63 protein-coding genes and 1 tRNA gene (2 of these 64 only partly in view) are annotated in these 51214 nt (G+C 69.9%); 42 read left to right on the top strand and 22 right to left on the bottom strand.

Annotation, left to right across the window (positions count from 1 at the left end):
• From rplX to DRV85_RS13080, 25 genes are all read left to right on the top strand, one after another.
• Positions 1–186, top strand: partial view of a 50S ribosomal protein L24 gene (rplX, locus tag DRV85_RS13200; RefSeq protein WP_113289941.1) — the 3' portion only. Its footprint begins 126 nt before the window's first position; only the last 186 of its 312 coding nucleotides appear in the window; the start codon falls outside the window, past its left edge; the stop codon is at positions 184–186.
• A complete protein-coding gene (gene rplE, locus DRV85_RS13195) occupies positions 179–742 on the top strand; it encodes a 50S ribosomal protein L5 (RefSeq protein ID WP_113289940.1) in 564 nt (187 codons plus the stop codon). The genes rplX and rplE overlap by 8 nt, the downstream gene beginning before the upstream one ends.
• Positions 743–762: 20 nt before the next feature.
• The gene (gene rpsN / locus DRV85_RS13190; RefSeq protein ID WP_113289939.1) at positions 763–1068 is read left to right on the top strand and encodes a 30S ribosomal protein S14; all 306 of its coding nucleotides are present in this window, start codon (positions 763–765) and stop codon (positions 1066–1068) included.
• A gap of 13 nt (positions 1069–1081) precedes the next feature.
• On the top strand, positions 1082–1474 hold the full coding sequence (gene rpsH / locus DRV85_RS13185; RefSeq protein ID WP_113289938.1) for a 30S ribosomal protein S8: 393 nt from the start codon (positions 1082–1084) through the stop codon (positions 1472–1474).
• A gap of 11 nt (positions 1475–1485) precedes the next feature.
• Positions 1486–2019 (top strand): 50S ribosomal protein L6, encoded by a 534-nt coding sequence (rplF, locus tag DRV85_RS13180; protein ID WP_113289937.1) that lies wholly within the window; start codon positions 1486–1488, stop codon positions 2017–2019.
• A 12-nt stretch (positions 2020–2031) separates the two neighbouring features.
• Positions 2032–2391, top strand: a complete 360-nt coding sequence (rplR, locus tag DRV85_RS13175; RefSeq protein ID WP_113289936.1) for a 50S ribosomal protein L18 — start codon at positions 2032–2034, stop codon at positions 2389–2391.
• Between the two features lie 11 nt (positions 2392–2402).
• The gene (gene rpsE / locus DRV85_RS13170) at positions 2403–2969 is read left to right on the top strand and encodes a 30S ribosomal protein S5 (RefSeq protein WP_113289935.1); all 567 of its coding nucleotides are present in this window, start codon (positions 2403–2405) and stop codon (positions 2967–2969) included.
• A gap of 12 nt (positions 2970–2981) precedes the next feature.
• The gene (rpmD, locus tag DRV85_RS13165) at positions 2982–3170 is read left to right on the top strand and encodes a 50S ribosomal protein L30 (protein WP_113289934.1); all 189 of its coding nucleotides are present in this window, start codon (positions 2982–2984) and stop codon (positions 3168–3170) included.
• A gap of 418 nt (positions 3171–3588) precedes the next feature.
• The gene (gene rplO, locus DRV85_RS13160) at positions 3589–4062 is read left to right on the top strand and encodes a 50S ribosomal protein L15 (RefSeq protein ID WP_113289933.1); all 474 of its coding nucleotides are present in this window, start codon (positions 3589–3591) and stop codon (positions 4060–4062) included.
• Between the two features lie 103 nt (positions 4063–4165).
• Entirely contained in the window at positions 4166–5524 is a 1359-nt protein-coding gene (gene secY / locus DRV85_RS13155) for a preprotein translocase subunit SecY (protein ID WP_113289932.1), read from the top strand.
• Positions 5521–6192, top strand: coding sequence for an adenylate kinase (locus DRV85_RS13150; protein WP_113289931.1), 672 nt, complete (start codon positions 5521–5523; stop codon positions 6190–6192). The genes secY and DRV85_RS13150 overlap by 4 nt, the downstream gene beginning before the upstream one ends.
• Positions 6193–6376: 184 nt before the next feature.
• On the top strand, positions 6377–6745 hold the full coding sequence (gene rpsM / locus DRV85_RS13145; protein WP_113289930.1) for a 30S ribosomal protein S13: 369 nt from the start codon (positions 6377–6379) through the stop codon (positions 6743–6745).
• Positions 6746–6759: 14 nt separating this feature from the next.
• A complete protein-coding gene (gene rpsK, locus DRV85_RS13140) occupies positions 6760–7152 on the top strand; it encodes a 30S ribosomal protein S11 (protein ID WP_113289929.1) in 393 nt (130 codons plus the stop codon).
• Positions 7153–7265: 113 nt separating this feature from the next.
• On the top strand, positions 7266–8282 hold the full coding sequence (locus tag DRV85_RS13135; protein WP_113289928.1) for a DNA-directed RNA polymerase subunit alpha: 1017 nt from the start codon (positions 7266–7268) through the stop codon (positions 8280–8282).
• 106 nt (positions 8283–8388) lie between these two features.
• Positions 8389–8808, top strand: a complete 420-nt coding sequence (gene rplQ, locus DRV85_RS13130; protein ID WP_113289927.1) for a 50S ribosomal protein L17 — start codon at positions 8389–8391, stop codon at positions 8806–8808.
• A gap of 125 nt (positions 8809–8933) precedes the next feature.
• Positions 8934–10307, top strand: coding sequence for a trypsin-like peptidase domain-containing protein (locus DRV85_RS13125; RefSeq protein WP_113289926.1), 1374 nt, complete (start codon positions 8934–8936; stop codon positions 10305–10307).
• A gap of 5 nt (positions 10308–10312) precedes the next feature.
• On the top strand, positions 10313–11635 hold the full coding sequence (locus DRV85_RS13120) for a replication-associated recombination protein A (RefSeq protein WP_113289925.1): 1323 nt from the start codon (positions 10313–10315) through the stop codon (positions 11633–11635).
• A gap of 127 nt (positions 11636–11762) precedes the next feature.
• Complete coding sequence (gene crcB / locus DRV85_RS13115) at positions 11763–12140, top strand: fluoride efflux transporter CrcB (RefSeq protein WP_113289924.1); 378 nt, start codon at positions 11763–11765, stop codon at positions 12138–12140.
• Positions 12137–13177 (top strand): RluA family pseudouridine synthase, encoded by a 1041-nt coding sequence (locus tag DRV85_RS13110; RefSeq protein WP_113289923.1) that lies wholly within the window; start codon positions 12137–12139, stop codon positions 13175–13177. Before crcB ends, DRV85_RS13110 begins: the two co-directional genes overlap by 4 nt.
• On the top strand, positions 13174–13851 hold the full coding sequence (locus DRV85_RS13105; RefSeq protein WP_113289922.1) for an HAD-IA family hydrolase: 678 nt from the start codon (positions 13174–13176) through the stop codon (positions 13849–13851). The genes DRV85_RS13110 and DRV85_RS13105 overlap by 4 nt, the downstream gene beginning before the upstream one ends.
• Positions 13848–14570 (top strand): ATP12 family chaperone protein, encoded by a 723-nt coding sequence (locus tag DRV85_RS13100; protein WP_113289921.1) that lies wholly within the window; start codon positions 13848–13850, stop codon positions 14568–14570. The genes DRV85_RS13105 and DRV85_RS13100 overlap by 4 nt, the downstream gene beginning before the upstream one ends.
• A 200-nt stretch (positions 14571–14770) precedes the next feature.
• Positions 14771–15787: an amino acid ABC transporter substrate-binding protein gene (locus tag DRV85_RS13095; protein ID WP_113289963.1), complete on the top strand. Its 1017-nt coding sequence runs from the start codon at positions 14771–14773 to the stop codon at positions 15785–15787.
• A gap of 130 nt (positions 15788–15917) precedes the next feature.
• On the top strand, positions 15918–17138 hold the full coding sequence (locus tag DRV85_RS13090; RefSeq protein ID WP_113289920.1) for an amino acid ABC transporter permease: 1221 nt from the start codon (positions 15918–15920) through the stop codon (positions 17136–17138).
• Positions 17139–17165: 27 nt separating this feature from the next.
• The gene (locus tag DRV85_RS13085; protein WP_113289919.1) at positions 17166–18473 is read left to right on the top strand and encodes an amino acid ABC transporter permease; all 1308 of its coding nucleotides are present in this window, start codon (positions 17166–17168) and stop codon (positions 18471–18473) included.
• Positions 18474–18484: 11 nt separating this feature from the next.
• Positions 18485–19291 carry an amino acid ABC transporter ATP-binding protein gene (locus DRV85_RS13080; RefSeq protein ID WP_113289918.1) on the top strand — a complete coding sequence of 269 codons (807 nt, stop codon included), beginning with the start codon at positions 18485–18487 and terminating at the stop codon, positions 19289–19291.
• A gap of 71 nt (positions 19292–19362) precedes the next feature.
• Here DRV85_RS13080 and DRV85_RS13075 read toward each other — a convergent pair whose 3' ends face one another.
• The 7 genes from DRV85_RS13075 to ttcA all read right to left on the bottom strand — a co-directional run bounded on the left by DRV85_RS13075 (position 19363) and on the right by ttcA (position 26931).
• Positions 19363–19848, bottom strand: a complete 486-nt coding sequence (locus tag DRV85_RS13075) for a SixA phosphatase family protein (RefSeq protein WP_113289917.1) — start codon at positions 19846–19848, stop codon at positions 19363–19365.
• 1 nt (position 19849) lies between these two features.
• Positions 19850–20725 carry an acetylglutamate kinase gene (gene argB, locus DRV85_RS13070; RefSeq protein WP_113289916.1) on the bottom strand — a complete coding sequence of 292 codons (876 nt, stop codon included), beginning with the start codon at positions 20723–20725 and terminating at the stop codon, positions 19850–19852.
• Positions 20726–20791: 66 nt separating this feature from the next.
• Complete coding sequence (yihA, locus tag DRV85_RS13065; protein WP_113289915.1) at positions 20792–21445, bottom strand: ribosome biogenesis GTP-binding protein YihA/YsxC; 654 nt, start codon at positions 21443–21445, stop codon at positions 20792–20794.
• Positions 21442–22185 (bottom strand): MOSC domain-containing protein, encoded by a 744-nt coding sequence (locus DRV85_RS13060; protein WP_113289914.1) that lies wholly within the window; start codon positions 22183–22185, stop codon positions 21442–21444. Before DRV85_RS13060 ends, yihA begins: the two co-directional genes overlap by 4 nt.
• Positions 22182–24002, bottom strand: a complete 1821-nt coding sequence (gene yidC, locus DRV85_RS13055; protein ID WP_113289913.1) for a membrane protein insertase YidC — start codon at positions 24000–24002, stop codon at positions 22182–22184. Before yidC ends, DRV85_RS13060 begins: the two co-directional genes overlap by 4 nt.
• Before the next feature lie 372 nt (positions 24003–24374).
• Positions 24375–25868: a putative bifunctional diguanylate cyclase/phosphodiesterase gene (locus DRV85_RS13050; protein WP_113289912.1), complete on the bottom strand. Its 1494-nt coding sequence runs from the start codon at positions 25866–25868 to the stop codon at positions 24375–24377.
• A 139-nt stretch (positions 25869–26007) separates the two neighbouring features.
• The gene (gene ttcA / locus DRV85_RS13045) at positions 26008–26931 is read right to left on the bottom strand and encodes a tRNA 2-thiocytidine(32) synthetase TtcA (RefSeq protein ID WP_113289911.1); all 924 of its coding nucleotides are present in this window, start codon (positions 26929–26931) and stop codon (positions 26008–26010) included.
• Positions 26932–27038: 107 nt separating this feature from the next.
• On the opposite strand from ttcA, the gene DRV85_RS13040 reads away from it, so the two are divergent.
• Both DRV85_RS13040 and DRV85_RS13035 read left to right on the top strand, forming a co-directional pair.
• Positions 27039–27491 carry a glycosyltransferase family 25 protein gene (locus tag DRV85_RS13040; RefSeq protein ID WP_147238846.1) on the top strand — a complete coding sequence of 151 codons (453 nt, stop codon included), beginning with the start codon at positions 27039–27041 and terminating at the stop codon, positions 27489–27491.
• Positions 27492–27493: 2 nt separating this feature from the next.
• Entirely contained in the window at positions 27494–27787 is a 294-nt protein-coding gene (locus DRV85_RS13035; RefSeq protein ID WP_113289909.1) for a hypothetical protein, read from the top strand.
• A 16-nt stretch (positions 27788–27803) separates the two neighbouring features.
• Here DRV85_RS13035 and yidD read toward each other — a convergent pair whose 3' ends face one another.
• The 3 genes from yidD to rpmH are packed head-to-tail and all read right to left on the bottom strand — an operon-like array spanning position 27804 to position 28577.
• Complete coding sequence (yidD, locus tag DRV85_RS13030) at positions 27804–28022, bottom strand: membrane protein insertion efficiency factor YidD (protein ID WP_113289908.1); 219 nt, start codon at positions 28020–28022, stop codon at positions 27804–27806.
• A complete protein-coding gene (rnpA, locus tag DRV85_RS13025) occupies positions 28019–28423 on the bottom strand; it encodes a ribonuclease P protein component (protein WP_113289907.1) in 405 nt (134 codons plus the stop codon). The genes yidD and rnpA overlap by 4 nt, the downstream gene beginning before the upstream one ends.
• Positions 28424–28442: 19 nt before the next feature.
• Positions 28443–28577 (bottom strand): 50S ribosomal protein L34, encoded by a 135-nt coding sequence (gene rpmH, locus DRV85_RS13020; RefSeq protein ID WP_092500457.1) that lies wholly within the window; start codon positions 28575–28577, stop codon positions 28443–28445.
• A 332-nt stretch (positions 28578–28909) separates the two neighbouring features.
• Between rpmH and DRV85_RS13015 the strand changes: the two genes are divergently transcribed.
• The 6 genes from DRV85_RS13015 to ychF all read left to right on the top strand — a co-directional run bounded on the left by DRV85_RS13015 (position 28910) and on the right by ychF (position 34128).
• Entirely contained in the window at positions 28910–29635 is a 726-nt protein-coding gene (locus DRV85_RS13015; protein ID WP_113289906.1) for a TVP38/TMEM64 family protein, read from the top strand.
• A gap of 1 nt (position 29636) precedes the next feature.
• Complete coding sequence (locus DRV85_RS13010; protein ID WP_113289905.1) at positions 29637–31055, top strand: dihydrolipoyl dehydrogenase family protein; 1419 nt, start codon at positions 29637–29639, stop codon at positions 31053–31055.
• Positions 31056–31076: 21 nt separating this feature from the next.
• A complete protein-coding gene (locus tag DRV85_RS13005) occupies positions 31077–32465 on the top strand; it encodes a sensor histidine kinase (RefSeq protein WP_113289904.1) in 1389 nt (462 codons plus the stop codon).
• A gap of 67 nt (positions 32466–32532) precedes the next feature.
• Positions 32533–32609: transfer RNA gene (locus DRV85_RS13000), tRNA-Arg, on the top strand.
• An 82-nt stretch (positions 32610–32691) separates the two neighbouring features.
• The gene (locus tag DRV85_RS12995) at positions 32692–32907 is read left to right on the top strand and encodes a hypothetical protein (RefSeq protein ID WP_113289903.1); all 216 of its coding nucleotides are present in this window, start codon (positions 32692–32694) and stop codon (positions 32905–32907) included.
• A 123-nt stretch (positions 32908–33030) separates the two neighbouring features.
• A complete protein-coding gene (gene ychF, locus DRV85_RS12990; RefSeq protein WP_113289902.1) occupies positions 33031–34128 on the top strand; it encodes a redox-regulated ATPase YchF in 1098 nt (365 codons plus the stop codon).
• Positions 34129–34214: 86 nt separating this feature from the next.
• Here ychF and DRV85_RS12985 read toward each other — a convergent pair whose 3' ends face one another.
• Positions 34215–35024 carry a response regulator gene (locus DRV85_RS12985; protein ID WP_113289901.1) on the bottom strand — a complete coding sequence of 270 codons (810 nt, stop codon included), beginning with the start codon at positions 35022–35024 and terminating at the stop codon, positions 34215–34217.
• A 210-nt stretch (positions 35025–35234) separates the two neighbouring features.
• On the opposite strand from DRV85_RS12985, the gene DRV85_RS12980 reads away from it, so the two are divergent.
• Positions 35235–35693: a GNAT family N-acetyltransferase gene (locus DRV85_RS12980; protein WP_113289900.1), complete on the top strand. Its 459-nt coding sequence runs from the start codon at positions 35235–35237 to the stop codon at positions 35691–35693.
• A gap of 55 nt (positions 35694–35748) precedes the next feature.
• Entirely contained in the window at positions 35749–36219 is a 471-nt protein-coding gene (locus tag DRV85_RS12975) for a hypothetical protein (protein WP_113289899.1), read from the top strand.
• Positions 36220–36270: 51 nt separating this feature from the next.
• On the opposite strand, the gene DRV85_RS12970 is transcribed toward DRV85_RS12975, so the two are convergent.
• The 9 genes from DRV85_RS12970 to DRV85_RS12930 form a co-directional block, all read right to left on the bottom strand.
• Positions 36271–36579, bottom strand: a complete 309-nt coding sequence (locus DRV85_RS12970) for a nitrile hydratase accessory protein (RefSeq protein ID WP_199525929.1) — start codon at positions 36577–36579, stop codon at positions 36271–36273.
• Positions 36566–37222 (bottom strand): nitrile hydratase subunit beta, encoded by a 657-nt coding sequence (nthB, locus tag DRV85_RS12965; RefSeq protein WP_113289897.1) that lies wholly within the window; start codon positions 37220–37222, stop codon positions 36566–36568. Before nthB ends, DRV85_RS12970 begins: the two co-directional genes overlap by 14 nt.
• Positions 37219–37833, bottom strand: a complete 615-nt coding sequence (nthA, locus tag DRV85_RS12960; RefSeq protein WP_113289896.1) for a nitrile hydratase subunit alpha — start codon at positions 37831–37833, stop codon at positions 37219–37221. The genes nthB and nthA overlap by 4 nt, the downstream gene beginning before the upstream one ends.
• A gap of 64 nt (positions 37834–37897) precedes the next feature.
• The gene (locus DRV85_RS12955; protein WP_158540155.1) at positions 37898–38527 is read right to left on the bottom strand and encodes an ABC-type transport auxiliary lipoprotein family protein; all 630 of its coding nucleotides are present in this window, start codon (positions 38525–38527) and stop codon (positions 37898–37900) included.
• A gap of 8 nt (positions 38528–38535) precedes the next feature.
• Entirely contained in the window at positions 38536–40275 is a 1740-nt protein-coding gene (locus tag DRV85_RS12950; RefSeq protein WP_113289894.1) for an MCE family protein, read from the bottom strand.
• 9 nt (positions 40276–40284) lie between these two features.
• Positions 40285–41070, bottom strand: coding sequence for an ABC transporter ATP-binding protein (locus DRV85_RS12945; RefSeq protein ID WP_420820921.1), 786 nt, complete (start codon positions 41068–41070; stop codon positions 40285–40287).
• A gap of 2 nt (positions 41071–41072) precedes the next feature.
• Positions 41073–42212 carry an MlaE family lipid ABC transporter permease subunit gene (locus DRV85_RS12940; protein ID WP_113289893.1) on the bottom strand — a complete coding sequence of 380 codons (1140 nt, stop codon included), beginning with the start codon at positions 42210–42212 and terminating at the stop codon, positions 41073–41075.
• 188 nt (positions 42213–42400) lie between these two features.
• Positions 42401–43090 carry an NAD-dependent deacylase gene (locus DRV85_RS12935; RefSeq protein WP_233495509.1) on the bottom strand — a complete coding sequence of 230 codons (690 nt, stop codon included), beginning with the start codon at positions 43088–43090 and terminating at the stop codon, positions 42401–42403.
• A 5-nt stretch (positions 43091–43095) separates the two neighbouring features.
• Complete coding sequence (locus DRV85_RS12930) at positions 43096–43281, bottom strand: CTP synthetase (protein WP_113289891.1); 186 nt, start codon at positions 43279–43281, stop codon at positions 43096–43098.
• A 189-nt stretch (positions 43282–43470) separates the two neighbouring features.
• On the opposite strand from DRV85_RS12930, the gene DRV85_RS12925 reads away from it, so the two are divergent.
• From DRV85_RS12925 to DRV85_RS12905, 5 genes are all read left to right on the top strand, one after another.
• Positions 43471–43785 (top strand): HPF/RaiA family ribosome-associated protein, encoded by a 315-nt coding sequence (locus DRV85_RS12925; RefSeq protein WP_113289890.1) that lies wholly within the window; start codon positions 43471–43473, stop codon positions 43783–43785.
• Between the two features lie 50 nt (positions 43786–43835).
• The gene (locus tag DRV85_RS12920; protein WP_113289889.1) at positions 43836–44234 is read left to right on the top strand and encodes a DUF2177 family protein; all 399 of its coding nucleotides are present in this window, start codon (positions 43836–43838) and stop codon (positions 44232–44234) included.
• A 44-nt stretch (positions 44235–44278) separates the two neighbouring features.
• Entirely contained in the window at positions 44279–44587 is a 309-nt protein-coding gene (locus DRV85_RS12915; protein WP_113289888.1) for a hypothetical protein, read from the top strand.
• 66 nt (positions 44588–44653) lie between these two features.
• The gene (locus DRV85_RS12910) at positions 44654–44872 is read left to right on the top strand and encodes a hypothetical protein (protein WP_113289887.1); all 219 of its coding nucleotides are present in this window, start codon (positions 44654–44656) and stop codon (positions 44870–44872) included.
• A 137-nt stretch (positions 44873–45009) separates the two neighbouring features.
• Complete coding sequence (locus tag DRV85_RS12905; protein WP_113289886.1) at positions 45010–45801, top strand: inositol monophosphatase family protein; 792 nt, start codon at positions 45010–45012, stop codon at positions 45799–45801.
• An 81-nt stretch (positions 45802–45882) separates the two neighbouring features.
• Here DRV85_RS12905 and DRV85_RS12900 read toward each other — a convergent pair whose 3' ends face one another.
• On the bottom strand, positions 45883–46635 hold the full coding sequence (locus DRV85_RS12900) for a rhomboid family intramembrane serine protease (RefSeq protein WP_113289885.1): 753 nt from the start codon (positions 46633–46635) through the stop codon (positions 45883–45885).
• A 237-nt stretch (positions 46636–46872) separates the two neighbouring features.
• Positions 46873–50304: a bifunctional proline dehydrogenase/L-glutamate gamma-semialdehyde dehydrogenase PutA gene (gene putA / locus DRV85_RS12895; RefSeq protein ID WP_113289884.1), complete on the bottom strand. Its 3432-nt coding sequence runs from the start codon at positions 50302–50304 to the stop codon at positions 46873–46875.
• Positions 50305–50401: 97 nt separating this feature from the next.
• Between putA and DRV85_RS12890 the strand changes: the two genes are divergently transcribed.
• The gene (locus DRV85_RS12890) at positions 50402–50887 is read left to right on the top strand and encodes an Lrp/AsnC family transcriptional regulator (protein WP_233495508.1); all 486 of its coding nucleotides are present in this window, start codon (positions 50402–50404) and stop codon (positions 50885–50887) included.
• Positions 50888–50934: 47 nt separating this feature from the next.
• Positions 50935–51214: the 5' portion of a tetratricopeptide repeat protein gene (locus DRV85_RS12885; protein ID WP_113289883.1), read on the top strand. Its footprint extends 248 nt past the window's final position; the window shows 280 of its 528 coding nt (coding positions 1–280); its start codon is at positions 50935–50937; the stop codon falls past the right edge of the window.

The raw sequence follows: 51214 nt of genomic DNA, 5'->3' as shown, positions 1-51214 counted from the left end.
GCCGTCCGCCACACCAAGCAGTCGCCCCGTTCGCAGGGTGGCCGGATTCCCAAGGCGCTGCCGATCGACCTTTCGAACCTCGCCATCGTCGACAAGAACGGCAAGCCCACGCGCGTCGGCTTCCGCGTCGAGGACGGCAGGAAGGTGCGCTACGCCAAGACCACGGGGGATGTGATCGATGCTTGACGCCCAGAATTACACGCCCCGTCTGCGTGCGCTCTTCGACGCGGAGATCAAGCCGAAGCTCAAGGAAGAGTTCGGCTACGCCAACGACATGATGATCCCGCGGCTCGACAAGATCGTGATCAACATCGGCTGCGGCGCCGAGGCGGTGCGGGACTCCAAGAAGGCCAGGTCGGCGCAGGAGGATCTCAGCCTCATCGCGGGCCAGCGCGCGGTCATCACCAAGGCGAAGAAGTCCATCGCGGGCTTCCGCGTCCGCGAGGACATGCCGCTCGGCGCCAAGGTCACGCTGCGCGGCGCCCGCATGTACGAGTTCCTCGACCGGCTGATCACCATCGCGCTGCCGCGCGTCCGCGACTTCCGCGGCGTGAAGGGCACCGCCTTCGACGGGCGGGGCAACTACGCGATGGGCCTCAAGGAGCACATCGTCTTCCCCGAGATCGAGTACGACAAGGTCGACGAGATCTGGGGCATGGACATCATTATCGCCACCACCGCGAAGACCGACGCGGAAGCCAAGGCGCTGTTGAAGCATTTCAACATGCCCTTCAACAGTTAAGCGCCGGAGGAGACTGCATCATGGCCAAGAAAGCGATGGTCGAGCGCGAGAGGAAGCGCCAGCGGCTCGTGGAGAAATACGCCGCCAAGCGCGCCGCGCTGAAAGAGATCGCCAACGACGAATCCAAGCCGATGGAAGAGCGCTTCAAGGCGCGGCTGGCGCTCGCCAAGCTGCCGCGCAACAGCTCGCCCACCCGGCTGCACAACCGCTGCCAGCTCACCGGCCGGCCGCACGCCTATTACCGCAAGCTCAAGGTCAGCCGGATCGCCCTGCGCGAGCTCGGCTCCACCGGCCAGGCGCCGGGCCTCGTGAAGTCGAGCTGGTGAGGGAGGGTTTCAGATGAACGATCCCATCGGCGATATGCTCACCCGCATCCGCAACGCGCAGATGCGCGGCAAGACCAACGTCGTCACCCCTGCCTCGAAGCTGCGGGCCTGGGTGCTGGACGTGCTGCTGGAAGAGGGCTTCATCCGCGGCTACGAGCGCACGACCGACGCGCGCGGGCATCCGCAGCTCGAGATCGCGCTCAAGTACTCGGACGGCCGCCCGGTCATCCAGGAGCTCAAGCGCGTCTCGACGCCGGGCCGCCGCGTCTACATGGGCGTGCGCGACCTGCCGTCCGTGCGCCAGGGGCTCGGCGTGTCCATCGTCTCGACGCCCAAGGGCGTGATGTCGGACGCCGCGGCGCGCTCGGCGAACGTGGGCGGCGAAGTGCTCTGCACGGTGTTCTGAGGAGGTTTGCGATGTCTCGTATCGGAAAACAGCCGGTCGCGATCCCCTCGGGCGTGACGGCCACGGTCTCGGGTCAGACCGTCGAGGTGAAGGGGCCGAAGGGCACCCGGAGCTGGACGGCGACCGACGACGTGACCATCACCCAGGAAGAGGATGCGATCCGCGTCGCGCCGCGCGGCAGCTCGAAGCGCGCGCGCCAGCAGTGGGGCATGAGCCGCACCAATATCGCGAACCTCGTGCAGGGCGTGACCGACGGCTTCAAGAAGGAGCTCGAGGTGCAGGGCGTGGGCTACCGCGCGCAGGCACAGGGCAACAGCCTGAAGCTCAACCTGGGCCTCAGCCACGACGTCGATTTCCCGATCCCGGAGGGTGTGACGATCACGACCCCGAAGCCCACGGAGATCATCGTCGAGGGCAACAACGAGCAGCTCGTCGGCGAGGTCGCGGCCAAGATCCGCGACTGGCGCAGGCCCGAACCCTACAAGGGCAAGGGCATCCGCTACAAGGGCGAGTATATCTTCCAGAAGGAAGGCAAGAAGAAGTAAGGGCGCGGGATCATGGCATTGGACAAGCAACAACAGTTCCGCAAGCGCCGTCTGCGCGTCCGGAACAAGCTCAAGTCGGCGAACCTGGGGCGGCTGCGCCTCTCGGTGCACCGCTCGAACAAGAACATTCACGCCCAGCTCATCGACGATGTGCAGGGCCGCACGGTGGCTGCCGCCTCGTCGCTCGAGCCGAGCCTCGGGCTCGCCGGGCGCAATAATCTCGAGGCCGCGGCGAAGGTCGGAGCGACCCTCGCCGAGCGGGCCAAGGCCGCAGGTATCGAGGACTGCTACTTCGATCGCGGCGGCTTCCGCTATCACGGCGGCATCAAGGCGCTGGCCGATGCTGCCCGTGAGGGCGGCCTGAAGTTCTGAGGAGACGCGATATGGCAAGAGAACCGCAGGGCGGACGCGGCCGCCGGGACCGCGATGAAAGCCCCGAATTCGCCGATCGCCTCGTCGCGATCAACCGGGTGTCCAAGACCGTCAAGGGCGGCAAGCGCTTCGGCTTCGCCGCGCTGGTCGTCGTCGGCGACCAGAAGGGGCGCGTGGGCTTCGGCAAGGGCAAGGCCAAGGAGGTGCCCGAGGCGATCCGCAAGGCCACCGAGCAGGCCAAGCGCGGCATGATCCGCGTGCCCCTGCGCGAGGGCCGGACGCTGCACCACGACGAGACCGGCCGCTGGGGCGCCGGCAAGGTGATGATGCGCACGGCCCCGCAGGGCACAGGCATCATCGCGGGCGGCCCGATGCGCGCGGTCTTCGAGATGCTGGGCGTGCAGGACGTCGTCGCCAAGTCGAACGGCTCGCAGAACCCCTACAACATGATCCGTGCCACGATGGACGCGCTGAAGAAGCAGCAGAGCCCGCGGATGGTGGCGCAGCGGCGGGGCAAGAAGGTCGCGGACATCCTGCACAAGGAAGACGCGCCCAAGCCCGAAGCGGCCGAGGCGTAAGGGAGACAGCACATGGCCAAGACCATCGTCGTCAAGCAGGTGGGCTCGCCCATCCGCCGCCCGGCCAAGCAGCGTCAGACGCTGATCGGCCTCGGGCTCAACAAGATGCACCGCACGCGGGAGCTGGAGGATACGCCGGCGGTCCGCGGCATGATCGCGAAGATCCCGCATCTGGTGGAGATCGTCGAAGAGCGCGGCTGACGGCCTGACAAAACGGTGCCCGACGTGCGATCACATGGAACGCCCTCCGCCGCGCGGAGGGCGTTTTCGCGTCTCGTGCCCCGTCCCGGGAACACGCCCCCGCTTCCAGGCGTCGGCGGCCGTTTCCCAGAGCCACGGTCACGCGATGCGAGGGCGAGGCCAGCGGACCCCGATTCGGTCCTGCGTTTCCCCTGTCGCCTGCTGATGGGGACGCCGACGGGTCGCAGGCGGCGCGAGCGCTGCCTTGCGGGCGAGACGGGCCTCCATCGCGTGATCCAGGCCGCGCGCCGCTTGCCTCCGCGCCGCACAGCCGCTATGGGGTGCGGGCGGCTACGACGGCCGCAGGTTCCAATCAGACGAAAAGCCGTGGTCGGGGCGCCTTTCGCTTCAGCCCCCGCATCCGGCAAGGAGAAGCGACATGAAACTGAACGAACTCCGTGACGCCCCGGGCGCCACGAAGAAGGCGAAGCGCGTCGGCCGCGGGCCGGGCTCCGGCAAGGGCAAGACCGCCGGCCGCGGGATCAAGGGCCAGAAGTCCCGCTCGGGCGTGGCCATCAAGGGCTTCGAGGGCGGGCAGATGCCCATCTATCAGCGCCTGCCCAAGCGCGGCTTCAACAAGCCCCATCGCAAGCGCTACGCCGTGGTGAACCTCGGCGCGATCCAGAAGTTCGTGGACGCGGGCAAGCTCGACGCCGGCCAGCCGGTCACGGAAGAGGCGCTCGTCGCCAGCGGTCTGGTGCGCCGGAAACTCGACGGCGTCCGCGTGCTGGCCAAGGGCGAACTGACCGCGAAGGTCGATCTTCGTGTCACCGGCGCCTCGCAATCCGCCGTCTCCGCGGTCGAGGGCGCGGGCGGCTCGGTCACGCTGGCGGCACCGGCCGCGACCGAATAACGGGTTGTGGCGCTTCGCCGCGCCGATTAGATAACCCGCAATCTTGCGCCCGCCGCCCGCGCCCATGCGCGACGGGCGGCGGCGCCCTGCACGGGGGAGCCGCATGGTATCCGCAGCCGAACAGATGGCCGCCAACACGAGCTGGGGCGCGCTCGCCCGCGCCACCGAGCTCAGGCAGCGAATCTTCTTCACGCTCGGCCTTCTGATCGTCTACCGGATCGGCACCTTCATCCCCGTGCCCGGCATCGACGGGCAGGCGCTGCAGGACTTCATGACGCAGGCCTCGACCGGCATCGGCGGCATGCTGTCGATGTTCACGGGCGGCGCGCTGGGGCGCATGGGCATCTTCGCGCTCGGCATCATGCCCTACATCTCGGCCTCGATCATCGTGCAGCTTCTGGCGGCCATGGTGCCGAGCCTCGAGCAACTCAAGAAGGAGGGCGAGCAGGGGCGCAAGAAGCTCAACCAGTACACGCGCTACGGCACCGTTCTTCTGGCGACGATGCAGGCCTACGGTCTGGCCGTCAGCCTCGAGGCGGGTGAGCTCGTGACCGATCCTGGCTGGTTCTTCCGCGCCTCCTGCGTCATCACGCTGGTGGGCGGGACCATGTTCCTGATGTGGCTGGGCGAGCAGATCACGGCCCGCGGCGTGGGCAACGGCATCTCGCTGATCATCTTCGTGGGAATCATCGCCGAGATCCCGGCCGCGCTGGCGCAGTTCTTCGCCTCCGGACGCTCGGGCGCCATCAGCCCCGCGGTGATCGTCGGCGTGATCCTCATGGTGGTCGTGACCATCACCTTCGTGGTCTTCATGGAGCGATCGCTCCGAAAGATCACGATCCAGTATCCCCGCCGCCAGGTCGGCATGAAGATGACCGAGGCGCAGACCAGCCACCTGCCGGTGAAGGTCAACCCCTCGGGCGTGATCCCGGCGATCTTCGCGAGCTCGCTGCTGCTGCTGCCCACGACGATCAGCACCTTCTCGGGTCAGCAGACCGGGCCGATCATGTCCACGATCCTGGCCTACTTCGGGCCGGGCCAGCCGCTCTACCTGCTGTTCTTCGCGGCGATGATCATCTTCTTCGCCTACTTCTACACCTTCAACGTGGCCTTCAAGCCGGACGACGTGGCCGACAACCTGAAGAACCAGAACGGGTTCGTGCCCGGCATCCGCCCCGGCAAGAAGACCGCCGAGTATCTGGAATACGTGGTCAATCGCGTGCTCGTGCTCGGCTCCGGCTACCTCGCGCTCGTCTGCCTGCTGCCGGAAATCCTGCGTAACCAGTATGCGATCCCGTTCTATTTCGGCGGCACCTCGGTCCTGATCGTGGTCTCGGTCTCGATGGACACCGTGCAGCAGATCCAGAGCCACCTGCTCGCGCATCAGTACGAGGGGCTGATCCAGAAATCTCAACTCCGCGGCAAGAAGCGGGGCGGCAGAAAGGCGCCGGCCAGGAAATGAACATCATCCTTCTCGGACCCCCCGGGGCGGGCAAGGGCACCCAGGCCCGCCGGCTCGACGAAGAGCGCGGCCTCGTCCAGCTCTCCACCGGTGACATGCTGCGCGCGGCGCGAGCGAGCGGCACGGAAATGGGCAAGCGCGTGGCCGAGGTGATGGACCGCGGCGAGCTGGTCACCGACGAGATCGTCATCGGCCTCATCCGCGAAAAGCTCGAGACGTCGGACGCGCCCGGCTTCATCTTCGACGGCTTCCCCCGGACGCTGGCGCAGGCCGACGCATTGGGCGCCCTGATGCAGGAGACGGGATCGCGGCTCGACGCCGTGATCGAGATGCAGGTGGACGACGACGAGCTCGTGCGCCGCATCACCGCGCGTTCCACCTGCGCCGGCTGTGGAGAGGTCTACAACGACATCACCAAGCCGATCCCGCCTGACGGGAAGTGCGCCAAGTGCGGCGGCACCGAGTTCAAGCGGCGCGAGGACGACAACGAGGAAAGCCTGCGCCAGCGGCTGATGGAATACTACAAGAAGACCTCGCCGCTGATCGGCTACTATTACGCCAAGGGCAAGCTCTTCCGCATCGACGGCCTGGGCGAGATCGACGAGGTTTCTCGGGCCATTGCCGAGGTTCTCGACGGCGCGCGCGAACCTGCCGCAGCTGGGGCTTGACGCCCTGCGCATTCTCTCTTACGGACCCGCATCTCGGCAGGGAATCGATCTTCGCGGCGCGTCCGTGTTCGCCCGATTCGCACCGCGAGAGCACCTCTCATACGGCCCGTGGGCTGCCGCCGCGGGCCGCATGTTGTGAAAAAAGGGCCTGGCGCTACGGGCTCGCAACGAAAGGACCTATCACGTGGCACGCATTGCCGGCGTCAACATCCCCACGAACAAGCGAGTGCCCATCGCACTCACCTACATCCACGGAATCGGCCGCTCGGCCGCGGAATCGATCTGCGACGCGGTGAGCGTCGATCAGAGCCGCCGCGTCAACGAGCTTTCCGATGCCGAGCTCCTGGCGATCCGCGAGCACATCGACTCCAACTACACCGTCGAGGGCGACCTGCGCCGCGAGGTGCAGATGAACGTCAAGCGGCTCATGGACCTCGGCTGCTACCGCGGCCTGCGGCATCGCCGCAACCTGCCCGTGCGCGGTCAGCGCACCCACACGAACGCGCGCACCCGCAAGGGGCCCGCGAAGCCGATCGCCGGCAAGAAGAAATAAGGAGGGCAGGCAGAATGGCACGCGATACCCGCCGCCGGGGGCCCAAGAAGGTCTCCAAGAACATCGCCACCGGCGTGGCGCATGTGAATTCGTCCTTCAACAATACCAAGATCCTGATTTCCGACGTGCAGGGCAACGCGATCGCGTGGTCCTCGGCCGGCACCATGGGCTTCAAGGGCTCGCGCAAGTCCACGCCCTACGCCGCGCAGCTCGCCGCGGAGGACGCCGGCAAGAAGGCGCAGGAGCACGGGATGCGGACCCTCGAGGTCGAAGTGCAGGGTCCCGGCTCTGGCCGTGAGTCGGCGCTGCGCGCGCTGGCCGCGATCGGCTTCAACATCACGTCGATCCGCGACGTGACCCCGATCCCGCACAACGGCTGCCGCCCGCCCAAGCGTCGGCGGGTCTGAAGGACCAGATTTCCCGGCAGGGCCGCGCGATCGTGCGGTCCTGCCTTTGTCATTCAACCTCGGGCGTTCCGGCCTTCGGACATGGGGCCGGAACAGGAATTGAGGAGACACCCATGATCCACAAGAACTGGTCCGAGCTGATCAAGCCCAACGCGCTGGATGCCAGGCCGGGCGACGATCCGGCGCGCAAGGCGACGCTCGTGGCCGAACCGCTCGAGCGTGGCTTCGGCCTCACGCTCGGCAACGCCCTGCGCCGTGTGCTGCTGTCGTCGCTTCAGGGCGGGGCCATCACCTCCGTCCAGATCGACAACGTCCTGCACGAGTTCTCCTCGGTCGCCGGCGTGCGCGAGGATGTGACCGACATCGTTCTCAACCTCAAGGGCGTCGCGCTCCGCATGGAGGTCGAGGGGCCGAAGCGGCTGTCGATCTCGGCCAAGGGCCCGGGCGTGGTCACGGCCGCGGACATCTCGGACAGCGCGGGCATCGAGATCCTGAACAAGGACCATGTGATCTGCCACCTCGACGAGGGCGCGGATGTCTACATGGAGCTCACCGTCAACACCGGCAAGGGCTACGTGCCCGCGGACAAGAACAAGCCCGAGGACGCGCCCATCGGTCTCATCCCGATCGATGCGATCTACTCGCCGGTCAAGAAGGTCTCCTACGAGGTGACGCCCACGCGCGAGGGCCAGGTGCTCGACTACGACAAGCTGACCATGAAGGTCGAAACCGACGGGTCGGTTTCGCCCGAGGATGCCGTCGCCTATGCCGCGCGCATCCTGCAGGACCAGCTTTCGATCTTCGTCAACTTCGAGGAGCCCGAGAGCGCCGGGCGCGAATCCTCCGAAGAGGGGCTGGAGTTCAACCCGCTCCTGCTCAAGAAGGTGGACGAGCTCGAGCTCAGCGTGCGGTCGGCCAACTGCCTGAAGAACGACAACATCGTCTACATCGGCGACCTCATCCAGAAGACCGAGGCCGAGATGCTGCGCACGCCCAACTTCGGCCGCAAGTCGCTCAACGAGATCAAGGAAGTGCTCAGCGGAATGGGGCTGCACCTCGGCATGGATGTCGAGGACTGGCCGCCCGACAACATCGAGGAACTGGCGAAGAAGTACGAAGAGAACTTCTGAAGCCGAGCGGGCGGGGGCGCCCCCGCCCGCGGGCCGCGAGGCCCCAAGGAGAGCGGCCCGCGCGCACGGGCCGCCGGACAAAGCATAAAGCGATAGGAGACATCCCATGCGTCACGCCCACGGATACCGCAAGCTCAACCGCACCCACGAGCACCGCAAGGCGCTCTTCGCCAACATGGCCGGCTCGCTCATCGAGCATGAGCAGATCAAGACGACCCTGCCCAAGGCGAAGGAGCTCAAGCGGGTCGCCGACAAGCTCGTCACGCTGGCCAAGAAGGGCGACCTGCACTCGCGTCGCCTCGCCGCCTCGCGGCTCAAGCAGGAGGCGCATGTCGCCAAGCTCTTCGACGTGCTGGGGCCGCGCTACGCCGAGCGCAACGGCGGCTATGTCCGCGTGCTCAAGGCGGGCTTCCGCTACGGCGACATGGCGCCGATGGCGATCGTCGAGTTCGTCGATCGCGACCCCGACGCCAAGGGTGCGGCCGACCGCGCGCGACTGGCCGAGGAGGAGGCGGGCGAGGAGTGATCCCCGCCGCCGGGACAGGCACCGGACGCCCCCGCGGGAGACCGCCGGGGGCGTTTCGCGTTTCGGCCGGGTTGCAACGTCGAAGCCTCGCGCGCATATCGGTCCCGACCGAGGGGAGGTCGCCCATGTTCCGTGCCCTCATCGCAGTTCTGATCCTCGCCGCCGCGCCGCTCGCCGCCGACACGCGCCCGCCGCAGTCCCAGGCCGAAATCCGCCTCTCCTTCGCGCCCGTCGCACGCGAGGCGGCCCCGGCGGTCGTCAACATCTATGCCCGCCGCGTCGTCGAGGCGCGCAGCCCCTTCGCGGACGACCCCTTCTTCCGCGACTTCTTCCGCGAGTTCGCGCCGCCGCAGCCGCGGGTCCAGAACTCGCTCGGTTCCGGGGTGATCCTCTCGCCGGACGGCTACGTGGTGTCCAACTACCACGTCGTCGGCCGGGCGACGGACATCCGCGTGGTGCTGAACGACCGCCGCGAGTTCTCCGCCGAGCTGGTGCTGGCCGATGCCGAGGCCGATCTCGCCATCCTGAAGCTGGAGGAGGCCGCGGAGCTTCCGCATCTCGACCTGCGCGACAGCGACACGCTGGAAGTGGGGGAACTGGTCCTCGCCATCGGCAATCCCTTCGGCGTGGGACAGACGGTGTCGTCGGGCATCATCTCGGCCGTCGCCCGGTCGGGGCCGGCCACCGGCAACCTGCGCGGCTATTTCGTGCAGACCGATGCGCCGATCAATCCGGGCAATTCCGGCGGCGCGCTGGTGGACATGGCGGGTCGGCTGGTTGGCGTGAACACCGCGATCCTCAGTCGCTCGGGCGGATCGAACGGCATCGGCTTCGCCATTCCCGCCGCGCTCGTCGAGCAATTCCTCGCGCAGGCGCGGGCCGGCGCCGCGCGCTTCGAGCGGCCCTGGGCCGGCATGAGTGGCCAGCCGGTCGATGCCGACATGGCCGAGGCGCTGGGCCTGCCGGCGCCGCGCGGCATGGTGATTTCGAAGCTGCATCCGAAGAGCCCCTTCGCCGCGGCCGGGGTACAGGCGGGCGACGTGGTGCTCGACCTGGACGGGGCGGAGATCAACGGGCCCGCGGGCATGGTCTACCGCCTCTCGATCGCCGGGCCCGGGGCCGAGGTCGAGGCCACCCTGTGGCGCGAGGGGGCCGAGCGCGTGCTGCGCCTGCCGCTCGCGCCGCCGCCCGAGGATCCGCCGCGCGAGACGCTGACGCTCGACCGCGGCTCGGCGCTGCCGGGCCTGACGCTGGCCAACGTCAACCCGGCGGTGATCGTCGCCATGGACCTGCCGCTGCTCGCGCGGGGGGTCGTCGTGCTCGACCCGGGCCCCTTCGGCGCGCGCGCCGGTCTCGCCGAGGGGGACGTTATCCTCGCCGTCTCGGGGCGCGAGGTGCGCCGGACACGAGACGCGGCACGCGCGCTGGCACGCCCCGGTCGCCACGAAATCCTCGTGCAGCGCGGCGCGCAGCGCCTCGCCGTCCGCTTCCGGGCCTGAGACGGATGGCGGATCTCTTCGACCGGGCGCCCGGCGCCCCCAACCAGCACAGCGAGAGCGCGCCGCGACCGCTGGCTGACCGGCTGCGCCCTGCCGCCCTCGACGATGTGATCGGGCAGGACAAGCTGCTCGGCCCCGAGGGCCCGCTGGGCGCGATGCTGGGGTCGGGGACGCTTTCCTCGCTCGTGCTCTGGGGGCCGCCCGGCACCGGCAAGACCACGATCGCGCGGCTTCTCGCCCGCGAGACGGAGCTCGAATTCGTGCAGATCAGCGCGATCTTCACCGGCGTGGCGGACCTGCGCAAGGTCTTCGACGCGGCGAAGGAGCGCCGCCGCATGGGCCGCGGGACGCTGCTCTTCGTCGACGAGATCCATCGCTTCAACCGTGCGCAGCAGGACAGTTTCCTGCCGCACATGGAGGACGGCACGATCCTGCTCGTCGGCGCGACGACCGAGAACCCCAGCTTCGAGCTCAACGCGGCGTTGCTGTCGAGGGCGCAGGTGATGGTGCTGGAACGGCTCTCGCTCGCCGATCTCGAGCGGCTCGCCCAACGCGCGGAGCAGGCGCTGGGCCGGCCCCTGCCGCTCGACGGCGATGCGCGCGAGGCGCTGCTGGAGATGGCCGACGGCGACGGCCGCGCGGCGCTCAACCTGATCGAACAGGCGATGGGCTGGGAGGTGGAGGGCCGGCTCGACGCGGCCCAGCTCGCCGACCGGCTCGCGCGCCGCGCGGCGCATTACGACAAGTCGGGCGACGCGCATTTCAACCTGATCTCGGCGCTGCACAAGTCGGTGCGCGGATCGGACCCGGACGCCGCGCTCTACTGGTTCGCGCGCATGCTGGAGGGCGGCGAGGACCCGCGCTACCTCGCACGGCGGATCACCCGCATGGCGGTCGAGGACATCGGTCTCGCCGATCCGCAGGCGCAGGCCGTCTGCCTGCAGGGCTGGGACACCTACGAGCGCCTCGGCAGCCCCGAAGGCGAACTCGCGCTCGCGCAGGCGCTGGTCTATCTTGCCCTCGCGCCCAAGTCGAACGCGGCCTATGTCGCCTACAAGGGCGCGCGCAGGGCGGCGAAGGCCACGGGCTCGCTGCCGCCGCCGAAGCACATCCTCAACGCGCCCACCAGGCTCATGAAGGAGCAGGGATATGGCGCGGGCTACGCCTACGACCACGAGGCCGAGGACGCCTTTTCCGGGCAGGACTATTTCCCGGACGGAATGGAGCGGGAGAGCTTCTATGCGCCGGTCGAGCGCGGTTTCGAGCGGGAGTTGCGCAAGCGGATCGACTGGTTCGCGAAGTTGCGCGCGGAACGGGGCCGCGACTGAGCGTGGCGAGTTTTCGTACGAGAATTCGCCAACGCGCGAGCGGTCGTCGGAAAATTCTTCGTACGAAGAATTTTCGGCTGCGGCGGCGTCGCTTGACACGCGGGGGTCCCCGCGCGACAGACCGTCCATGATGGCGACCCTGGTGCAGGTTGGGCTCGGCGGGGCGCTGGGCGCGGTGGCCCGGTATCTGACCGGCATGGCGGCGATCCGCCTGATGGGACCGGGCTTTCCCTGGGCCACGCTCACGGTCAACGTGGCGGGGTCCTTCCTGATGGGGGCGCTCGTGGTGATCCTCGCGCAGTATTCGGCAAACCGTCTCGCGCCGCTTCTGATGACGGGCGTGCTGGGCGGATTCACCACCTTCTCGGCCTTCTCGCTCGACGCGCTGACGCTCTGGGAGCGGGGGCAGGCCGGGCTCGCGGCGGCCTACGTCGCGGCGTCGGTCGTGCTCTCGCTCTCGGCGATCGCAGCCGGTCTGCTGGCGGCCCGGAGCCTGTTCGCATGAGCGTCGAACATGTCAGCGTCGGACAGGAGGACGCAGATCAGCGCCTCGACCGCTGGCTGCGGCGGCGTCATCCCCAGCTCACCCAGGGGCGCATCGAGAAGATGTGCCGCAAGGGCGAGCTGCGGGTGGACGGTGGCCGGGTGAAACCCGCCTTCCGGCTCGCGCCGGGGCAGAGCGTGCGCATCCCGCCGCTGCCGGCAGCGCCGGCGCCTGCGCCGAAGCCGGCCGCGCCCGACCGCAAGGACGCCGAGATGATCCGCGCCGCGGTGCTTTGGCGCGACGAGCACATTCTCGTGCTCGACAAACCCCCGGGCCTCGCCGTGCAGGGGGGCAGCGGGCAGACGCGGCATCTGGACGCGCTCGCCGAGGCCCTGCGCTTCGAGGCCGCGGAGGCGCCCAGGCTCGTCCACCGGCTCGACCGCGACACCTCGGGCGTGCTCCTGATGGCGCGCACGCGCAGGGTGGCGGCGGCGCTCACCGCGGCCTTCCGCACGAAGGAGACGCGCAAGATCTACTGGGCCGCGGTCGCCGGCGTGCCGTCCCCGCGGATGGGGACGATCCGCTACGGCCTGGTCAAGGCGGGAGGGCACGGCCCCCGGGGCGAGGGCGAGAAGATGCAGCTCGTCCACCCCGACGAGGTGGACGCGACACCGGGAGCCCGGCGGGCGGTGACCGACTATGCCGTGATCGAGGCGCTGGCCAGGCGGACCGCCTGGGTGGCGCTTGTCCCCGTCACCGGGCGGACGCACCAGCTGCGCGCGCATATGGCGGGCATCGGCCACCCGATCGTCGGGGACGGAAAATACGGCGGGCGCAGCCAGGAGAACCTGGGCGAGGGCTGGGGCGCGCAGCTCGGCGGCGAGATCAGCCGCAAGCTGCATCTGCACGCGCGCTCCATCGCGCTGACGCATCCGGTCACGGGCGTGCGGCTGACCTTCACCGCGCCGCTGCCCGCGCACATGCGCCGGACGTGGGACATGCTCGGCTGGCGCGAGGCGCAGGCGCCCGAGGATCCTTTCGCGGAGGCCGAGGCATGAGCGCCCTCCGGCTGGTCGTCTTCGACGTGGACGGCACGCTCGTGGATTCGCAGCGCGACATATTGCGCGCCATGACGGCGGCCTTCGGCGGGCTCGGCCTGCCGGCGCCGCCGCGCGCGGCTGTGCTGGCGATCGTGGGCCTCTCGCTCGACCACGCGATACCGCGTCTCGCCCCCGATCTCCCGGCGCGGGCGCATGCCGATCTGGTCCGGCTCTACCGCGAAGCTTATGCGGGCCTGCGCGGGCAGGGCCGGGTCGAGGAGACCTCGCCGCTTTACCCTGGCGCGCGCGAGGCGCTGGCGGAGCTGGCGGCGGCGCCGGACGTGCTTCTGGGCATCGCCACGGGGAAGTCGCGCCGGGGGCTCGACGTGCTGCTCGAGGCGCATGGGCTCGGGCGTGCCTTCGTGACGCAGCAGGTCGCCGACAACCACCCGTCCAAGCCGCATCCCTCGATGCTGCACGCGGCGCTGCGCGAGACCGGCGTCGAGGTGGAGCACGCCGTCATGGTCGGCGACACGCGCTACGACATCGAGATGGCGCGGGCGGCAGGGCTGCGCTCGGTGGGCGTGCGCTGGGGCTGTCACCCGGACGCGGATCTTGCCGGGGCGGACGTGCATGTGGACAGCTTCGCCGAGCTGCCGGCGGCGATAGAGAGGTTCTGGGAGGTCGCATGACGGAATGGGCGGCGCGGCGGTTCTGGACCGCAGCGGAGGCGATAGAGGCGGAAGGCGGCTACGCCGTGGCGCTCGACGCGCGCGTCGTCCGCACGCCCGCGCGTGCGCCGCTGGTGCTGCCATCGCGGCCGCTGGCCGCCGCCGTCGCGCAGGAATGGCAGGAGCAGCCCGAGGTGATCGATCCGGGGGCCATGCCGCTGACGCGCGCAGCGAACGTGGCCATCGACAAGGTGGCGCCCGCACGGGAGGGCGTGATCGACATGCTGGCCGACTACGGCGGCACCGATCTGCTGTGCTATCGCGCCGAGACGCCCGAAGCGCTCGCCGCCCGGCAGGCGGAAGCCTGGGATCCGCTGCTCGACTGGGCGGATCGCGCGCTGGGCGCGCCGCTCGTCTGCGGGGTGGGCGTCATGCATGTCGCGCAGCCCGAAGGCAGCCTCGCCGCGCTGCGCGCCGCGATCGAGACGCTCGACGCCTTCGAGCTCACCGCGCTGCATGATCTTGTCACGCTGTCGGGGTCGCTGATCATCGGGCTCGCGGCCGAGCGGGGCGCGGAGCGGCCCGAGCCGCTTTGGGCCGCGTCGCGCATCGACGAGACCTGGCAGGCCGAGCAGTGGGGCGAGGATTCCGAGGCGGCGGCGGCGGCGGAAGAGCGGCGCGCAGCCTTTCTGCGCGCGGCGCGCTTTCTCGCGCTGGCGCGCGAACCCGCCGCGCCCTGAGCCTGCGGCAGCCGCCGCATCGCACGGCAGGCGCGCCGTACGGCGCATCCGCCGGACATGTGCGGCTTGACCTTTAATCCTGAATCCGCCCACACTCGTCTCGCTTAGGCGAGGGGAATTCCCCTTGAATGACGACGGACCCGGATCGAAACGCCGGAGCCTCCGCGAACGACAGGGCGGAAAATCAGGAAGAGGAAAGCATGAACAGAACCGTATTTCTCGGCGCGCTCGCGGCCGCCGGTGTGACCGCGGGCGTCGCCGGCGCAGCGACGCTCGACGACGTCAAGGCACGTGGCGTGCTGAATTGCGGCGTCAACACGGGTCTCGTGGGCTTCGCCGCGCCGAATGCCGAAGGCGAATGGGAAGGCTTCGACGTCGCTGTCTGCCGCGCCGTGGCCGCCGCCGTGCTGGGCGATCCCTCGGCGGTCGAGTTCGTGTCGCTGACCGGCAAGACGCGCTTCACCGCGCTGGCTTCGGGCGAAATCGACATGCTCTCGCGCAACACGACCTGGACCTTCACGCGCGACGTGGACCTGAAGTTCGAGTTCACCGGCATCAACTACTACGACGGTCAGGGCTTCATCGTCCCGCGCGAGTTGGGCGTGTCCTCGGCCACCGAGCTTGACGGCGCCTCAATCTGCATCCAGACCGGCACCACGACCGAGTTGAACCTCGCGGACTACTTCCGCAAGAACAACATGGAATACGATCCGGTCCCGATCGAGACCAACGCCGAGGCCCTGCAGCTCTACAACGAGGGTTCCTGCGACGCCTACACCACCGACGCCTCCGGCCTCGCCGCCTCGCGCGCGACCTTCGAGAACCCGGGCGATCACGTGATCCTGCCCGAGATCATCTCCAAGGAGCCGCTGGGCCCCCTCGTCCGCCACGGCGACAACGAATGGGGTGACGTGGTGCGCTGGACGCTCAACGCGCTCATCGCCGCCGAAGAGCTTGGTATCACCTCGGCCAACATCGATGAACTGAGCCAGGGCACGAACAGCCCCGAAATCAACCGGATCCTCGGCACCGAGGGCAACCTGGGCGAGATGCTGGGCCTCGACCCGGACTGGGCCGTGCGCGCGATCAAGGCCGGCGGCAACTACGGCGAAATCTTCGCGCGGCACATCGGCGAGAGCACGCCCATCGGGCTTGCGCGCGGGCTCAATGCTCAGTGGACCGAAGGCGGCCTGATGTACGCGCCGCCCTTCCGGTAAGACCCGACCAGATGGAAGGGGCGCCGTGCGCGCCCCTTCCTCTCCAGACCTTCATCGCATAACAGGGCCGCGACCCAGCCGCGGATCAGCCCGGCAGAGCGATGGAGTCTGCGCCGACAGGGATCATTACATGGCCTCAGTCACGGACCCCGAGCCGCCACGCGAGTCGTTCCGGCTGTCGATGCTGCTGAACGACACGCGGTATCGCGGCTATACGTTTCAGTTCATCGCGCTGCTGCTTCTGATCCTGTTCATGGCCTACCTGGGCTGGAACCTCGTCCGCAATCTGGTGGATCAGGGTCAGGACATCTCCTTCGAGTTCATGGGGCAGCCGGCCAGCTACGACATCAACCAGCGCCTCATTCCCTACGACAGTCAGGACACGCACCTGCGCGCCGCCTTCGTGGGGGTGCTCAACACCCTCTTGGTTGCCTTCCTCGGGTGCGTCACGGCAACGGTTCTGGGCGTGCTGGCGGGTGTCCTGCGACTGTCGAAGAACTGGCTCGTGGCCAAGCTGATGGCCTTCTATGTCGAGATCTTCCGAAACGTCCCGGTCCTGATCTGGATCCTGATCATCTTCTTCGTGATGACCGCCGCGCTGCCCGCGCCATCGGCCTTCCGCGGCGACGATCCCGATTCCTCGATGCTGTTCGGCGCCTTCGCCTTCACCAATCGTGGCGTCTATGTCCCGCGGCCGATCTGGGAGGCCGGTTCGGCCATCGTCGTCGCGGTGTTTCTCGCCTCGCTCGTCGCAGTCTTCGCCTATCGCCGTTACGCCACGAAGCTGCTCTATGACACCGGCCGCCTGCTGCCGATGGGCTGGCCCTCGCTCGCCATCCTGATCGTTCCCACGCTGCTTGCCTTCTTCGCGCTCGGGCAGCCCATCTCGCTCGAATACCCGGAACTGCGCGGCTTCAACTTTCAGGACGGTATCCAGGTGCGCGGCTCGCTCATCGCGCTGTGGTTTGCGCTGGCGATCTACACAGGCGCCTTCATCGCCGAGAACGTGCGCGCCGGCATCATGTCCGTCAGCCACGGCCAGACAGAGGCGGCCGCTGCGCTTGGCCTGCGCCCGCGACGGATCATGTCGCTCGTGATACTGCCGCAGGCGCTGCGCGTGGTGATCCCGCCGGTGATCTCGCAGTATCTCAACCTGACCAAGAACAGCTCGCTCGCCATCGCGGTCGGCTACATGGACGTGACCGGAACGCTGGGCGGCATCACGCTGAACCAGACAGGCCGCGCGATCGAATCCGTGATGCTCCTGATGCTGTTCTACCTCGTGATCTCGCTGACGATCTCGGCGGTGATGAACCTCTACAACAACGCCGTGAAGCTGAAGGAGCGCTAAGGATGCGCGCCGTGCAGGAGCCTTTCGATGAGTGATACGCACGCTCAGGCCGCGCAGCTCGCCTTCGTCCGCACGGAGACGATCCCGCCCGCGCCGCCCCCCGTCGCGGAGGCGGGGATCGTTAAGTGGCTGCGCGAGAATCTCTTCTCGTCGGTCGGCAACACGCTGCTGACGCTGGTGTCGCTCTGGGCGATCTGGTGGGTGCTGTCGGCAACCATGCCCTGGATATTCAACGGCGTGTGGAATGCGGACAGCCTGCGCGAATGCCGCGAGATCCTTGACGGCGCGACAGGCGCCTGCTGGGCGGTGATCCGCGAACGCTGGACGCAGCTGCTCTTCGGCGTGACCTATCCGGCGGACAGTTACTGGCGCCCCACGCTCGCCTTCGTGCTGCTCTTCGTGGCGCTCGCGCCGGTGCTCTTTCCCAAGGCGCCGCGGAATCTTCTGCCCTTCACCGCGATCTATCCGTTCCTTGCCTACTTCCTGGTCTGGGGCGGATCGGTCTGGGTGCCCGTGATGGCCGCGGCGGGTTTCGTCGTGGGCTATCTCGTCTTCCAGCGGCTGGTCGCGCAGAGCTTCGCCATGGGCTTCTTCGGCGCGATTGCCGCCGCGCTCGTCTTCTGGTCGCTGTCAGGCCTCGTCACGCCGACGCTGACGGCGATCGCCCCGGTCACGCTCGAGGCGGTGCCGTCCCGCGACATGGGCGGCTTCATGCTCAACCTGATCCTGGGTACGGTCTGCGTGTCGCTCTCGCTGCCGATCGGGATCGCGCTGGCGCTCGGGCGGCAGTCCGACATGCCGATCATCAAGTGGATCTGCGTGATCTTCATCGAGTTCATCCGCGGCGTGCCGCTCATCACGCTGCTCTTCGTGGCGAACGTGGTGCTGGCCTACTTCCTGCCGCCCAACTCGACCTTCGACCTGATCCTGCGGGTGATCATCATGATCACCATGTTCGCCTCCGCCTATATCGCGGAGGTGGTGCGCGGCGGCCTCGCGGCGCTGCCCAAGGGGCAATACGAGGCGGCGGCGGCGCTGGGCCTCGACTACCCGCAGGCCATGCGCCTCATCATCCTGCCGCAGGCGCTCAAGATCTCGATCCCCGGCATCGTCAACGTCGCGGTCGGGCTCTTCAAGGACACCACGCTGGTGTCGGTGATCGCCATGTTCGACCTCGTGGGCATGATTCGCGGGCCCATTCTCGCCTCGACCGAGTGGAACGGCGTCTACTGGGAGCTTTTCGGCTTCGCCGCGGCGCTCTTCTTCGTCGTCTGCTACGGCATCTCGCAGTATTCGCAGTGGCTGGAGCGTCAGCTTCAGACCGAACGCCGATAAGGAAAGACCCGATGACCGAAATTCCCCAGCCGCACCCGGAGAACCTCACGCCCATCGACCGGAGCCACATGCAGGTCTCCGACGAGGAGGCCATCGAGATCGTCGGCATGAACAAGTGGTTCGGCCAGTTCCACGTGCTGCGCGACATCGACCTCACGGTCTATCGGGGCGAGCGCATCGTGATCTGCGGGCCATCGGGGTCGGGCAAGTCCACGCTGATCCGCTGCATCAACGCCCTCGAAGAGCACCAGAAAGGCAAGATCGTCGTGGACGGGACGGAGCTTTCGTCCAACCTGCGCAACATCGATACCATCCGCTCCGAGGTCGGGATGGTGTTCCAGCATTTCAATCTCTTCCCGCATCTGACCATCCTCGAGAACTGCACCCTCGCGCCGATCTGGGTCCGCAAGACGCCCAAGAAGGAAGCGGAAGAGACGGCGATGCACTTCCTGACCAAGGTCAAGATTCCCGAGCAGGCGCACAAGTATCCCGGCCAGCTCTCGGGCGGTCAGCAACAGCGCGTCGCCATCGCGCGGTCGCTCTGCATGCGGCCCAAGATCATGCTCTTCGACGAGCCCACCTCCGCGCTCGATCCCGAGATGATCAAGGAGGTGCTCGACACCATGATCGAGCTTGCCGAGGAGGGGATGACCATGCTCGTCGTCACGCACGAGATGGGCTTCGCCCGGCAGGTGGCGAACCGGGTGATCTTCATGGACCAGGGGCAGATCGTCGAGCAGAACGAGCCAGAGGCTTTCTTCGGCAACCCGCAGAACGAACGCACGAAGCTCTTCCTGAGCCAGATTCTCGGCCACTGAGCGGGGGCGCTCCTCCGCCCTGACGGGCGTCCTCGCGCGCGAAGAGCGCCCGCAGGGACGCGATGAGCGGCTTACTCCAGCTCGCGCGGGACGATGAAGTCGACTGCGCGGGCGATGCCGAAATCGGCGTCGCGCCAGCGGTCGATGTCGAACTCGGCGACCAGCGTCGCCGCGGTGGGGTAGTCATGAAAGCGCGGATGCGCGGGCGGCGTCACCACGATCGAGCCGGCGAAATCGCCGATGCCCGGGTTGTGCCCGATCAGCGCGACGGTGGCGCCCTCCGCCGCGCGCAGCACTTCGAGGATGTCCTCCGCCTCGGCGAGGTACAGCATGCGCGTGCAGGTCACGGGCGCCTCGATGCCCAGACGGTCGAAGGTCTCGCGGGTGCGCGCCGCGTCCGAACAGATCACCTCGTCGGGCAGATAGCCCTTCTCGCGCAGCCAGGCCCCGATGAGCGGCGCGGAACGCCGGCCGCGCTTGTTGAGCGGGCGCGCGTGATCGTCCAGCGCGAGCGACCAATCCGATTTCGCGTGCCGGATCAGGATCAGCCGCCGCATCCTAGCGCCCCATCCGGTGTGCCGGGCGGATGAGCGTGCCCGCGCCGTGCTCGGTATAGAGTTCCAGCAGGCAGGCGTTGGGCGCGCGGCCGTCGAGGATGACGACGCCCCGCACGCCCCCTTCTATGGCGCCGAGCGCCGTCTCGGTCTTGGGGATCATGCCGCCCGCGATCACGCCGGCCTCGGTCATCTCGCGGATGGTCTCGGCCGAGAGCTCTTCCTGCACCTCGCCGGCGGCGTTCTTGACGCCGGCGACATCGGTCAGCAGCAGCAACCGGTCGGCCTTCAGCGCCGCGGCGATGGCGCCGGCGGCCGTGTCGCCGTTGACGTTGAAGGTCTCGCCCGCCCGGCCCGTGCCGATGGGCGCGATCACCGGGACGATCCCCTTGTCGAAGAGATCGCGCAGAAAGCCCGCGTTCACCTCCGCCGGCGTGCCGACGAAGCCCAGTGCGGAGTCGGTCTGATCGCAGACCATGAGCCCTGCATCCTTGCCCGACAGGCCCACGGCCTTGCCGCCCTGTTCGCCGATGGCCTGCACGATCCGCTTGTTGACCCGGCCCGAGAGCACCATCTCGACCACCTCGATGGTCGCCGCGTCCGTCACCCGCTTGCCGCCCACGAATTCCGAGACGACGCCGAGCTTGCCCAGCATCGCGTTGATCATCGGGCCGCCCCCGTGCACGACCACCGGGTTCACGCCCACCATCCGCATCAGCACCACGTCGCGGGCGAATTCCTCCATCGCGGCGTCGTCGCCCATCGCGTTGCCGCCGAGCTTGATGACCACCACGGCGCCGTCGTAGCGCTGCAGATAGGGCAGGGCCTGGCTCAGCGTGCGGGCGGTGGCGATCCAGTCGCGGGTGGTTTGCTTCGGCATGGCGGCCCTCCTCGCGCGGGGTTATCTCCGCCGCCACGGCCGGGCGCAAGCAGAAGCGCGCGCCACTCAGGCGAGCGCGGCCACGATCGCCCGCAGCGTCGGCAGCCCCTCTCCCGTCTCCGACGAGGTCAGCACGATCTCGGGGAAGGCCGCCGGATGCCGGGCGAGCGCCCCGCGCACCTGCGCCAGCATCTTCTCGCGATCCTTGGGCTTCACCTTGTCGGCTTTCGTGAGCACGGTCTGGAAGGTGACGGCCGCGCCATCGAGAAGCGCCATGATCTCCTCGTCCACCGGCTTCACCCCATGCCGCGAGTCGATCAGCACGAAGGCGCGGCGCAGGTTGACGCGGCCGGAAAGATAGGCCTTGAGCAGCCTCTGCCACCGCTCCACCACGGGAAGCGGCGCCTTGGCGTAGCCGTAGCCCGGCAGGTCCACGAGGTAATGGCTCTCGCCCAGCGTGAAGAAGTTGATCTCCTGCGTGCGTCCCGGCGTGTTGGACGTTCGCGCGAGCGTCCTGCGCCCGGTGAGCGCGTTGATCAGGCTGGACTTGCCGACGTTGGATCGGCCGGCGAAGCAGACTTCGGCGCGATCGGCGGGCGGCAGGCCGTCCATCGCCACGACGCCCTTCAGGAAGTCGACGGAGCCCGCGAACAGCCGACGCCCCGCTTCCTCCTCCGCGGCCTCGGGCGCCTCGGCGAGCGGGAAGGTCAGGACCGTCATGCCCGGGTCACGGCGTCGCCGGCCGCGATCTCTCCGCCCTCGACCACCTCGGCATAGACGGCGAAATCCTCGTGTCCCCAGCTGCGCAGCAGCGCGAGTGTGTCCACGTCCGCGCGTCCCGTCTCCGGGTTCGCGGTGGTCGCGCTGCACCGCCCGGTGCGCTCGACCACGCGCAGGACCGCCCCGCCGATCCTGACCTCCCGGCCGACGAGGTCGAATTCTTCCCACGGCGCCAGCCCCTCGACCCAGAGATTGCCGCGCCAGCGATGCCGCGACAGCGGACGCCCGTGGCGCTGCTCCACCGCCCGGTGCGATGCGTGGTTGCACAGCGAAATGGAGGGGAAATCCGTGTCCGTCATGCCGCGGCCGGGCACCCGGACCAGTCGCGCCGGCAGGGCGCGCCCCTCGGGCATCAGCGGGCGCACCCAGTCGAGAAAGGCCGCCGCTTCCGTATCGGGGCGAAAGGTCAGCGCCGGGCGGTCCGGGTGGCGCAGCGTGACGGTCTCGGTCGCCTCGTCGAGCGCGGCCTCGATCGCCATCAGCGCGGGCGCCTTGGCGCCGCGGGTGAATTCTGCGCAGGGCGCCCAGGCGCTGCCGTCCGTGCGCGCCGCCTCGTGCGCCACCGCCCAGGCGCGATCCCAGGGCAGGGTCGCCCCGGCCTCGAGCCTCACCCGGTCCAGCGCCTCGCGGCCGTGGGCCTTGATCGGATGGCGCCAGATCTCGGTGAGCCGGGCGGTCATTTGCTCTCGGTCTTGGCCTTGCGCCGGAAGCTCGACAGGATGTTGCCGAGGACGTCGGGCTTGTAGCCCTGGCTGCGCATGATCGCATACTGCTGCGCGAAGGTGATCACGTTGTTGGCGATCCAGTAGAGCACGAGGCCGCTTGCGAAGCTGCCCAGCATGAACATGAACACCCAGGGCATCCAGGCGAAGATCATCTGCTGTGTCGGATCCGTCGGCGCCGGGTTCAGCTTCTGCTGAAGCCACATCGAGACGCCGAGGATGATCGGCAGAATGCCGATAAAGATCAGCGCCAGGATCGACTCGGGCGGCGGCGCATCCCAGGGCATGAGGCCGAAGAGGTTCATGATCGAGGTCGGGTCGGGCGCGGAGAGGTCGTTGAAGGGCCCGAACCACGGCGCGTGGCGCAGCTCGATCGTGACGAAGATCACCTTGTAGAGCGAGAAGAAGATCGGGATCTGCAGCAGGATCGGCAGACATCCCGACGCGGGGTTCACCCGCTCCTTCTTGTAGAGCTCCATCATCTCCTGCTGGAAGCGCTGGCGGTCGTCGCCGGTGCGTTCCTTGATCTTCTCCATCTCGGGCTGAAGCTCCTTCATCTTCGCCATCGAGACGTAGGACTTGTAGGCGAGCGGCAGCAGCAGCGCCTTGATGAAGAGCGTGAGCCCGATGATCGCCCAGCCCATGTTGCCGATGATCTGGTTGATCTCGTGCAGAAGCCAGAAGATCGGCTTGGTCAGGAAGAAGAACCATCCCCAGTCGATCGAGTCGATGAAGCGATCGACGCCCGCGCGCTGGTAGTCGCGGATCGTCTCCCACTCCTTGGCGCCGGCGAAGAGTTGCGTGCTGGCCTCGGTGCTCTCGCCCGGTGCGAGCGTCCGCGTCGGCAGCACCGCCTCGGTCTGATAGATGTCGCGCCGGTCATCGTATTTCGCCGCCGCCTTGAAGGCGGCGCCGCCGGGCGGGATGAGCGTGGTCATCCAGTAGTGATCGGTGAAGCCGATCCAGCCGTCCTGCGAGACGCGGATCACTTCGGCGCGGGCGCCTTCGGCCGGGTCGATCTCGAGGTCCGCCACGTCGTCGTAGTCGATCTCCGAAAGCGTCCCGTCCGCCATCGCGATGACGCCCTCGTGGAGAATGAAGAAGTTCTTCAGGTTCTCCGGCTCGCCGTGCCGCGCGACGATGCCGTAGGGCGCGAGGCTGACGGTGCCGGTGCCGTCGTTGGTCACCTGCTGGGTGACACTGAACATGTAGTCTTCGTCCACCGCGATGCGTCGGGTGAAGGTGAGCCCCGCGTCGTTCGTCCAGGTCAGCGTGACCGGGTTGCCGGGCGAAAGCGTGTCGCCCTCGGCCAGCTCCCACATCGTGTTCGCGCCCGGCACCTGTTCGAGCGACAGGCCTTGACCCGGCGCCCAGCCGTAAAGCGCGTAATAGGCGTTGGGCGTGCCCGCCGGCCGCAGCAGTTCGACGATCGGGGCGTTCTCGTCGGGTTCGTCGCGGTAGTCCTTGAGCGCGAGGGTGTCGAGCCGTCCGCCCTGCAGCGAGATGGAGCCCGACAGCCGGGGCGTCTCGATGGCGATGCGGGGGGCGTCCGCGCCGGTTGTCTCGGTCGCGGCTCCGGCCCCCGGGGTTCCCGTCTGGGCTTCGGGCGCAGTGGTCGGGGCCGTGGCGACATCCGCCGGGGCCGAGGCCGTGCGGTCGGTCGCGTTCGGATCCTCGGGTGGCGCGTCGGGTGGCGGGAAGAGCAGGAACCAGGCGAGGATGACGCCGAAACTCAGCGCCGTCGCAAGAATGAGGTTCTTGTTCTGATCGTCCATGAAGCGGCGCCCCGATCGCTGGCTGTCGCGGAAATTCAGAGCAGGGTTCAACAGACCGCGAGCCGAAAGGTCAAGGACAAAGGCCGCGTCACAGGGCTGCGCCCGCCGCCTCGACGTGGCGTTTCGTCACTCGCTGCCCCGCGCCCGGGCGGCCGGGACGGCTCGGCGCCATCTGTGGCGGCCCCGGGGCGAGGTCGCGGGGCCGCGCCCATGCGGGTTGCGTCGACCGGCCTGCGCGACGGGCTGCGCCACCACGCCTTGCATCAATGCCCGCAAGATAACGGCTGCGGCCTGTGTCGGCGGGGCTGCGTGTCCTCGGGTCGCGTAGTAAGACCGTCGCGTGGCGCCGGAATGGGGGTACGTGGGGCGCGCCTAGCCGGCGCCGCGGCCGATGCGGGGCGGCGCGTCGAGCCGGGCGGCGTGGCGTGCGATCCACTCGGAAGTGTGCTCGAAGGGCATGGGGTGCGCGATGGCGAAGCCCTGCACGTGGCCGCAGCCGAGCTGGGCCAGCAGCGCGTGCTCGCCGCCCGTCTCGACACCCTCCGCGACGGTGCCGAGCCCGAGCTGGTCGGCCATCGACAGGATCGCGGTGACGAGGCGTTGCTGGTCGGGATCGCGGTCGCACTTGGCGACGAAGGAACGGTCGATCTTGATGCGGTTCACCCGGAAGCGTCTGAGCGACGCGATCGAGGCATGTCCGGTGCCGAAATCATCGAGATCGATCCCGCAGCCCATCGCCGCGAGCGCATTGACGTTGCGCGCGGTGACGTCCTCCGGCGCACCGGCGATCACGGTCTCCAGCACCTCCAGCGTCAGCCGTTCGGGCGCCACGCCGAAGCGATCGAGCTCCCAGGCGAGGCGGTCGGCCAGTCGCGGGTCACGCAGTTCCGCAGCCGAGACGTTGACGCTGACCGCCGGTACCTCGAGGCCGCTCCGGTCCCATGCGGCAAGCGCCGTGAGCGACTGGCGCAGCATGATCTCGCCCAGCCGCCCGAGCAGGCCGGCCTCTTCGAGCGCAGGCAGGAACTCGGCAGGCGGCACCGGCCCGCGCTCGGGGTGAGTCCAGCGCGCGAGCGCCTCGAAGCCGGTGACGCGGCCCGTCTCGGTCGAGATCTGCGGCTGGAACCAAGCGTTGATCCGCCCCGATTCGAGCGCGGCCGCCACGGCATCGGCGAGATCGGCGCGCCGGATGCGCGCGCGCGCCGTCTCGCTCGAATGGGCGCGGATGGCCGACGGGCCGGCGGCCTGCGCTTCGGCCAGCGCGGCAAGTCCGGCCTCGAGCAGTGCCTCGGCATCCGCCCCGGGCAGGCGCTGCGAGAGCGCGAAGCCGACCGAGGCCGTCAGATAGAGGGTGTCGCCGTCGATCCCGACGGGCTCCTCCACGGCGTTCTGAAGGCGTCCGGCAATCTGGATCGCGGCCTCGAGATCGAGCCGGCGAGCGGCGTCGAGCGCCACGGCGAAGCGCCCGTCGGTGAGCCGTGCCACGGTGTCGCCCGTCCGCAGCGCCGCGCTCAGCCGTTCGGCGATGCGGCGCAGCGCCGTCTCTTCGGCCGCCGTGCCGCAGCGCGCGCGCAGATCGGCAAGATCGTCGAGCTCCAGCACGATGCAGGCGGTGGCCAGCCCCGGCGCGGCGCGCGCGACCTCAAGCGCCTCGAGCAGGCCGTCGCGCAGCGGCAGCCCGGTCACGGGATCGGTGGGCTGACGGTCGGCGGCGGGCGCGCCCTCGAACGCGCCGGACATCGCGAAGACGGCCGGCAGCCCGAGCGCCGTGGCGATCAGCGCCCCCTCTCCGCCGAGCCAGAACGCCCCGAGCGCCAGGGCCGGGATGAAGGCAAGCAGGGATGGCTCGGCCAGCGCGCGGCGCATTCTGCGGCGCAGAGAGGCTAGAGCGACCCGGAGGCGGAACGGCATGGCACGGACCCTCGGCTGACATCGCCGGCATGGTGCCGGCAGGCGGCCCGGCGCCGCCCGTGGTGCAACCTAGGGCGATCTTCCTGATTGCGGGTTAACGCAGGGCGGGAACCTCGCCGGAATTCTCCGCATCGTCGTCGGCTGCGGCCGCCATGAGGCCCGCGAAATCGAAGAGCCGCGGGTCGAGCAGATGCGAGGGCCGCGCGTTCATCAGCGCGCGGAACATCACCTGCCGGCGGCCCGGGCGGTTTCGCTCCCAGCCGTCGAGGATCGCCTTGACCTGCTGGCGCTGCAGCCCGTCCTGGCTGCCGCAGAGGTCGCAGGGGATGATGGGGTAGCCCATGGACCGGGCGAAGCGGGCGCAATCGTCCTCGGCCACATGCGCGAGCGGGCGCAAAACCAGCAGGTCGCCCTCGTCGTTGACGAGCTTCGGCGGCATGGTGGCGAGCCGGCCGCCATGGAAGAGGTTCATGAAGAAGGTCTCGAGGATGTCGTCGCGGTGGTGGCCGAGCACCACCGCGCTGCACCCTTCCTCGCGGGCGATCCGGTAGAGATGCCCGCGCCGCAGCCGCGAACAGAGCGCGCAATATGTCCGGCCCTCGGGCACCTTGTCGGTCACCACCGAATAGGTATCCTGATATTCGATCCGGTGGGGCACGCCGCGCTCGGTCAGGAACTCGGGCAGCACCGTCGCGGGAAAGCCAGGCTGCCCCTGATCGAGATTGCAGGCGAGGATCTCGACCGGCAGCAGCCCGCGCCATTGCAGTTCGGTCAGCGCGGCGAGCAGCGTGTAGCTGTCCTTGCCGCCCGAGAGACAGACGAGCCAGCGCGCCCCGCGCCCGCCCTGCGCAGGCCGCGCTCCGGGCACGACCATGCCGTAGTTTTCTATCGCCTCGCGCACCTGCCGGACGATCCGCTTGCGCAGCTTGCGGAACTCGGTGGTCTGCGGCGCGCCCGCGAAGAGCGGGTGAATATCGCCGTCTGCCGTCTCCGCGAAGTCGGGGCTCTGGTCCTTCATGGCAGCCCGTATGCCAGAGCGCGCCGCGCGGGGGAAGCCGCCGCAGTTGACCGTATGAACGACCCGGGCCTAGAGTTCTGCGTCGGATGGAAAAGGGCGGCGCGGCGATGACGGAGGATCGCATGCCGGGCGGAGAGGCCCTGCTCGGCGTCTTTGACCACGTCTATGTGGTGAATCTGCCCGAGCGGACGGATCGCCTTGCCGACTCCGAACGCAACTTTCGCCGGATCGGTCTCTCGCACGACCATCCTAGAGTGACCGTCTATCCCGCGCACAGGCCCTCCGAGCGGGGCGAGTTCCCCACCATCGGCACGCGCGGCTGCTTTCTCAGCCACATGGGCGTGCTCGAGCGCGCCCTGTCCGAAGGGCACGCGCACTTTCTGCTGATGGAGGACGACGCGGATTTCGCATCCGGCTTCGGGACGTTGATGCCCCAGCTCGCACGTGCGCTCGGCGGGCGGGACTGGGGGATGCTGTATGGCTGGAATCCCGCGCGCTACGGGCTCCCCCGGACGGAAGCGCGCCGCATTGGGTGGAACTGTCCCCTGAGCGGGAGGTGAGCATGACGCATTTCGTGGGCTTTTCGCGCGCGGCGGCCGAACGAGCGCTGCCCTACCTGCGCGGCATATATGAGCGGCCGCAGGGCGATCCCCGCGGCGGCGCCATGCACGTGGATGGGGCGTATGCCTGGTTCCGCCGGGCGCACCCGGAGATTCTGACGCTTGCCGCTTCCGAACCCCTTGCGTTGCAGCGACCGTCGCGCACCGACATCCATGACTTGCGGTGGTGGGACCAGACGCCGTTGCTCCGGCCGCTTGCCGGGGCGCTGAGACGCTTCAAGTCGCGGCGCACGTGACCAGCGACTTCAGCAGTCAGGGCACATTGTCGATTCCGCTGCCGCCCCAGGGGTGGCAGCGGGCGATGCGCCGGGCCGCGAGCCAGCTTCCCTTGAGCGCCCCGTGCCGTTCGAGTGCCTCGAGGGCATAGGCAGAGCACGTCGGATGGTAGCGGCAGTTGTGGCCGACCCAAGGGGAGAAGAGCAGCCGATAGGCCCGCACGGGCAGGGAGACGAGGTGCGCGAGCGGCGTCATCCTGCCGGCTCCTTCGGGCGAGGCGGCGCATGCAGGCGGCGGAGCGCCTCGCGCAGGTCGTCGCGCAGGGCGTCGAACGGACGGGCCACCGTGACGCCGGGCCGTCCAACAAGCACGTAGTCCCAGCCGGGCCGTCCCGCCGCGGGCAGTATCTCGCGGGCGAGCGCGCGCAACCGGCGTTTGGCGCGGTTGCGGGTCACGGCGTTGCCGAGCTTGCGCGAACAGGTGATGCCCACGCCGACATGCCCGGTGCCGTCGCGGCGGTCGCGCGCCTGCACGACCATGCCCGTCACGGCCTGACGCCGCGCGCGCGCAGCCGCCAGATACTCTCCGCGCTTGAGCAGCGTGCGGAGCGCGGCGCCGTCTGCGGCGTCCTGCTGTCTGGCCGCGGCGCCGGTCATGCGCGACGGCCCCGAGGGCTCAGGCAGACAGCCGCTTGCGGCCGCGGGCGCGGCGGGCGTTGATGATCTTGCGCCCGGCCTTGGTGGCCATGCGGGCGCGGAACCCGTGACGGCGCTTGCGCACGAGGTTAGAGGGCTGAAAGGTACGTTTCATCGCGGGCGCTCCGTCTGTCTGTCGCGGCCCGGGGCATGCCCTCGGGCCGGGGGCATGGGCGACGCGCCGCCCCGGCCCCTGATGTTCGAAGCCCGCTCTATAGGCGCGGGCCGCTGCGCTGTCAAATGGCGAAAGGCGACCGAGTCTGCAACATTCGCCGCAGCAGGGCGCCCGGATTGTTACAGAAGGGCCCCGGCGCGGCCGCTCTGACGCACGCGCGCGTCACCCAGCATCAATCGCCCGTGAAGCCCCTGTCACGCCGCGCCCCCGTCGCGCATGTTTGCCCGGATCGACAAATCCGAGGCAGCGACGAAGGGCCGACCGTGAGCGACATGACCGACAGCCGAAACGAGCACGCCCTGATGCGCCGCCTTCCCATCCTCGCGATTCTCGCGGTCGCGGTGACGGGCGCCATCCTCTTTCGGGATCAGCTCAGCTTCGAGGCGCTGGCGAAGAACCGCGAGGCGCTGCTCGCCTTCCGTGACGCGCACTACGCGGCCTCGGCGGCGGTCTTCGTGCTGACCTATGTGGGCATCGTGGCCTTCTCGCTGCCCGGCGCGACGGTGGCGACGCTCACGGGCGGCTTTCTCTTCGGGGTCTTTCCCGGCACCCTGCTCAACGTGGCCGCCGCGACGGCGGGCGCGACAGTGATCTTCCTGGCCGCGCGCGCAGGATTCGGCGAGCAACTCGCGGCGCGCATGGACGCCTCCGAAGGGCTTGTGCGGCGGATGAAGGCCGGGATCGACGCCCACCAGTGGCCGATGCTGTTCCTGATCCGCCTGGTTCCCGCGGTGCCCTTCTTCGCGGCGAATCTGGTGCCGGCCTTCGTGGGGGTGCCGACGCACCGCTATGTGGTTTCCACCTTCTTCGGGATCATGCCCGGCGCGCTTGTCTATACCTCGGTCGGCGCCGGGCTGGGCGAGGTCTTCGCCCGCGGCGAGTCGCCGGATCTGGGGATCATCTTCGAGCCGCAGATCCTTCTGCCGCTGCTCGGGCTCGCCGCCCTCGCCGCGCTGCCGCTCGTGCTGCGCGCGGTGCGCGGCAAGCCGGGGATCTGAGATGGCGCGGATCGAGACGGATCTTCTCGTGATCGGCGCGGGATCCGGCGGCCTGTCGGTCGCGGCCGGCGCGGTGCAGATGGGCGCCAGCGTCGTGCTGCTGGAAGGCGGCGAGATGGGGGGCGACTGCCTCAACTACGGCTGCGTGCCGTCGAAGTCGCTGATCGCCGCGGCCAAGGCCGCGCACGGGCAGGCGTATGCCGCACCCTTCGGTATCGCGAATGTGACGCCGCAGATCGACTACGCCGCAGCCATGGGCCACGTCCACGACGTGATCGCGCAGATCGCGCCGCACGACAGCCAGGAACGATTCGAGAGACTGGGCGTTCGCGTGATCCGCGCCTGGGGTCGCTTCGTGAACGAGCGCGAGGTCGAGGCCGGAGACACGCGCATCCGCGCCCGGCGCATCGTGATCGCCACGGGTTCCTCGCCCTTCGTGCCGCCGATCCCGGGGCTCGACACGGTGCCTTACCTGACCAACGAGACGCTCTGGACGCTGCGCGAGCGCCCCGGCCACCTGATTGTGGTGGGTGGCGGCCCGATCGGGATGGAAATGGCGCAGGCGCATCGGCGGCTGGGCAGCGAGGTCACCGTTCTGGAGGGCGCCAGGGCGCTGGGCCGCGACGACCCCGAGGCGGCGGCGCTGGTGCTGGAGCGGCTGCGGGCCGAGGGCGTGCGGACCGAGGAGGGCACCCGGGTCGCCGAGGTGCGCGGGGCCGAGGGCGCCATCGAGGTGCTGGACGAGGACGGGCGCAGCTTCACCGGCACCCACCTGCTGCTCGCGGTGGGTCGCAAGGCGAACACGGACGCGCTGAACCTCGCGGCCGCCGGCATCGAGACCACGAGGACCGGTGTGAAGGTGGACAGCCGGCTTCGGACGACCAACCGCCGCGTCTATGCCATAGGCGACGCGGCGGGGGGGATGCAGTTCACCCATCTGGCGGGCTATCACGCGGGCATCGTGATCCGGCAGGCGCTGTTCGGCCTGCCCGCGACCGCGCGCATCGATCACATCCCGCGCGCCACCTACACCGACCCCGAACTGGCGCAGGTGGGTCCGACCGAGGCCGAGGCGCGCAAGGCGCATGGGCCGAAGCTGGAGGTCGCGCGCTTCGACTACTCCGGCAACGACCGCGCGCTGGCGGAGCGCAAGCCGGAGGGCTTCGTCAAGGTCATGGTGGTGAAGGGCCGCCCGGTGGGCGCCACCATCGTGGGCCATCAGGCGGGCGAGCAGATCGCGCTGTGGGCGCTCGCCGTCGCCAACGGGCTGAAGATGCAGGCGCTGGCGAACATGGTCGCCCCCTATCCGACCATCTCGGAAGTCTCCAAACGCGCGGCTGGGGCCTATTTCTCGCCGCGGCTCTTTGATAGTGCTCTCGTCAGGCGCGTGGTGGGCACGGTGCAGAGGTGGCTTCCCTAGACGCGCGCACGCGGGACGGTCATGCTCAACACCCTTTCCGGACGCTTCCTGATCCTCACGGTGATCTTCGTGATGATCGCCGAAGTGCTGATCTTCGTGCCCTCCGTCGCGCGCTACCGCGAGAGTTTCCTGCTGGCCCGGCTGGAGCGGGCGCAGATCGCCTCGCTGTCGCTTCTGGCCACCGACATGATCGAGCCGGATCTGGAGCGCGAGCTTCTGAAGAACGCGGGCGTCTACAACGTGGTGCTGCGCCGGGACGAGGCGCGCGAACTGGTCCTGTCCTCGCCGATCCCCGGCCCGGTGCACGCGACCTATGACCTGCGCGATCCCTCGCCGCTCGTCCTGATCCGGGACGCGATGGCGCGGCTCGCCGACCCCGAGGACCGGATCATCCGCGTGATCGGGGCGCCGCTGCGTGACGCGGGCCTCCTTATCGAGGTGACGATGGAGACCGCGCCGCTGCGCGCGGCGATGATCGACTACGGGCTGAGGATCCTCGCGCTGTCGGCGGTGATCTCGGCGGTGACGGCCGGGCTGCTGTTCCTCGCCGTGCGGGCGATCCTCGTGAAGCCGATCAGCCGCCTTGTCGGGCACATGCGCCGCTACGCCGCCGCGCCCGAGGACGCGACCCGGATCATGCAGCCCTCGGGCCGCGGCGTGCGGGAGCTGCGCGAGGCCGAGGCCGCGCTCGCCCGGATGCAGACCGACCTTACCCAGGCGCTGCGCCAGCGCGCGCGGCTTGCCCAGCTGGGCGAGGCGGTGGCCAAGGTCAGCCACGACCTGCGCAACATCCTGACCTCCGCGCAGCTCTTCGTGGACCGCATCGAGATGAGCGAGGATCCGCAGGTCAAGCGCATGGCGCCGAAGCTGGTGAACTCGATCCGCCGGGCCGTAGGGCTGACCGAGAACGTGCTCGCCTTCGGCCGCGCCGAAGAGCCGCCGCCGACGCTCACCCGCGTCGCCCTGGCCGAGCTCGTCTCGGACGTGGTCGAAAGCGAGCGGCTCGCCGTCGAGGACCACCAGGACATCAGCTTTTCCGAGGACGTGCCGGCCACGATGGTCGTGCGCGCCGATGCCGAGCAGCTCTACCGCAGCCTCGCCAATCTCGTGCGCAATGCACGGCAGGCGCTCGCAGGCACCGGGGAGGGCGGCGAGATCGGCATCTCCGCGCGCGAGGAGGACGAGGCCTGGGTGATCGAGGTGACCGATACCGGCCCCGGCCTGCCCGACAAGGCGCGCGAGCATCTCTTCACGCCCTTCCAGGGCGGCGCGCGCAAGGGCGGCTCGGGCCTGGGTCTCGCGATCGCCGCGGAACTGGTGCGGGGGCACGGCGGCACGCTCGCGCTTGGGCATACGGGGCCTGGGGGCACATGCTTCACCATCCGGCTGCCGAAGGGCGAACTGGGCTAGCGCGCCCCGCGGCCCGGATTTCCCCCTTGCACCCCGACGCGGGGACCGTTATCTGCCCCGACACCGCGCACCGGTAGCTCAGCTGGATAGAGCACTTGACTACGAATCAAGGGGTCGGGGGTTCGAATCCTCCCCGGTGCGCCACTTCCCTCCCCGACGGACGATTGCGCGCGGGGCTGCGGCGCTCCACTCGCAACAGGCGTCTGGCGTTCCTATCTCGTGTCGCATGAACTATGTCCTTGCGCTCCTGCTGCCGCCCTTGTCGATCCTGATCGCGGGGCGGCCGATCGTCGCCCTGATCGTGTTTATCGTCTGGGTTCCGGCGATCATCTTCTCGGGTGGCCTCACCCACCCGATGTTCATCCTGCTCGCCTGGATCCTGATCTACCAGTCCGGCGAGGAGCGGCGCCACCGCGCCAGGATGGACGACAGGCGCGACTGACGGGCGCGTAACGCCGCGCGATGACGCCCGGCAGGGCGGAAGAGCGGCGCGCGCACCGCGGCACGCTTGCATGGCCGCCGCGCCGCCCCTAGAGAAGCGGCGCTTCGCAAGAGGGAGAGGCGCATGGGCTTTCGCATGGGAATCGTCGGGCTGCCGAATGTCGGCAAGTCCACGCTCTTCAACGCGCTCACGCGCACGGCTGCCGCGCAGGCGGCGAATTTTCCCTTCTGCACGATCGAGCCCAACGTGGGCGAAGTGGCGGTGCCCGACGCGCGGCTCGCGCGGATCGCCGAGATCGCGCAGTCGAAACAGGTCATCCCGGCCCGGCTGACCTTCGTCGATATCGCGGGGCTGGTGCGGGGCGCGTCGAAGGGCGAGGGCCTCGGCAACCAGTTCCTCGCCAACATCCGCGAGGTGGACGCCATCGCCCACGTCCTGCGCTGCTTCGAGGACGGCGACGTGGCGCATGTCGAGGGGCGGGTCGATCCCGTGGCCGACGCCGAGACGATCGAGACCGAGCTGATGATCGCCGACATGGAGAGCATCGAGCGGCGCTTGCAGGGCATCGCGCGCAAGGTGCGCGGCGGCGACAAGGAGGCGGTGACGCAGGAGCGTCTGCTGCGCGCCGCGCTGGCCGCGCTGGAAGAGGGGAGGCCCGCGCGCACGGTCGAGGTGGCCGAAGAGGACGCCAGGGCCTGGCGGATGCTGCAGCTGCTCACGGCCAAGCCGGTGCTCTATGTCTGCAACGTCGAGGAGGCCTCGGCCGCCACCGGCAACGCGCAATCGGCACGCGTGGCCGAGATGGCCCGGGCGCAGGGCGCGGGCACGGTCGTGATCTCGGCGCGCATCGAGGAGGAGCTCGCCCAGCTCGATCCCGAGGAGGCGGAGGCGTTTCTCGAGGAAATGGGACTGCAGGAGCCCGGGCTCGACCGGCTGATCCGGGCGGGATACGAGCTGCTTCATCTGCAGACCTTCTTCACCGCGGGGCCCAAGGAGGCGCGGGCCTGGACCATTCCCGAAGGCACGCGCGCGCCGCAGGCTGCGGGCGTGATCCACGGCGACTTCGAGCGCGGCTTCATCCGGGCGGAGACGATATCCTTCGACGACTACGTGGCGCTCGGCGGCGAGGCGAAGGCGCGCGAGGCCGGCAAGCTCAGGGCCGAGGGCAAGACCTACGTCGTTCAGGACGGCGACGTGATGCACTTCCTGCACAGCGCCTGACGCCGCCCGGGCCGTCGATCTGGCCGGTGCCGGTGGCCGGCCGCATCGTCGGCGCGGGCCCAATGGGGCCGGCGCCGCCTTTCGCGTCAGGCCCGCAGCGTCTCGGTCGAGGAGAAGAACATCGCCTGGCTGACGGCCGAGCGCACCTGTTCCTCGGAATAGGGCTTGGCGATCAGGAAGGCGGGTTCCGGGCGCTCGCCCGTCAGCAGCCGCTCGGGGAACGCCGTGATGAAGATCACCGGCCGCTCGCCCAGGGCCTCGAGGATGTCGTTGGCGGCGTCGATCCCCGAGGAATTGTCCGCGAGCTGGATATCGCACAGGACCAGATCGGGCGCCTCGACCTTCGCGAGCTCGACGGCCCGGTCGCGGGTGCGGGCCACGCCGGTCACCTTGTGGCCCAGGTCGGCCACGACCGATTCGAGATCCATCGCGATGATGGCCTCGTCCTCGACGATCAGCACCTTGCCGGCGGTCACGTCGCTCATCTCGCGGCGGGCGATCTCGACCAGGTCGCGAGCCTCTTCCTGCGACACCTCGAGAACCTGCGACAGTTCGTCCAGGGGAAATCCCTCGACCGCGTGCAGCAGCAACGCCTCGCGGCTGTTGGGCGTGAGTTGCGCCAGATGGCGCTGCGCGGCCGCCTCGAGCCCCTCGGGAGTCTCCGCGACCGGCGCGCCGGCGCTGACCCAGAGCCGATGGAAGACATGAAACAGCGCGATCCGCGGGGGGAAGCGGTCGAGCGCCGAATCGTCCTCGAGCAGCGCCTCGAGCGCCGCGGCGGCGTAACGGTCCCCGCTGGCTTGCCGACCGGTGAGCGCGCGCGCGTAGCGGCGCAAATAGGGCAGCGCCTCGCCGAGCGCGTCGGTCCGGTTCGCGGAGGGTTCTGCGTCGGTCATCGTCTCTCCCCTTCAATCCCAGTCAGGGTGTTAACGCGCAATCGCACGGTTCGGTTCCCGCGAAAATGCGTGCAAGTCCCTTTCCCGCGCGCCTCTCGCTTCTGTCCGCGCGCGGCCACCGTGCCGCCGCGGCGGGCGGTTCATGCCCGGGTTGGACTCGCGGCTCTGCCGTGAGAGGCACGGCCCCGGCGATACGCAACGGAGGACGGCATGACGGAACTCGCCATTCGGCGCAACCGCGAGCGCGATCTCGCGCCTCTCGCGCGGCTGCTGGCCGGCCCCGCCGACCTCGCGCTCGTGAACCCGAGCGCCAAGCATCCCTTCGATCCGGACGAATGGCGAGAGAAGTGGCTGGGCGAGGCGGACGACGAATCCTTCTACCTCGTGGACGCGGCGGGGCGTGAGGTGGGTTTCTTCGCGCTCCGCGTGGGCGTCGGCCCCGAGGTGCGGCACTTGGCCTACGTCTTCGTGGAGGAGGCCTCCCGGGGCGGCACGGGCGGGCAACTCGCGGAACTGGCCGAGGAGGCCGCGCGCGAGCTCGGCGCGCTGACCATCACGCTCAAGGTCGAGCTCGACAATCCGGCCGCGCTGCATCTCTACCGTTCCGCGGGATACGAAGAACTGTCGCGCCGCAACGGCATGGCGACGATGCGCCGCGATCTGGACTGAGGAACCTGCGCGCGCGTCGGGTGGTTCGCCTAACGGGGAAAGGAGGCGATCCGAGATGTCGGTTCTGAGATATGCGCTCTACTGCGGCGCCGGTGCTGCGCTAGCCTCGACGGCCGCGACCATGCTCTCTGCGCGGGCCGAGGGAGAGAGCCCCTGGCGCCCGGTCAATGCGACCAGCCACTGGCTTCACGGCGACGCGGCCGGGCGACGCGCGGACCCGGATCTCGCCCATACCGGCCTGGGCGCCGCGACGAACGTGGCGGCCGGCATGATGTGGGGCGGGCTGTTCGGCGCCTGGCTCGAGCGCCGCCGTTCGGTCTCGAAGGCCGTCGTGCCCGGAGCGGCCGCCACCGGCGCGCTGGCGGCGGGTCTGGACTACGGGCTTCTGCCGCGCCGGCTCTCGCCCGGCTGGGAACTGGCGCTCTCTCCGCGTTCCGTCGGCGTTTCGCTCGCGGCGATGGCCGCCGGCATGGCGGCCGGCGGGATGGCCGCGCGGGCCGCGGAAGACCGCGCTCATGCCGGATGAACGGGCGCGATGGTCTCTTCGCGGCCGGCAGAGCCGCGGTTCCTGCCGGTTTCAGTCATGCGCGCCGCCCGCGTCGAGCGTGATCGGACGGCCGTGCGGCGTGGCGCGTGCGGCGGCCTGCCAGCGCGCCGCCAGCGCCGCGATCTCTTCGGCTCCGGCGATGCCCTTGCGCTCGAGCAGCGCGACGAGCGCCTCCGACCAGACCTGCCAATAGGTCTCCGCCTCGGCATGCCGCACCCGGGGACCGAAGATGTCGGTCCATTCGGACCAGTCGAAATGCCCCGCCTCGTTGAGCGCCACCGTCAGCGCGAAGAGCTGTGCCTGCCAGGGTTCCTCGAAGGGGGCGTCAGGCGGGGTCAAGATAGGGCTCCCAGGCGTCGATGCTGACGATCAGGCCGGGCTCCGCCGCCGCGCCGTAGAGCTCGGCGGCGTCGAAGCGGACGGTGTAGAGCGGGCAGGGAGCCTCGCCCAGGCCGTGCGCATGGGTGTCGGGGAAGACATGACAGCCGTGCACCGCCTCGATCACGCCTGCCGCGCCGCGCGCGTAGGATGGCAGACGGGTGTGACCCGCTGGCTGGTGGTTGCGCGTGCGCACGCGATCGCCCACGGCGAAGGCGGGGGCCGGCCCCTCGCGGAGGGTCGGCCCGCCACGGGCGAGCGCCGCGCCCACGGCATCCGGCCGCAGGCGCCGGTCCGCACGCAGGCCGGTGCGGTGCGCGCGGCCCTCCGCCAGCTCGTCCGGTGTCACCTCGCCCGAGCGTTGCAGCAGCGATTCGAGCGCGCGCAGCCATATCTCGTAGTAGCTGGCGGTGTAGTAGGTCGCCGGGTGCAGGCTCTCTCGGGCGTGCCGAGACGCGTCGAGCGTCCAGTAGCCGAGCGCGGCCGAGGCCAGCGTCAGGCCCAGCACGCGCTTCTCCCAGTCGGCATGAAAGCGCAGGCTCTCGTCCTCGGGCACGACGCGCCCGAAGCCGTGGCGGCCGCCCACGTCCTGCGGGCCGTTCATGCCGTCTCCGGCGCGCGGGGCTGGCCGCAGCCGATCATGCTGTCGCGGGTGACGAGCGCGGCCAGCGCCGCTTCGTCCATCCCCTCGGTGCCGGCGGGGCGCTCGGGGATCACGAGATAGCGGATCTCGGCCGTCGAATCCCAGACCCGGATGCGGGTCTCTTCCGGCAGGCGGACGCCGAACTCGGCCAGGACCGCGCGCGGTTCGCGCACGGCGCGCGCCCGGTAGTCGGGCGACTTGTACCACGCCGGCGGCAGCCCGAGCACCGGCCACGGGTAGCAGGAGCAGAGCGTGCAGACGACCAGGTTGTGCTCTTCGGGCGTGTTGAAGACCGCGACCATGTGCTCGCCCTGTCGGCCGCCGAAGCCCATCGCGGCGATCGCCTCGGTCGCGTCCCGGCGCAGCCGCTCGGCGAAGGCCGGGTCGGTCCAGGCCCGCGCGACGACCGCCGCGCCGTTGCGCGGGCCGACCCTGTTTTCGTAGGTCTCGACAATCTCGTCCACCGCGGCCGGGTCCACCAGGCCCTTTTCGACGAGCACGGTCTCCAGCGCGCGGACCCGCGCCGTCATGTCGTCGAATTCGCTGCCGCCGTGGTCATGGTGATCGTGCATCGCTTCCTCCTTCCGCGACTATGCCGCTGCGGGCCTGCGATTGCAAAAGGCCGGCCGCAGCGCGTCAGGATTCCGCCGTGCGCAGCCCGCGGGCCCGAAAGACCCACCGCGCGAGGTCGGTCAGCACCGCGTCCGAGACCCGGTCGAAGCCCGCCAGGAGCGCCGGGGTGGAGGTGTCCGAAACCTCGACGGAGCGGGCGAAGCTGCGCGAGGCGGTGACGGCGGCATCCTCTTCGCGCACCAGCCGCGCGACGAGGGTCATCTCGACGACCGCGCTTTCGCCGTCGGGTGCGGCGCGCGCGCCGAAATCCACCAGTTCGCTCACCAGCGCGATGTCGCCCGCAGCGCCGAGCGGACGGCGCCCGACGTAGCGGAAGGCGTCGGCGCGCAGGAAGGTCTCGACCATCGCGGACTGGAGCATCACCGGCGCCTCCTCGCTCCAGCGTGCGTCGGGCAGATAGGCCACCTGGGTGTCGCCGGTGCGCACGAGAATCCGGTCCGTCGCGATCGCGCCGCCGGCCGCGGGCACCTCGACGACCAGCTGGATACCCTGGCTGGCGGCGGCGACCGGCGTGGTCTCGGGGGCGCGCAGTTCATGCACGTCGAGCGGCTCGGTCGCGCGTCCCAGGGCGCCGAGCGCGGCGCAGCCCGACAGCGCGGTGAGGGCGAGGCAAAGAAGCAGCGGGCGGAGCATGGCGAACCTCATCTTCGGTAGGCGGGCGCGTCGCGGCCGAGGAAGTAGCGCGCCGGGTCGCGCTGGATCTGGCGGGCGAGCGTCTGAAGGTTCTCGACGAGTTCGCGCGCCTCGCGGCCGAGCCGCGTGTATTGCGGCAGGCCGTCGTTCGCGAAGGCCTGAAGCGAGGGCCCGAGGTCGCCCGCCGTGCGTTCCACCTGTGCGAAGGCGGCATTGGCGCGCTCGGCGGTCTGGCGTATCTCGTCGGTGATCGTCGGTATGTCCGCCGTGACCGCCGCGACCGCCTCGTCGAGACGGGCCAGCGTGTCCTGCAGGCTCGTCACGACCTGCTGGACGTCCTCGGTCATCACGCTGTCGGCCGTGGTGAAGGCGCGTTCCGCCGCAGCCAGCGCGGACTCGCCCGTCTCGAGCGCGGTATTGATCCGGCCGAGGGTTGCGTTGGCGTTCTCGAAGGTCGTGCCGACGGTGTCGAGCGTGGCGGCCACCTCCGCCGAGATGTCGTCGGCCCGCCCGGCCGCCGCCGAGAGATCCGCGCCCACGCTCTCGACGGTGCGCGCCGCCGTCTCTGTGGCCTGGCGGATGTCCCGCAGGATCGCGGGCAGATCCTCTTCGGCGACCGACACCGCGGCCTCTGCGACCTCGTTGGCGTTGGCGAGGAAATCCCGCGTCTCGGTCACGAGGGCGGTGCCGTCCTCGGCGATGAAGGTGTCGAAGCGGGTCGCGGCGGCCTCGACGGCGGCGACGCTCCGCGAGGTGTCGTCGAGAACGCGGTCCAGCGCGGCGATCGTCTCTTCGGCTTCGGCGAGGCGGGCGGTGGCGACCTCTCCGGTCTGCCGGAACTCCGCCAGCATCGCAGAGGCATCGCCGCCGACGCGATCGATCTCGGTGCGCAGGCTGGCCAGCGTCGACTCGAGGGTCTCGACGACGCGCGGCAGATCCGTCTCGATGAAGGCGTTGGCGGAGTCGAGCGTCTGCCGGCCGCTGCGCAGCGCATCGTCGCCCACCTCGAGCGTCGTCTCGGCGCGCTCTGCCAGGTCCGAGACCTGTCGCAGCGTGCCGTCCGCGGTCTCCAGCGTCGTCGTCGCCGCCGCAGAGATGTCCTCCAGCCGGGAGGTGAAGGCGCCGATGTCCTCGGTCGCCGTCGCGATCGTCTCTGTCACGGCGGAGAAATCCTCCAGCGCCTGCGAAAGCTCGGCCGAGGAGTTCTCGACGTTCGCGAGGATGTTGGCGACGCGATCCTGGTTCTCGGGTCCGAGCAGGTCGGAGACCCGGCGCGAAACCTGCAGGATTTCCTCGAGGATCTCGGGGGCGTCCTGACTCAGGGTCTGCAGCACGGAGCGGCCGGCGGGGATGTCGGGCACCGTCTCCTCCGCCACTGCCTCGAGCAGAGGGTCGCGCGGGTCGCCCGCGGAGATCCCGACGTAGCTCTGGCCGGTGACGCCAAGCGACTCGATCGTGGCGACGCTCGAGGTGCGCACCGGCGTGCCGGCATCGACCTCGACCCGGACGCGAACCTCGCCGCTCTGATCCGGCGCCAGCGCTACCTCGACGACCTGGCCCACCGGCAGCCCGCTGAAGCGCACCTCGGAGGCGTTCGAGAGGCCCGTGACCGTGGGGAAGTAGATGTCGTAATAGGCGAACTGCCGGTCCAGCTCGACCCGCGCGAACCACAGCAGGAACCCTAGCAGCCCCAGAAAACCCGCGAGGGTGAAGGCGCCGATCAGCAGATAGTTGGCCCGCGTTTCCATCGCTCCGGCTTACTCTCTGCCGTGTCCCGCCGCAATCGCGTCGCGCGCCGCGCGCGCCCGTGGGCCGAGGAAGTATTCCCGGACCCAGGGGTGGTCCACCTCGAGCATGTCGTCGAGCGTGCCGGTCACGAGCACGCGCTTCTCGGCCAGCACCGCGATGCGGTCGCAGGTGGCATAGAGCGTGTCGAGGTCGTGTGTGACGAGGAACACGGTGAGCCCCAGCGCCCGGGACAGCCCGCGGATCAGCTCGTCGAAGGCCGCCGCGCCGATCGGATCGAGCCCGGCCGTGGGCTCGTCGAGGAAGACGATCTCGGGATCTAGGGCGAGGGCGCGCGCGAGCCCCGCGCGCTTTCGCATGCCGCCCGAGAGCTCGGAGGGAAACTTGTCGCCCGCGTTCCACGGCAGCCCGGAGAGCGAGATCTTCAGCCGCGCCAGCGCCTCGCGCGTCCGCGCGTCCAGTCCCTCGACGTTGGAAAGGGGGACCATCACGTTCTCGCAGACCGTGAGCGAGGAGAAGAGCGCCCCGTCCTGGAACATCACGCCGATCCGCTCGGCCAGCGCGTCGAGCTCGGCCTCGCTCGCCCCGCGCATCTCGGTGCCGAGCATCCGCACGGAACCGGCGGCCGGCGTGATGAGCCCGGTGATCGAGCGCAGCAGCACCGACTTTCCGGTGCCCGAGCCGCCCACCACGCCGAGGATCTCGCCGCGATAGACGTCGAGATCGAGTCCGTCATGCACGACGTGGGTTCCGAACTGATTGCGCAGGCCGCGCACCTCGATGACCGTCTCCGCCACGCTCAGACCCCGATCTGCTGGAAGAAGATCGAGAAGAGCGCGTCGGCGAGGATCACCGCGAAGATCGCGGCGACCACCGCCGAGGATGTCATGCGCCCGAGCGATTCGGCGGTGTTGCCGACCCCGAGCCCCGCGCGGCACCCGATCACGCCGATCAGCACCGCGAAGACCGGCGCCTTCACCAGGCCCACGACGGCGTGCGTGACGTCCGTCCCCTCGGCGAGGCGCGTCATGAACATCGCGGGCGAGATGCCGAGCTCGATCCAGGACATGAGCGCGCCGCCGAAGATGCCGGCCAGATTCGCGATCAGCCCGAGGATCGGAAGCATCAGGACGAGTGCCAGCACCCGCGGCACGATCAGCGCGTGGCCGGGATCGATGCCCAGCGTGCGCATGGCGTCGATCTCCTCGCGCATCTTCATCGAGCCGATCGCGGCGGTGAAGGCCGAGGCCGTGCGCCCCGCCACGATGATCGCCGTGAGCAGGATGCCCAGCTCGCGCAGGATCGAGATCGCGATAAGGTCCACCACGAAGACCTCCGCGCCGAACTGCCGCAGCTGCGCCGCGCCCTGGAACGCGAGCACCACCCCGATCAGGAAGGCCATCAGCGCCACGATCGGCACGGCCTGAAGGCCCACCGCCTGGCAGTGGTGCAGAAGCGCGGTCAGCCGGAACTCGCGCGGGCGGACGACGGCGCCCAGAAGCCGCGCGACGAAGAGCCCGAGAAGACCGAGAAAGCCCAAAAACGACTGCGCGCCGCCTGCCACCGTCTCGCCCAGGCGGACCAGCGCGGCCCGCAGCCCGCGCTCCGGCGCAGGCTCTTCCTGCGGCTTGGGCAGCCCCTCGCGCACGGTGTCCAGGATCTGCGCCACCGCGCCCTGCGCGCCGGTGATCTCGGTGCGCGCGCCAGCCTCCGCCAGCCGGTCGCGGGCCCGCAGCAGCGCCCAGGCGATGCCGGTATCGATCCGCTGCGCGTCCGACAGGTCGAAGGTCACCGCCCGGGGCGCCTCGAGGCGGGCGAGCTGCTCCTGCAACTCGGGCAGCTCGCGCAGGCCGAGCGCGCCGGTCACGACGGCGCGGATCTCTCCACCCTCTTCGGCGAGGCTGAGACCGCCCCGCTCGTCGCTGTCGTCCCGCTCCATTCGCGCCGGCCTCTCATCCTGGTGGGCCGCCGCGCTCGTCGGTTCCTGCGGTCCCTCCTCGCGAAGAGCGCCCGCAGGGGCGCGATGAGCGGCGCCGGCATCGGTCAGCCTTCTCTTCGCATGAAGCCTGCCGCGAGGAAACGGCTGACAACATCGGCGGCCGTGCCCGCGCGCCCTCGCGCCGAAGCTCAGCGCGCGAGCATCTCATCGACCCAGGCGGGCACCAGTTCGCTCGCCGGTCCCTGCCGCGCCTCGTCGAAGACCCGGCTGCCCCGGGAGGCCTCGAGGTTGAGCTCGAGCGTCCGTGCGCCCTGCGTCGCGGCCTCCTCCACGAATCCGGCGGCGGGATAGACCTCTCCCGAGGTGCCGATCGAGACGAAGAGATCGGCGCGCGCGAGCGCCTCCAGGATCTCGTCCATGCGGTAGGGCATCTCGCCGAACCAGACGACGTCGGGCCGCGTGGCCGGCGCGCCGCAGGCCGGGCAGGGGTCGGCCGGGTCCATCGTCTCGGGCGCTGGCCAGCGGTGATCGCAGATCGCGCAGAGCGCCCCGTCGAGCCGGCCATGCATGTGGACGACGTTGCGCGCCCCGGCCGCCTCGTGCAGCGAATCGACGTTCTGGGTCACGATCAGCACGTCGCCCGGGAACTCGGCCTCAAGCCGGGCGAGCGCGCGATGGGCGGCGTTCGGCGCGGCGGCCGCGGCCTGGGCTCGGCGCGCGTCGTAGAACTCCAGCACCCGTGCTGGGTCGCGCGCCCAGCCCTGCGGTGTGGCCACCTCCTCGAGCGGATAGCGCGTCCAGAGACCGCCTTCGTCGCGGAAGGTGCCGAGGCCCGACTCCGCGCTGATGCCGGCGCCGGTCAGAATCACCACCTGCAAGGACCTCAGCCCTCCTCGTAGAGTTGGCGCGCCACCATCCAGCTCACCGGGAAACCGCCGAAGAAGCCCGCGAGCGCCGCGATGACGATCGGCCAGAGCGTGCCGTAGCCCGCCACGAGCACCGCGATGACCGCCGTGCCGGCGAGCGTCGCGCCGATGAAGATGTGCAGAACGAGGGCCAGCTTGAACATGGTGCTCCGACTCCGGTTTTTCGTCTCGTGCAGGAGACTTGCATCCGTGCGCATGGCGGGCCTTGATCCATGTCAGGGAGAATTTGCGCGGCGCGCGTCATCAATGATCGACCCCCGGGGGATAAAAACCGCCCGGTCGCGTCCCTAGATTAGCAGAAGCGTCCGGCGCAATCGCAGTGAGGAGCACCCATGCATATCGAGGTCAGGACCGACAATCACATCAACGGCGACGAAAGGCTGCAGGAGGTGGTGGAGCAGGCGGTGCGCAACGCGCTCGCCCCGCTGGAGAAGCGGCTCTCGGCCGTCGAGGTGCACCTCAAGGATCTCAACGCCGAAAAGGGTGGCGTCGATATCCGCGCCAGCATCGAGGCGCGTCCCGAGGGTCTGCGCCCCTTCGGCGCGCATCATGACGACACGAGCATCGAGGCCGCGGTGCGCGGCGCGGCGCGCAAGATGCGCCATCGCCTCGACAACGAGTTCGGCAAGCTCTCGGACAGGCGCTGACCGATCCGGGGCGCCGTCCCGCCCGTAAACCCGGGAAAGGAGGCGCCCCGATGCAGATCATTTCGCTCTACCTCGTCACCGCGGCGGTCTTTCTGATCCTCGACGCGGTGATGCTCAACCTCGTGATGAAGCCGCTCTTCGAGGCGCGGATCGGCCCGATCATGGCCGAGACCCTGCGCCTGGGCGCGGCGGCGGCGTTCTATCTCGCCTATGTCGGCGCGTTGCTCTACCTCGTCTCGCTCCCGGCGCTGCGGGCGGGCGATCCCGGGCAGGCGCTCGTCGCCGGCGCGGTGCTGGGCTTCGCGGCCTACGGCACCTACGAGTTCACCAGCTACGCCATCCTGCGCGACTGGCACTGGAGCATGGTGGCCGCCGACGTGACCTGGGGCACGGTGCTCACCGCCGTCTCGGCCTGGGCCGGCGTGGCGGCGCTGCGCGCCTTCGGCTAAAGCCTGCGCGTGACAGCCTGTCATGCCCCTGTTACCGTTTCTTCATGAAACTGTTACACGGGATCGTGGCAGGCGTGCTTCTTCTTGCGGTTTCCGGCGCGGCGGACGCCACGTCGCCGATCGCGGAGGTGCTTTGCGAGCCGACCGATCGCATGCAGCGCAAGCTGACCGAGCAGTTCGGCGAGCGCCGCGCGGCCTCGGGGCTGCGCGGGCCCGAGCAGGTCATGGAAGTCTGGACCGACGCCGACGGGGACTGGACGCTGGTCCTGCGCTACGCGCACGGGCTCTCCTGCATCGTGGCGATGGGCGAGCACTGGCAGTCGCTCGACGGCCCTGCCGCCGGGCGCGGCTGAGCCCGCGATTGACTCGCCGCCCGGCGCCGGTAGCCTGACCAAGGTGTCAGAAACGGGGGACAAGCCATGCGCATCGCACGGATCGCCGCCGCCGCCGGCCTGATCGCCGCCGCCGCCGCGGCACGGGCCGAGATCGTCAACGATGTCTGGGTGGGCGACCAGTCCACCGCGCTCGAGAGGCCGGTCTTCGCCTATCCCGCGGACCGGAACTTCTGCCCCGACGGGCTGGTCCCGGTGGTGGCCGGCGACGCGATCGCCTGCGGCACGCCGACGGCGCCCGGTTGAGGTCTGATCCCCGCGCGGCGCCGCGCCCGGGGAGGCGGGCCGCGCGGTCTACAACGGACGCCTGCCCGCGCGGCCCGGCCTTGGCATCGCCCGGACGGGCGCGTATACGCCCGCCCTGATCCAAGGGGAGCCGGGCGATGCAGGGCAGCGCGAACCTCAACATCATGATCAAGGCCGCCCGCCGTGCCGGACGGTCGCTGATCAAGGATTTCCGCGAGGTCGAGAATCTTCAGGTCACGGCCAAGGGCGCGGGCGACTTCGTCAGCCGCGCCGACATCGCGGCCGAGCGCGTCCTCAAGCAGGACCTGCTGGGCGCGCGGCCCAACTACGGCTGGCTGGCCGAGGAAGGGGGCGAGACCCCCGGCGCCGACCCGACCCGCCGCTGGATCGTCGATCCTCTGGACGGCACGACCAATTTTCTGCACGGCCTCCCGCACTGGGCCATCTCGATCGCGCTGGAGCACAAGGGCCAGATCGTCGCGGCCGTTGTCTTCGACCCCGCGAAGGACGAGATGTTCTACGCCGAGAAGGGGCAGGGCTGCTGGCTCAACGATTCGCGGCGCCTGCGCGTCTCGGGGCGCAGCCGCATGACGCAGGCGATCTTCGCCACCGGCGTGCCCTTCGGCGCCAAGCGGACTCTGCCGGCGACGCTCCAGGATCTCGCGCGGCTGATGCCCGAATGCGCCGGTGTCCGGCGCTGGGGGGCGGCCTCGCTCGACCTCGCCTATGTTGCCGCCGGCCGCTACGACGGTTACTGGGAACGGGAACTGCAGATCTGGGATCTGGCGGCCGGATCCCTGCTGGTGACCGAGGCCGGCGGCCTCGTCGGCCCGCTGCGCGAGAACACCGATCCGCTCGAGCACGGCGAGATGATCGCCGCCAACGGCGCGCTCTTCGACCCCTTCTCCGCGATCATCCGAAACGCGTGAACGGCGGGTGCGCCCGGTCCTTCCTGTTGCGGAACATACCCTGGGGGGGGGACAGCCCCCTTGGCGGCCCCTCAGACCGCCTCAACGGTTGCGCCGCCGCCCGGCGGAAGGGACGCGCGACGGCCGCCAGCGATAGGTGGCCTCGGGGTGCGGCGGCTCGCCATGCGTGCGCCGCCAGTAGCTCGGCCCGCCGCGCCTGAGCCACAGCGGCAGGGTCAGCAGAAGGCCCACGAAGAAGCCCCCCGAATGCGCCCAGTAGGCGACGCCGCCCGCATCCGGGTCCGCACCCACGCCGCTGAAGAGCTGGATCGCGAACCAGACCCCCAGCATCAGCCAGGCGGGCACCGGCAGCACCCTGAAGATGATGACCAGGATGATCAGCACGTCGACCCGCGCGCGCGGGAACATCAGCAGATAGCCCCCCATCACCCCCGCGATCGCGCCCGAGGCGCCCACCATCGGCACCTGCGAAAAGGGGGCCGAGACCGCCTGCGCCAGCGCCGCGCCGATGCCGGAGGCGAGATAGAAGCCCAGGAAGCCGCCGTGGCCCATCTCGTCCTCCATGTTGTCTCCGAAAATGAAGAGAAACAGCATGTTGCCGGCGAGATGCAGCAGCCCGCCGTGCAGAAACATCGAGGTGACGAGCGTGTAGATGCCCTCGCCCGAGGTGAGCCGCGCAGGGGTCAGCGCCCAGTCGTAGAAGAATTGCCCGAGCGCCCGCTGATCCGCGAAAAGCCCGGCATAGGCGAGAAAGACGCCGATGTTCGCCGCCATCAGGGCGTAGGTCACATAGGGCGTCCGCCCCGAGGGATTGTGATCGCGGATCGGAAACATGACAGGCAAGCTGTGGGCTTGCCCCCGGACAGTCAAGCGCGCGCGTGGCCGCGGCCCGATGGCCCGCTCCTCGGTCCCTTGCGGTCCCTCGTCGCGCGCGACCCTATGCCGGCCAACCTGCCGGATCACTGCGGCCGACCTGGGCGCCCCGGCGTGTCAGGCGCGGCGCGGCGGTCAGGCTCCGCCCGGGCCGCCACGCGCGAGAAGCGCCCGATAGGTCGCGCCGAGCGGTCTCCGTCAGGCTGCGCCGGCCAGCAGCGCCGCGTTGCCGCCCGCCGCCGTGGTGTCCACGCAGACGTGGCGCTCCGTCAGCACATGCGCCGGGTCCGGCAGGCCGGTGACCAGCGGCACCAGCGGCCCGTCGCGGGCGGCGAGCGCCCGGTCCAGCGCGCGGGCGGCCTCGGCGTCGCCCCACCACAGGACGAGCGACAGGGGCGCGAGCCGCGTCAGCGCCTCGGGGGGCACGCTCCCCTCGGCCTCCACCGCCACCCCGCCCAGCGCGCGCACCGCTCCGGCCTGCGCGGCAGTCGCCTCGGCGCCGGGTCCGAGGCAGAGCGCGGGCAGGCGGGGCAGGGTGGAAAGTCGGTTCGACTCGCCCGTGGGGCCCGGCAGCGTTTCGGTGCGCCGCGGCGGGTCTGTCGGGGCGGCCTCCTTCAACGCCCGCTCGAGCGCCGCGACGTCCTGCCCTGTTTCCCAGGCCGCCCCCTGCATCGGGGGCTCGGCCTTCGTGAAACGAGGCAGGTAGTGCGGCCCGCCGGCCTTTGGCCCCGTGCCCGACAGCCCCTCGCCGCCGAAGGGCTGGCTGCCCACGATGGCGCCGATCTGGTTGCGGTTGACGTAGATGTTGCCTGCATGGATGCGGTCGGCCACGTGCTGCACCCGGTCGTCGATGCGGGTCTGCAGCCCGAAGGTCAGCCCGTAGCCCGTGCCGTTGATCGCGTCGATCACCTTGTCGATCTCCTCGGCCCGGAAGGTGGCGAGGTGCAGGACGGGGCCGAAGACCTCGCGCTCCAGCGCGCCGATGCCGGGCACGCGGATCAGCGCGGGGCCGACGAAGCTGCCGCCGTCGGGCGCCTCGAGCTGGTGGATCACCCGGCCCCCGGCGCGCGCCGCATCGATGTAGCCCGCGATGTCGCGCTGCGCTTCAGGGTCGATCACCGGGCTCACGTCGGTCGCGAGCGCCCAGGGGTCGCCCGTCACCAGCGCGTCCATCGCGCCGGTCAGCATCTCGGTGAACGCCTCCGCGATGTCCTCCTGCACGTAGAGGCAGCGCAGCGCCGAACAGCGCTGGCCCGCGGACTGGAAGGCGCTCTCGACGATCGCCTGCACCGCCTGTTCCGGGAGCGCCGTGGAATCCACGATCATCGCGTTGAGCCCGCCGGTCTCCGCCACAAGCGGCGCGCCGGGGGCGAGGTTCTCCGCCATGGCCGCGCGGATCTTGCGCGCCGTGTCGGTGCCGCCGGTGAAGGCCACGCCGTCGGTGCGTGCATCGGAGGTGAGCGCCGCGCCCACGTCGCCCGCGCCGGGCAGGAGTTGCAGCGCCGAACGCGGCACCCCCGCCTCGTGGAAGAGCTGCACCGCGCGGTGCGCGATCAGCGGCGACTGCTCGGCAGGCTTCGCCAGCACCGCGTTGCCGGCTGCCAAGGCCGCGGAGACCTGCCCGGTGAAGATCGCCAGCGGGAAGTTCCAGGGCGAGATGCAGGCGAAGCGGCCGACCGGCGCGGCCTCCGGCGCGTGGGCGGCGTAGTAGCGCAGGAAATCCGCCGCCTCGCGCAACTCGGCGACCGCATCGCGCACCATCTTGCCCGCCTCGCGGGCGCAGAGCGCGAAGAGTTCGCCATAGTGCGCCTCATAGAGGTCCGCCACCCGGCGCAACACCTCTGCCCGCTCCGCCGCGGGCGCGTCCCAGGTCGCGGCCGTGTCGAGCGCGGTGTGCACGTCCCTTTCGCTCGCCCAGGCGACGCGGCCCACGATCTCGGCATGGTCGGCCGGGTTGCGCATCTCCTGCGCCGGCTCGGGCAGCGCCTCCGCGGCGAGCAGCGGCCCCGCCTCCCAGACATGCGCGCGCCAGGGATCGCGCGCCCGGTCCATCGCGTCCAGCGTCGGCGGGTGCGCGAGGTCGAAGCCCATCGAGTTCGCCCGCTCGGGCAGGAAGAGCTCGGGCCCCGTGGGGATGTGCGGGCGCTCTTCCGCGAGCGCGTCGAAGGGATCCTTCGCCACCTCCTCGGGCGGCACCTCCTCGTCCACGATCTGGTTGACGAAGCTGGAGTTGGCGCCGTTCTCCAGCAGCCGCCGCACCAGATAGGCCAAGAGGTCGCGGTGCGCGCCCACGGGGGCGTAGATGCGGCAGCGGGTGCCCTCGCGCGCCCGCACGAGCTCGTGCAGCGTCTCGCCCATGCCGTGCAGGCGCTGGAACTCGAAGGCGTCGCGGTCCTCGCCCATGTCGAGGATCGCCGCCACGGTGTGCGCGTTGTGCGTTGCGAACTGCGGATAGAGCCGGTCGGTCATGCCGAGGAGCTTCCGCGCGCAGGCGAGGTAGGAGACATCCGTCGCGGGCTTCGCCGTGAAGACGGGGAAACCGTCGAGCCCCGCGACCTGCGCGCGCTTGATCTCGGTGTCCCAGTAGGCGCCCTTCACCAGCCGCACCATGAACCGCCGGTCCAGCCGCTCGGCCAGGTCGTGCAGCCAGTCGATCACCGGGCCCGCGCGCTGGCCGTAGGCCTGCACCACCACGCCGAAGCCGTCCCAGCCGGCGAGCGTGTCGCAGGCGAGCACCCGCTCCATCACGTCGAGCGAGAGCGACAGGCGGTCCGCCTCCTCCGCATCGACGTTGAGCCCGATGCCCGCGGCCTTCGCCCGCTGCGCGAGCGACAGGAGGCGCGGCGCGACCTCCTCCATCACGCGGGCGCGCTGGGCTTCCTCGTAGCGCGGCGAGAGGGCGGAGAGCTTGACCGAGATGCCGGGGTTGTCGCGGATGTCGCCCGTGGCCGCGGTGCCGATGGCGTCGATGGCCTGCGCGTAGGCGTCGAAGTAGCGCCGCGCGTCCGCGTCGGTGCGCGCCGCCTCGCCCAGCATGTCGTAGGAATAGCTGTAGCCCTTCGCCTCCTGCGCCGAGGCGCGCTTCATCGCGCTTCGGATCGTCTCGCCCAGCACGAACTGCCGCCCCATCTCGCGCATGGCGCGCCCCACGGCGGTGCGGATCACCGGCTCGCCCAGTCGCTTGACGGCGCCGCGCAGGGCGGCCACCGGCCCCGGTTCGCGATCCTCGCGCAGCACGCGGCCTGTCAGCATCAAGGCCCAGGTCGAGGCGTTCACCAGCGGCGAGGTCGAGTGCCCTATGTGCCGGCCCCAGTCCGACGGCGCGATCTTGTCCTCGATGAGCGCGTCGATGGTCTCGGCGTCGGGCACCCGCAGCAGCGCCTCGGCGAGGCACATGAGCGCGATGCCCTCGTCGGTCGAGAGGCCGTATTCGGCGAGGAAGACCTCCATCAGGCCGGGCCGCGTGGTGCCGCGGATGTCGCGGACCAAGCTGGCGGCGGCGGCGGAGACGCGCGCACGATCCTCTGGCGAGAGCGCGGCCTCGCGCGTCAGGCGCGTCAGAACCTCGTCCTCCTCGGCATAGGTCGCCGCGTCGATGGCGGCGCGCAGATCGGCGGTGTCGCGGGGCATGGGGCACCTCCTGTCGTTTCACATAGTTTATCACCATGACGGCAGGCGATTTTCCCGATACGCTCCGATCAGTGGACGAAACGACGGAGTTTGCTCCTTGGCGCAGGATGAACGGGTATCGGGCGGGCTGGACAGCTTCGACCGTGCGATTCTGGATGAACTCGCCCGCGACGGTCGGGTGAGCGTCACGGACCTCGCCCGTCGCGTCGGACTGTCGAAATCGCCGGTGCAGGCGCGGCTCAAGCGGCTGGAAAGCACGGGCGTGATTCGCGGCTACCGCGCCATCCTCGACCCGATCCGGCTGAACCGCGAGCATGTGGCCTTCGTCGAGGTCAAGCTCACCGACACGCGCGAGGCGGCGCTCGAAGCCTTCAACGCCGCCGTGGCAGCGGTGCCCGAGATCGAGGAGGCGCATCTGATCGCCGGCAGCTTCGACTACCTGCTCAAGGTGCGCACGCCCGACATGCGCGCCTATCGCGCCGTGCTGGCCGAGCGCATCTCGACCCTGCCGCATGTCGCCAATACCTCCACCTACGTCGCCATGCAGGCGGTGAAGGAGAGCGGGCCGGTCGATGCCGGCTGACGCGCATGTGTCTTGATCGGCGGGGCAGGGGCGGGGATGCTTGTTCCATGCGTGCCCTCATCGCCCTTGTCCTGCTCGCCGGCCCCGCGCTGGCCGAGTGCCCGCCGCCGCCCGATCATTCCGAGGCGCTCTCGAAGCTCTACGACCGGATGCAGGCCGCGCCCGATCCGGCCACCGCGCAGCCGCTCAACGACCGCGCCTGGGAACTCTACACCGACGCGCCGGACGAGGCGGCGCAGGCGGTGCTCACCCGCGGCATGCGGATGCGCGAAAGCTGGGACCTGCTGGGCGCGCTGCAGGCCTTCGACCGGCTGATCGACTACTGCC

The sequence above is a fragment of the Rhodosalinus halophilus genome, assembly GCF_003298775.1.
GTDB lineage: Bacteria > Pseudomonadota > Alphaproteobacteria > Rhodobacterales > Rhodobacteraceae > Rhodosalinus > Rhodosalinus halophilus.
This window is presented reverse-complemented; position numbering and strand designations above follow the sequence as displayed.

What these genes read in the sequence shown, in the direction of transcription:
- DRV85_RS12915 (WP_113289888.1), top strand. Translation starts at nt 44,279, where the DNA reads ATGAAACTGTTACACGGGATCGTGGCAGGCGTGCTTCTTCTTGCGGTT.
- DRV85_RS13110 (WP_113289923.1), top strand. Translation starts at nt 12,137, where the DNA reads ATGAGCGTCGAACATGTCAGCGTCGGACAGGAGGACGCAGATCAGCGC.
- DRV85_RS12910 (WP_113289887.1), top strand. Translation starts at nt 44,654, where the DNA reads ATGCGCATCGCACGGATCGCCGCCGCCGCCGGCCTGATCGCCGCCGCC.
- DRV85_RS13035 (WP_113289909.1), top strand. Translation starts at nt 27,494, where the DNA reads ATGACGCATTTCGTGGGCTTTTCGCGCGCGGCGGCCGAACGAGCGCTG.
- DRV85_RS13040 (WP_147238846.1), top strand. Translation starts at nt 27,039, where the DNA reads ATGACGGAGGATCGCATGCCGGGCGGAGAGGCCCTGCTCGGCGTCTTT.
- DRV85_RS12930 (WP_113289891.1), bottom strand. Translation starts at nt 43,281, where the DNA reads ATGTTCAAGCTGGCCCTCGTTCTGCACATCTTCATCGGCGCGACGCTC.
- DRV85_RS12985 (WP_113289901.1), bottom strand. Translation starts at nt 35,024, where the DNA reads ATGACCGACGCAGAACCCTCCGCGAACCGGACCGACGCGCTCGGCGAG.
- ttcA (WP_113289911.1), bottom strand. Translation starts at nt 26,931, where the DNA reads ATGAAGGACCAGAGCCCCGACTTCGCGGAGACGGCAGACGGCGATATT.
- crcB (WP_113289924.1), top strand. Translation starts at nt 11,763, where the DNA reads ATGATGGCGACCCTGGTGCAGGTTGGGCTCGGCGGGGCGCTGGGCGCG.
- rpsH (WP_113289938.1), top strand. Translation starts at nt 1,082, where the DNA reads ATGAACGATCCCATCGGCGATATGCTCACCCGCATCCGCAACGCGCAG.
- DRV85_RS13015 (WP_113289906.1), top strand. Translation starts at nt 28,910, where the DNA reads ATGACCGACAGCCGAAACGAGCACGCCCTGATGCGCCGCCTTCCCATC.
- DRV85_RS12975 (WP_113289899.1), top strand. Translation starts at nt 35,749, where the DNA reads ATGTCGGTTCTGAGATATGCGCTCTACTGCGGCGCCGGTGCTGCGCTA.
- DRV85_RS13150 (WP_113289931.1), top strand. Translation starts at nt 5,521, where the DNA reads ATGAACATCATCCTTCTCGGACCCCCCGGGGCGGGCAAGGGCACCCAG.
- DRV85_RS12940 (WP_113289893.1), bottom strand. Translation starts at nt 42,212, where the DNA reads ATGGAGCGGGACGACAGCGACGAGCGGGGCGGTCTCAGCCTCGCCGAA.
- DRV85_RS12950 (WP_113289894.1), bottom strand. Translation starts at nt 40,275, where the DNA reads ATGGAAACGCGGGCCAACTATCTGCTGATCGGCGCCTTCACCCTCGCG.
- rpsE (WP_113289935.1), top strand. Translation starts at nt 2,403, where the DNA reads ATGGCAAGAGAACCGCAGGGCGGACGCGGCCGCCGGGACCGCGATGAA.
- DRV85_RS12955 (WP_158540155.1), bottom strand. Translation starts at nt 38,527, where the DNA reads ATGCTCCGCCCGCTGCTTCTTTGCCTCGCCCTCACCGCGCTGTCGGGC.
- rpsN (WP_113289939.1), top strand. Translation starts at nt 763, where the DNA reads ATGGCCAAGAAAGCGATGGTCGAGCGCGAGAGGAAGCGCCAGCGGCTC.
- ychF (WP_113289902.1), top strand. Translation starts at nt 33,031, where the DNA reads ATGGGCTTTCGCATGGGAATCGTCGGGCTGCCGAATGTCGGCAAGTCC.
- DRV85_RS12925 (WP_113289890.1), top strand. Translation starts at nt 43,471, where the DNA reads ATGCATATCGAGGTCAGGACCGACAATCACATCAACGGCGACGAAAGG.
- DRV85_RS13100 (WP_113289921.1), top strand. Translation starts at nt 13,848, where the DNA reads ATGACGGAATGGGCGGCGCGGCGGTTCTGGACCGCAGCGGAGGCGATA.
- secY (WP_113289932.1), top strand. Translation starts at nt 4,166, where the DNA reads ATGGTATCCGCAGCCGAACAGATGGCCGCCAACACGAGCTGGGGCGCG.
- DRV85_RS13090 (WP_113289920.1), top strand. Translation starts at nt 15,918, where the DNA reads ATGGCCTCAGTCACGGACCCCGAGCCGCCACGCGAGTCGTTCCGGCTG.
- DRV85_RS13010 (WP_113289905.1), top strand. Translation starts at nt 29,637, where the DNA reads ATGGCGCGGATCGAGACGGATCTTCTCGTGATCGGCGCGGGATCCGGC.
- DRV85_RS13075 (WP_113289917.1), bottom strand. Translation starts at nt 19,848, where the DNA reads ATGCGGCGGCTGATCCTGATCCGGCACGCGAAATCGGATTGGTCGCTC.
- DRV85_RS13050 (WP_113289912.1), bottom strand. Translation starts at nt 25,868, where the DNA reads ATGCGCCGCGCGCTGGCCGAGCCATCCCTGCTTGCCTTCATCCCGGCC.
- rplE (WP_113289940.1), top strand. Translation starts at nt 179, where the DNA reads ATGCTTGACGCCCAGAATTACACGCCCCGTCTGCGTGCGCTCTTCGAC.
- nthB (WP_113289897.1), bottom strand. Translation starts at nt 37,222, where the DNA reads ATGAACGGCCCGCAGGACGTGGGCGGCCGCCACGGCTTCGGGCGCGTC.
- DRV85_RS13105 (WP_113289922.1), top strand. Translation starts at nt 13,174, where the DNA reads ATGAGCGCCCTCCGGCTGGTCGTCTTCGACGTGGACGGCACGCTCGTG.
- rplF (WP_113289937.1), top strand. Translation starts at nt 1,486, where the DNA reads ATGTCTCGTATCGGAAAACAGCCGGTCGCGATCCCCTCGGGCGTGACG.
- rplO (WP_113289933.1), top strand. Translation starts at nt 3,589, where the DNA reads ATGAAACTGAACGAACTCCGTGACGCCCCGGGCGCCACGAAGAAGGCG.
- rpmD (WP_113289934.1), top strand. Translation starts at nt 2,982, where the DNA reads ATGGCCAAGACCATCGTCGTCAAGCAGGTGGGCTCGCCCATCCGCCGC.
- DRV85_RS12900 (WP_113289885.1), bottom strand. Translation starts at nt 46,635, where the DNA reads ATGTTTCCGATCCGCGATCACAATCCCTCGGGGCGGACGCCCTATGTG.
- DRV85_RS12980 (WP_113289900.1), top strand. Translation starts at nt 35,235, where the DNA reads ATGACGGAACTCGCCATTCGGCGCAACCGCGAGCGCGATCTCGCGCCT.
- DRV85_RS13125 (WP_113289926.1), top strand. Translation starts at nt 8,934, where the DNA reads ATGTTCCGTGCCCTCATCGCAGTTCTGATCCTCGCCGCCGCGCCGCTC.
- DRV85_RS13095 (WP_113289963.1), top strand. Translation starts at nt 14,771, where the DNA reads ATGAACAGAACCGTATTTCTCGGCGCGCTCGCGGCCGCCGGTGTGACC.
- DRV85_RS12905 (WP_113289886.1), top strand. Translation starts at nt 45,010, where the DNA reads ATGCAGGGCAGCGCGAACCTCAACATCATGATCAAGGCCGCCCGCCGT.
- nthA (WP_113289896.1), bottom strand. Translation starts at nt 37,833, where the DNA reads ATGCACGATCACCATGACCACGGCGGCAGCGAATTCGACGACATGACG.
- DRV85_RS13085 (WP_113289919.1), top strand. Translation starts at nt 17,166, where the DNA reads ATGAGTGATACGCACGCTCAGGCCGCGCAGCTCGCCTTCGTCCGCACG.
- DRV85_RS13060 (WP_113289914.1), bottom strand. Translation starts at nt 22,185, where the DNA reads ATGACCGCCCGGCTCACCGAGATCTGGCGCCATCCGATCAAGGCCCAC.
- yihA (WP_113289915.1), bottom strand. Translation starts at nt 21,445, where the DNA reads ATGACGGTCCTGACCTTCCCGCTCGCCGAGGCGCCCGAGGCCGCGGAG.
- yidC (WP_113289913.1), bottom strand. Translation starts at nt 24,002, where the DNA reads ATGGACGATCAGAACAAGAACCTCATTCTTGCGACGGCGCTGAGTTTC.
- DRV85_RS13135 (WP_113289928.1), top strand. Translation starts at nt 7,266, where the DNA reads ATGATCCACAAGAACTGGTCCGAGCTGATCAAGCCCAACGCGCTGGAT.
- rplR (WP_113289936.1), top strand. Translation starts at nt 2,032, where the DNA reads ATGGCATTGGACAAGCAACAACAGTTCCGCAAGCGCCGTCTGCGCGTC.
- rpsK (WP_113289929.1), top strand. Translation starts at nt 6,760, where the DNA reads ATGGCACGCGATACCCGCCGCCGGGGGCCCAAGAAGGTCTCCAAGAAC.
- rplQ (WP_113289927.1), top strand. Translation starts at nt 8,389, where the DNA reads ATGCGTCACGCCCACGGATACCGCAAGCTCAACCGCACCCACGAGCAC.
- DRV85_RS13080 (WP_113289918.1), top strand. Translation starts at nt 18,485, where the DNA reads ATGACCGAAATTCCCCAGCCGCACCCGGAGAACCTCACGCCCATCGAC.
- DRV85_RS12920 (WP_113289889.1), top strand. Translation starts at nt 43,836, where the DNA reads ATGCAGATCATTTCGCTCTACCTCGTCACCGCGGCGGTCTTTCTGATC.
- yidD (WP_113289908.1), bottom strand. Translation starts at nt 28,022, where the DNA reads ATGACGCCGCTCGCGCACCTCGTCTCCCTGCCCGTGCGGGCCTATCGG.
- DRV85_RS13120 (WP_113289925.1), top strand. Translation starts at nt 10,313, where the DNA reads ATGGCGGATCTCTTCGACCGGGCGCCCGGCGCCCCCAACCAGCACAGC.
- rpmH (WP_092500457.1), bottom strand. Translation starts at nt 28,577, where the DNA reads ATGAAACGTACCTTTCAGCCCTCTAACCTCGTGCGCAAGCGCCGTCAC.
- DRV85_RS13005 (WP_113289904.1), top strand. Translation starts at nt 31,077, where the DNA reads ATGCTCAACACCCTTTCCGGACGCTTCCTGATCCTCACGGTGATCTTC.
- putA (WP_113289884.1), bottom strand. Translation starts at nt 50,304, where the DNA reads ATGCCCCGCGACACCGCCGATCTGCGCGCCGCCATCGACGCGGCGACC.
- rnpA (WP_113289907.1), bottom strand. Translation starts at nt 28,423, where the DNA reads ATGACCGGCGCCGCGGCCAGACAGCAGGACGCCGCAGACGGCGCCGCG.
- argB (WP_113289916.1), bottom strand. Translation starts at nt 20,725, where the DNA reads ATGCCGAAGCAAACCACCCGCGACTGGATCGCCACCGCCCGCACGCTG.
- DRV85_RS12995 (WP_113289903.1), top strand. Translation starts at nt 32,692, where the DNA reads ATGAACTATGTCCTTGCGCTCCTGCTGCCGCCCTTGTCGATCCTGATC.